Annotated in this window: 48 protein-coding genes and 1 tRNA gene (1 of these 49 running past the window's edge); 28 read left to right on the plus strand and 21 right to left on the minus strand. The window is 52.2% G+C overall.

The genetic code is table 11. From position 1 onward, the window contains the following. A partial coding sequence (locus JK211_RS10275; protein ID WP_212708587.1) for an integrase core domain-containing protein occupies window positions 1–400 on the plus strand: 400 nt, incomplete at its 5' end. A gap of 86 nt (window positions 401–486) precedes the next feature. On the opposite strand, the gene JK211_RS10280 is transcribed toward JK211_RS10275, so the two are convergent. Beyond that, window positions 487–562: transfer RNA gene (locus JK211_RS10280), tRNA-Ile, on the minus strand. A gap of 5 nt (window positions 563–567) precedes the next feature. Between JK211_RS10280 and JK211_RS10285 the strand changes: the two genes are divergently transcribed. From JK211_RS10285 to JK211_RS10340, 12 genes are all read left to right on the plus strand, one after another. Then, a complete protein-coding gene (locus JK211_RS10285; protein WP_212708588.1) occupies window positions 568–717 on the plus strand; it encodes a hypothetical protein in 150 nt (49 codons plus the stop codon). Window positions 718–803: 86 nt separating this feature from the next. Then, window positions 804–989, plus strand: a complete 186-nt coding sequence (locus JK211_RS10290; protein WP_212708589.1) for a hypothetical protein — start codon at window positions 804–806, stop codon at window positions 987–989. A gap of 3 nt (window positions 990–992) precedes the next feature. Continuing rightward, window positions 993–1,196, plus strand: a complete 204-nt coding sequence (locus JK211_RS10295; protein WP_212708590.1) for a phosphate-starvation-inducible PsiE family protein — start codon at window positions 993–995, stop codon at window positions 1,194–1,196. A 179-nt stretch (window positions 1,197–1,375) separates the two neighbouring features. Continuing rightward, the gene (gene deoR, locus JK211_RS10300) at window positions 1,376–2,167 is read left to right on the plus strand and encodes a DNA-binding transcriptional repressor DeoR (protein ID WP_212708591.1); all 792 of its coding nucleotides are present in this window, start codon (window positions 1,376–1,378) and stop codon (window positions 2,165–2,167) included. A 93-nt stretch (window positions 2,168–2,260) separates the two neighbouring features. Further along, window positions 2,261–3,055 carry a deaminated glutathione amidase gene (locus JK211_RS10305; RefSeq protein WP_212708592.1) on the plus strand — a complete coding sequence of 265 codons (795 nt, stop codon included), beginning with the start codon at window positions 2,261–2,263 and terminating at the stop codon, window positions 3,053–3,055. A gap of 515 nt (window positions 3,056–3,570) precedes the next feature. Next, the gene (locus JK211_RS10310; protein ID WP_212708593.1) at window positions 3,571–4,533 is read left to right on the plus strand and encodes an isoaspartyl peptidase/L-asparaginase family protein; all 963 of its coding nucleotides are present in this window, start codon (window positions 3,571–3,573) and stop codon (window positions 4,531–4,533) included. Between the two features lie 9 nt (window positions 4,534–4,542). Beyond that, window positions 4,543–6,402, plus strand: a complete 1,860-nt coding sequence (locus JK211_RS10315; protein WP_212708594.1) for a dipeptide ABC transporter ATP-binding protein — start codon at window positions 4,543–4,545, stop codon at window positions 6,400–6,402. A 72-nt stretch (window positions 6,403–6,474) separates the two neighbouring features. Then, complete coding sequence (gene gsiB / locus JK211_RS10320; protein ID WP_212708595.1) at window positions 6,475–8,013, plus strand: glutathione ABC transporter substrate-binding protein GsiB; 1,539 nt, start codon at window positions 6,475–6,477, stop codon at window positions 8,011–8,013. A gap of 46 nt (window positions 8,014–8,059) precedes the next feature. Beyond that, window positions 8,060–8,980: a glutathione ABC transporter permease GsiC gene (gene gsiC / locus JK211_RS10325; protein ID WP_212708596.1), complete on the plus strand. Its 921-nt coding sequence runs from the start codon at window positions 8,060–8,062 to the stop codon at window positions 8,978–8,980. 9 nt (window positions 8,981–8,989) lie between these two features. Continuing rightward, the gene (gsiD, locus tag JK211_RS10330; RefSeq protein WP_212708597.1) at window positions 8,990–9,901 is read left to right on the plus strand and encodes a glutathione ABC transporter permease GsiD; all 912 of its coding nucleotides are present in this window, start codon (window positions 8,990–8,992) and stop codon (window positions 9,899–9,901) included. 702 nt (window positions 9,902–10,603) lie between these two features. Continuing rightward, window positions 10,604–12,295: an aspartate-alanine antiporter gene (gene aspT, locus JK211_RS10335; protein ID WP_212708598.1), complete on the plus strand. Its 1,692-nt coding sequence runs from the start codon at window positions 10,604–10,606 to the stop codon at window positions 12,293–12,295. Window positions 12,296–12,353: 58 nt separating this feature from the next. Continuing rightward, window positions 12,354–13,958: a bifunctional aspartate transaminase/aspartate 4-decarboxylase gene (locus tag JK211_RS10340; RefSeq protein ID WP_212708599.1), complete on the plus strand. Its 1,605-nt coding sequence runs from the start codon at window positions 12,354–12,356 to the stop codon at window positions 13,956–13,958. An 86-nt stretch (window positions 13,959–14,044) separates the two neighbouring features. On the opposite strand, the gene JK211_RS10345 is transcribed toward JK211_RS10340, so the two are convergent. The 7 genes from JK211_RS10345 to JK211_RS10375 form a co-directional block, all read right to left on the minus strand. Beyond that, on the minus strand, window positions 14,045–14,602 hold the full coding sequence (locus tag JK211_RS10345) for a YceI family protein (protein ID WP_212708600.1): 558 nt from the start codon (window positions 14,600–14,602) through the stop codon (window positions 14,045–14,047). Window positions 14,603–14,702: 100 nt separating this feature from the next. Beyond that, window positions 14,703–15,830 (minus strand): alkylhydroperoxidase domain protein, encoded by a 1,128-nt coding sequence (locus tag JK211_RS10350; protein WP_212708601.1) that lies wholly within the window; start codon window positions 15,828–15,830, stop codon window positions 14,703–14,705. Continuing rightward, window positions 15,827–16,852, minus strand: a complete 1,026-nt coding sequence (locus tag JK211_RS10355; RefSeq protein ID WP_212708602.1) for a putative FMN-dependent luciferase-like monooxygenase — start codon at window positions 16,850–16,852, stop codon at window positions 15,827–15,829. The genes JK211_RS10350 and JK211_RS10355 overlap by 4 nt, the downstream gene beginning before the upstream one ends. Then, window positions 16,849–18,459: an ABC transporter ATP-binding protein gene (locus JK211_RS10360; protein WP_212708650.1), complete on the minus strand. Its 1,611-nt coding sequence runs from the start codon at window positions 18,457–18,459 to the stop codon at window positions 16,849–16,851. The genes JK211_RS10355 and JK211_RS10360 overlap by 4 nt, the downstream gene beginning before the upstream one ends. 11 nt (window positions 18,460–18,470) lie before the next feature. Further along, window positions 18,471–19,316 (minus strand): ABC transporter permease, encoded by an 846-nt coding sequence (locus tag JK211_RS10365; RefSeq protein WP_212708603.1) that lies wholly within the window; start codon window positions 19,314–19,316, stop codon window positions 18,471–18,473. After that, on the minus strand, window positions 19,313–20,257 hold the full coding sequence (locus JK211_RS10370; protein WP_212708604.1) for an ABC transporter permease: 945 nt from the start codon (window positions 20,255–20,257) through the stop codon (window positions 19,313–19,315). Before JK211_RS10370 ends, JK211_RS10365 begins: the two co-directional genes overlap by 4 nt. 15 nt (window positions 20,258–20,272) lie before the next feature. Next, complete coding sequence (locus tag JK211_RS10375; protein ID WP_212708605.1) at window positions 20,273–21,904, minus strand: TIGR04028 family ABC transporter substrate-binding protein; 1,632 nt, start codon at window positions 21,902–21,904, stop codon at window positions 20,273–20,275. A 303-nt stretch (window positions 21,905–22,207) separates the two neighbouring features. On the opposite strand from JK211_RS10375, the gene JK211_RS10380 reads away from it, so the two are divergent. Then, on the plus strand, window positions 22,208–23,164 hold the full coding sequence (locus JK211_RS10380) for a LysR substrate-binding domain-containing protein (RefSeq protein WP_212708606.1): 957 nt from the start codon (window positions 22,208–22,210) through the stop codon (window positions 23,162–23,164). A gap of 30 nt (window positions 23,165–23,194) precedes the next feature. Here JK211_RS10380 and JK211_RS10385 read toward each other — a convergent pair whose 3' ends face one another. Further along, the gene (locus JK211_RS10385) at window positions 23,195–24,178 is read right to left on the minus strand and encodes a Gfo/Idh/MocA family protein (RefSeq protein WP_212708607.1); all 984 of its coding nucleotides are present in this window, start codon (window positions 24,176–24,178) and stop codon (window positions 23,195–23,197) included. A 173-nt stretch (window positions 24,179–24,351) separates the two neighbouring features. On the opposite strand from JK211_RS10385, the gene JK211_RS10390 reads away from it, so the two are divergent. Continuing rightward, the gene (locus tag JK211_RS10390) at window positions 24,352–24,507 is read left to right on the plus strand and encodes a hypothetical protein (protein ID WP_212708608.1); all 156 of its coding nucleotides are present in this window, start codon (window positions 24,352–24,354) and stop codon (window positions 24,505–24,507) included. Between the two features lie 53 nt (window positions 24,508–24,560). On the opposite strand, the gene JK211_RS10395 is transcribed toward JK211_RS10390, so the two are convergent. The 6 genes from JK211_RS10395 to JK211_RS10420 form a co-directional block, all read right to left on the minus strand. Next, the gene (locus JK211_RS10395) at window positions 24,561–25,343 is read right to left on the minus strand and encodes a heme ABC transporter ATP-binding protein (protein WP_212708609.1); all 783 of its coding nucleotides are present in this window, start codon (window positions 25,341–25,343) and stop codon (window positions 24,561–24,563) included. Next, window positions 25,336–26,343 carry an iron ABC transporter permease gene (locus JK211_RS10400; RefSeq protein ID WP_212708610.1) on the minus strand — a complete coding sequence of 336 codons (1,008 nt, stop codon included), beginning with the start codon at window positions 26,341–26,343 and terminating at the stop codon, window positions 25,336–25,338. The genes JK211_RS10395 and JK211_RS10400 overlap by 8 nt, the downstream gene beginning before the upstream one ends. After that, the gene (locus JK211_RS10405; RefSeq protein ID WP_212708611.1) at window positions 26,333–27,154 is read right to left on the minus strand and encodes a hemin ABC transporter substrate-binding protein; all 822 of its coding nucleotides are present in this window, start codon (window positions 27,152–27,154) and stop codon (window positions 26,333–26,335) included. The genes JK211_RS10400 and JK211_RS10405 overlap by 11 nt, the downstream gene beginning before the upstream one ends. Beyond that, on the minus strand, window positions 27,151–28,179 hold the full coding sequence (locus JK211_RS10410; protein WP_212708612.1) for a hemin-degrading factor: 1,029 nt from the start codon (window positions 28,177–28,179) through the stop codon (window positions 27,151–27,153). Before JK211_RS10410 ends, JK211_RS10405 begins: the two co-directional genes overlap by 4 nt. A gap of 64 nt (window positions 28,180–28,243) precedes the next feature. Beyond that, entirely contained in the window at window positions 28,244–30,598 is a 2,355-nt protein-coding gene (locus JK211_RS10415; protein ID WP_212708613.1) for a TonB-dependent receptor domain-containing protein, read from the minus strand. Window positions 30,599–31,160: 562 nt separating this feature from the next. Beyond that, entirely contained in the window at window positions 31,161–31,355 is a 195-nt protein-coding gene (locus JK211_RS10420; protein ID WP_212708614.1) for an ogr/Delta-like zinc finger family protein, read from the minus strand. Window positions 31,356–31,647: 292 nt separating this feature from the next. Between JK211_RS10420 and JK211_RS10425 the strand changes: the two genes are divergently transcribed. The 3 genes from JK211_RS10425 to JK211_RS10435 all read left to right on the plus strand — a co-directional run bounded on the left by JK211_RS10425 (window position 31,648) and on the right by JK211_RS10435 (window position 35,511). Next, on the plus strand, window positions 31,648–32,895 hold the full coding sequence (locus tag JK211_RS10425) for a glycoside hydrolase family 68 protein (RefSeq protein ID WP_212708615.1): 1,248 nt from the start codon (window positions 31,648–31,650) through the stop codon (window positions 32,893–32,895). A 48-nt stretch (window positions 32,896–32,943) separates the two neighbouring features. Further along, a complete protein-coding gene (locus tag JK211_RS10430; protein WP_212708616.1) occupies window positions 32,944–33,243 on the plus strand; it encodes a phage holin, lambda family in 300 nt (99 codons plus the stop codon). Window positions 33,244–34,251: 1,008 nt separating this feature from the next. Then, window positions 34,252–35,511 (plus strand): glycoside hydrolase family 68 protein, encoded by a 1,260-nt coding sequence (locus JK211_RS10435; RefSeq protein ID WP_212708617.1) that lies wholly within the window; start codon window positions 34,252–34,254, stop codon window positions 35,509–35,511. A 459-nt stretch (window positions 35,512–35,970) separates the two neighbouring features. Here JK211_RS10435 and lpxP read toward each other — a convergent pair whose 3' ends face one another. Beyond that, window positions 35,971–36,891: a kdo(2)-lipid IV(A) palmitoleoyltransferase gene (gene lpxP / locus JK211_RS10440; RefSeq protein WP_212708618.1), complete on the minus strand. Its 921-nt coding sequence runs from the start codon at window positions 36,889–36,891 to the stop codon at window positions 35,971–35,973. A gap of 541 nt (window positions 36,892–37,432) precedes the next feature. Here lpxP and JK211_RS10445 point away from each other — a divergent pair. The 4 genes from JK211_RS10445 to JK211_RS10460 all read left to right on the plus strand — a co-directional run bounded on the left by JK211_RS10445 (window position 37,433) and on the right by JK211_RS10460 (window position 40,963). Continuing rightward, complete coding sequence (locus JK211_RS10445) at window positions 37,433–38,668, plus strand: chloride channel protein (RefSeq protein ID WP_212708619.1); 1,236 nt, start codon at window positions 37,433–37,435, stop codon at window positions 38,666–38,668. Between the two features lie 343 nt (window positions 38,669–39,011). Then, window positions 39,012–40,124, plus strand: coding sequence for a metallophosphoesterase (locus tag JK211_RS10450; protein WP_343876666.1), 1,113 nt, complete (start codon window positions 39,012–39,014; stop codon window positions 40,122–40,124). Window positions 40,125–40,224: 100 nt separating this feature from the next. Then, entirely contained in the window at window positions 40,225–40,686 is a 462-nt protein-coding gene (locus tag JK211_RS10455) for a hypothetical protein (protein WP_212708620.1), read from the plus strand. A 61-nt stretch (window positions 40,687–40,747) separates the two neighbouring features. Further along, on the plus strand, window positions 40,748–40,963 hold the full coding sequence (locus JK211_RS10460; protein ID WP_212708621.1) for a DUF6500 family protein: 216 nt from the start codon (window positions 40,748–40,750) through the stop codon (window positions 40,961–40,963). A gap of 107 nt (window positions 40,964–41,070) precedes the next feature. On the opposite strand, the gene JK211_RS10465 is transcribed toward JK211_RS10460, so the two are convergent. Together JK211_RS10465 and JK211_RS10470 are read right to left on the minus strand one after the other, a co-directional pair. Beyond that, a complete protein-coding gene (locus tag JK211_RS10465; protein WP_212708622.1) occupies window positions 41,071–42,027 on the minus strand; it encodes an FAD:protein FMN transferase in 957 nt (318 codons plus the stop codon). Between the two features lie 37 nt (window positions 42,028–42,064). Beyond that, entirely contained in the window at window positions 42,065–44,854 is a 2,790-nt protein-coding gene (locus tag JK211_RS10470) for a flavocytochrome c (RefSeq protein ID WP_212708623.1), read from the minus strand. Window positions 44,855–45,461: 607 nt separating this feature from the next. Between JK211_RS10470 and JK211_RS10475 the strand changes: the two genes are divergently transcribed. The 6 genes from JK211_RS10475 (at window position 45,462) to JK211_RS10500 (ending at window position 54,636) form a co-directional block, all read left to right on the plus strand. Continuing rightward, window positions 45,462–46,976: an anion permease gene (locus tag JK211_RS10475; protein WP_212708624.1), complete on the plus strand. Its 1,515-nt coding sequence runs from the start codon at window positions 45,462–45,464 to the stop codon at window positions 46,974–46,976. A 149-nt stretch (window positions 46,977–47,125) separates the two neighbouring features. Continuing rightward, entirely contained in the window at window positions 47,126–48,772 is a 1,647-nt protein-coding gene (fumA, locus tag JK211_RS10480; protein WP_212708625.1) for a class I fumarate hydratase FumA, read from the plus strand. Window positions 48,773–48,924: 152 nt separating this feature from the next. Beyond that, on the plus strand, window positions 48,925–49,944 hold the full coding sequence (locus JK211_RS10485) for an NAD(P)-dependent alcohol dehydrogenase (protein WP_212708626.1): 1,020 nt from the start codon (window positions 48,925–48,927) through the stop codon (window positions 49,942–49,944). A gap of 591 nt (window positions 49,945–50,535) precedes the next feature. Beyond that, window positions 50,536–51,870, plus strand: coding sequence for an LLM class flavin-dependent oxidoreductase (locus JK211_RS10490; protein ID WP_212708627.1), 1,335 nt, complete (start codon window positions 50,536–50,538; stop codon window positions 51,868–51,870). Window position 51,871: 1 nt separating this feature from the next. Then, on the plus strand, window positions 51,872–52,900 hold the full coding sequence (mgrA, locus tag JK211_RS10495) for an L-glyceraldehyde 3-phosphate reductase (protein WP_212708628.1): 1,029 nt from the start codon (window positions 51,872–51,874) through the stop codon (window positions 52,898–52,900). Further along, window positions 52,900–54,636 (plus strand): solute:sodium symporter family transporter, encoded by a 1,737-nt coding sequence (locus tag JK211_RS10500; protein ID WP_212708629.1) that lies wholly within the window; start codon window positions 52,900–52,902, stop codon window positions 54,634–54,636. Before mgrA ends, JK211_RS10500 begins: the two co-directional genes overlap by 1 nt. A 207-nt stretch (window positions 54,637–54,843) precedes the next feature. On the opposite strand, the gene JK211_RS10505 is transcribed toward JK211_RS10500, so the two are convergent. The 3 genes from JK211_RS10505 to JK211_RS10515 form a co-directional block, all read right to left on the minus strand. Beyond that, complete coding sequence (locus tag JK211_RS10505; protein ID WP_283092722.1) at window positions 54,844–55,365, minus strand: MltR family transcriptional regulator; 522 nt, start codon at window positions 55,363–55,365, stop codon at window positions 54,844–54,846. Window positions 55,366–55,460: 95 nt separating this feature from the next. Then, a complete protein-coding gene (locus JK211_RS10510) occupies window positions 55,461–56,606 on the minus strand; it encodes a mannitol-1-phosphate 5-dehydrogenase (RefSeq protein WP_212708631.1) in 1,146 nt (381 codons plus the stop codon). Between the two features lie 92 nt (window positions 56,607–56,698). Then, window positions 56,699–57,671, minus strand: the 3' portion of a protein-coding gene (locus tag JK211_RS10515) for a PTS mannitol transporter subunit IICBA (protein WP_212708632.1). 929 nt of this gene lie beyond the right edge of the window; 973 of the gene's 1,902 nt are visible here — the last part of the coding sequence; the start codon falls outside the window, past its right edge — the gene reads right to left on this strand; it ends in the stop codon at window positions 56,699–56,701.

The following is a 57,671-nucleotide window of genomic DNA, read 5'->3' on the forward strand; positions in this document are numbered from 1 at the left end:
CACGCCGTCTCACAGCCGTCCGCGGGTCAGTAACGATAATGCGTATGCAGAGTCACTGTTCCGGACGCTGAAGTATGAGTGGCCGTCATCGGGGTTCAGAACGCTGTCGGATGCCCGTCAGTGGGTGGAAAAATTTACCCGGTGGTATAACGAAACGCACCGTCACAGCGGAATACGCTATGTGACGCCGTCAGAGCGACATCGCGGAGCAGATCATGTGCTTCTTAAACAGCGTGATGAACTGTACCGGAGCGCGAGACAAGCTCATCCTGAACGGTGGTCAGGTAAAACAAGAAACTGGCAGCCGGAAGGTCCGGTAACGTTGAACCCGGAACGGGAAAACAGGCGGCTTAAATTAACCGGGGGTGACAACTACCTTGACACTTACCGCCTCCGTTAAACACGGGGATTGCCCGGCTATTACTGCACTGGTTAGCGAGCAAAAAAAAGACTCAGATAATTTATTATCTGAGTCTTTGTTTTATCTGGTGGCCCCTGCTGGGTTTGAACCAGCGACCAAGCGATTATGAGTCGCCTGCTCTGACCACTGAGCTAAGGGGCCTTTAAGTGGCGTGGATTATAAGGTATCTGTGGCTGCTTATCCAGCACCTCTGGTTTAGTTGCTGTTTTTTACAGCAATTATTTACCGGCAGAGGGTATGCAGGACAGCAGCAGGCCCTGTCCGGACTGGCTGCAATACCCGGTAGCAGTAATTAATTTCCCTCTGCGGACGGTATTTTTTAAAATCAGTCACCTGTAGTGATAATTACGCCCGCAGGCGATTACTTATTTCGGAGACAACGATGAAGTTCCCGCGCAGTATCCATTCCGTCATCGAAAAAGGCGGATTGGTGATCATTCTGCTTTCAACCATTTTTGCCGGACTCAGCCATGTGGTGACCATGGTGATCAACCGGCACATCACAGTCAGCGATATCCTGTTGCTGTTTATGTATCTCGAATTTATCTCAATGACCGAAACCTACTGAAAAATGGGTCAGTTACCGGTACGTATGCCGCTGTATATCGCGATGGTCGGTATCGCCCGTCATCTGATGACCGAGCCCAGCGATATTAAACCTCAGGAAATTGTCTGGTATGCACTGGCTATCGTATTGCTGGGTGTCGCGGTGTTAATTGTCCGCTACGGCCATATTAAATTCCCCTACCGTAAACACGAAGACGAAGAAACCTGATCTCCCGCCGCCTGCCAGGTCTCCGGCAGGCGGTTATTGACCGGCCCTCCCCGCAGAAATGTTTTCTTCTGCCCGTATCGTTTGTGCTTCCTGCCCGGACATGCGCATAATCTTCAGCGTTATCTTCTGTTGTCAGTACAGCCGCCAGAACAACAGATTACCGGTGAGGGAATGACAGAATGACGGAAACCAGACGCGAACAACGTATACAGCTCCTGTTGCAGGAAATTAAGCGGGAACAACGGATCCACCTGAGCCGGGCCGCCGCATTACTGGGAGTGTCGGGAATGACCATCCGGCGTGACCTTAGCCATTACCCGCAGCAATTGTTATTGCTGGGTGGCTATATTGTCAGTACCACCCGCCAGCAAACGGCTCACTACTTTATTTCTGATCAGCAAACCCAGCATACTGCGCAAAAAAAACAGCTCGCCCGGCTGGCGGCTGCTCTGATCAGTCCGCAGGACACAGTATTTTTTGACTGCGGAACCACAACGCCACGTATTATTGCCGCCATTGATAATAGCCTGCCCTTTACCGCACTGACGGCATCGATGAATACTTTCCTGGCATTACAGGAAAAAACGGCCTGCCGGGTGATCCTCAGCGGAGGTGAATTTCATCCTGATAATGCGATTTTTACGCCAGTCGGTGCACACCCGCAGCTGGAAGAGGTATGCCCGGCGCTGGCTTTTATTTCGGCGGCGGGTCTGGATGAGCGGCAGGGGGTCACCTGTTACAACCTTAATGAATTACCGATGAAACATCGCGCGCTGCAGCGGGCAGGACATAAAGTACTGGTGCTGGACAGCAGTAAATTCGGCAAAGTATTACCGGCACGGATCGCCGATATTACCGCCTTTGATACCCTAATCACCGATCAGCCACTGCCATCGGGCCTGGCACAGCAACTGACTGCCGCTACGGTACGGGTTATAACACCCTGTTCAGACACGGATAACAACCGATAACCTGCCGCAGGGATGAATATTATACAGCAGTAATAGCGTCCCCGCCGCGAGTTATCTATGATGGCCCGGACACCCTTATCAGAGGATACTGTGATGAAAGTTGCACTCGGGCAGTTTGCCGTCAGCCGCGAATGGCAGGAAAATGCCGCTACTTGTCAGCAAATGATGCAACAGGCAGCTGATGGCGGAGCCGATCTGCTGGTGCTTCCGGAAGCCATTCTGGCCAGAGACAATATCCAGCCAGGTTATGTGATTGATGCCGCCCAGCCGGAAGAGGGGCCTTTTCTCAGTACGCTGCTGGCGGCCAGCCGCGGGTTATCTGTGACCACCATTTTTACCCAGCATATTCCTGCCGCCGATCAGCGGGCAGTGAACACGCTGTTTGCCATCCGTCAGGGTGAGATTATCGCCCGTTATCAGAAACTGCATCTGTATGATGCCTTTGCAGTACAGGAGTCAGCCCGGGTCGATGCGGGTCATCAGGTTCCTCCCCTGATTACGGTGGCAGGGTTACAGGTCGGGCTGATGATCTGTTATGACATCCGTTTTCCGGAACTGGCCAGACGGCTGGCTGCAGAAGGGGCCGATGTACTGGTTCTGCCCTCAGCCTGGCTGCGTGGCCCGCTAAAAGAAAGGCACTGGGAGTTACTGACCTGTGCCCGTGCGCTGGAAAATACCTGCTATATGGTTGCGGTGGGGGAATGTGGCCCGAAAAATACCGGCAACAGTCTGGTCGCTGACCCGCTGGGTGTCATTATCGCCAGTGCCGGTGAAGCGGCGGGATTACTGTTTGCTGACGTTGATCCGCAGCGGATCCGTTATGCACGGCAAATCGTCCCGGTACTGGAAAATCGCCGTTTTGCCACCCCACAGCTCAGGGACAACTGAGGCCGCTCAGAAAGATTATCACTGCCTTCACCCGTTCACCACCGCGCGGGTTTATATGCAGAGAATGCAGACCGGACACTTTTCTGCAGGCATACCGCCTGCGAAATCACCTCTGCTGATAACACAGCCCTGCCCGCCGGTCACTGTTCCCCGCGACAAAATATGCCGGGGTACCGTTGCGTCAGCACATAAATGCCGCAGGATATCGCGGTGCGGGCGCATTTGCTGGCCATTTCCGGCCAGCCCATTCTGAACGATGGCGGTATCCTTTACCGTTAACCTGCCCTTCTTCTGCGACGGTAAATCACAGCCACTGTGTTCAACTGACGGTGATTTATTTTCTTTCAGAGTGCCAGTCTCCGACGGTTAGGTCTTTTTTTTACTATCCATAACAAAAGGGTATTAACCGACAGCAAAAGCAGGCTTTACAAGCTGTTCTGCAATTTTTATAGTCAAAATGTATAAAAATCATAAATAACTATAAATTATTTCCCTTGGATACAGGACAGACAGGCGTGAAAACTGCAATTGCAATCCACGGCGGGGCCGGGACTATTACCCGTAGTGCCCTGAGCCCTGAAAAAGAACAGCAATACCGCCAGGCACTACAGGAAATTATTACCGCAGGTCAGGATATTTTAACCGCCGGTGGTAGCGCCACAGACGCCGTCACTGAAGCGGTACGTCTGCTGGAAGAATGTCCGTTATTTAATGCCGGTAAAGGTTCAGTCTTTACCCATCAGGGGACCCATGAACTGGATGCCTGCCTGATGGATGGCCGCACCCGTCAGGCCGGTGCCGTTGCGGCGGTCAGCAGGGTACGTAATCCGGTGCTGGCGGCCAAAGCCGTGCTGGAACACAGTCCCCACGTCTTGCTGGCGGGTCCGGGAGCGGATGATTTCGCCGCCGCACAAGGTCTGGAGATGGTCAGCAAAGATTTTTATTCTACCGCTGAACGTTTCGCACAGCTGCAACAGGCCCTGCAGAGTGACGGTATTCTGCTGGACCATGATGCGGCTGCCCTGCAGGGCGGTGATCCTATCGATCCGAAAAGTAAATTCGGCACTGTGGGTGCTGTGGCACTGGATGCCGCTGGCAACCTGGCCTCAGCCACGTCTACCGGGGGGCTGACCAATAAACGGGCCGGCCGTATCGGTGATACTCCGCTGCCGGGCGCGGGCTGCTATGCCGATCAGCAGGTCGCCGTCTCCTGCACCGGCACCGGCGAGGTCTTTATACTGGCCCAGGCCGGTTACGATATTTCGGCACAGATCAGGTATGCCGGACGCTCTCTGGACAGTGCCTGTGAGCATCTGATGCGGACCATTGGCCAACTTGACGGCGAAGGCGGTCTGATCGCTGTCGATGCCAGTGGTCATATCGCACTGCCTTTTAACAGCGAAGGAATGTACCGCGCCTCTGCTCAGGGCGAAAACCCGCCGCAGGTTGCTATCTACCGCCAGCTATCAGACATCTGAGGAACGGCCATGACTGATCTCCCCCGGGCAATGATCCGGGATCCGGAACGGGTACTGCTGGCAGAAAATCTCAGTGTTTCCTTCGGACGTAACCCTCAGTATTTTCAGGCCGTTGATCGCTTATCACTGTCCGTCAACCGTGGTGAGACACTGGCCCTGGTCGGCGAATCCGGTTCCGGTAAATCCGTGACTTCCCTCGCCCTGATGGGTCTGCTCCGGCAGAACGATGCTCAGGTTTCCGGTGAGCGCTGGCTGCGGCGGCGCAACGGATCTCTGTTTGATCTTGGCCGCGCCGATCAACAGCAACTGCGCAGGATCCGCGGAGCAGATATCGCAATGATCTTCCAGGAACCCATGACTTCCCTGAATCCGGTATTTCCGGTCGGAGAGCAGATCGCCGAATCTCTGCGTCTGCATCAGGGAAACAACGCCGCACAGGCCCGTAAACAAGCCTGTGAATTACTGGAACGGGTGAAAATTCCGGCCGCCGCAGATGCGATGCAACGCTTTCCTCACCAGCTTTCAGGCGGAATGCGTCAGCGGGTGATGATCGCCATGGCTCTGAGCTGTCGCCCGGCACTGCTGATTGCCGATGAACCCACCACTGCACTTGATGTTACCGTCCAGGCGCAGATCCTTAATCTGATCCGTGAACTGCAACAGGAGATGCATATGGGGGTGATTTTTATCACCCACGATATGGGCGTGGTGGCCGAAATGGCCGACCGGGTGACGGTGATGCACCATGGCCGGCAGGTGGAAACCGCCCCGCTGCGTCAGTTATTTGTGGCTCCCCGCCAGCAATATACCCGCGAATTACTCGCGGCAGTCCCTGCTCTCGGCACGATGCGTGGTCAGCCGCTACCGGCAAAATTTCCACTGCCCGACGAAGGTAACTCTGCACTGGTACTTCAGCCGGATACCGTACAGCGTAATGCTCCGCCCGTATTACAGGTCCGGGATTTAGTGACCCGTTTTGATATCCGTGGTGGCTGGCTGAACCGGGTCGAACGTCAGGTACATGCCGTAGAACACGTCAGCTTCGATCTGTATGCCGGAGAAACTCTGGCACTGGTCGGTGAATCCGGCTGTGGTAAATCCACCACCGGTCGTTCACTGCTGAAACTGGCCGACAGCCAGGGCGGATCGATCACCTTTAACGGACAGCGAATCGATCAAATCAGCGGATCGGCACTGGCGCATCTGCGCCGTGATATTCAGTTTATTTTTCAGGATCCTTACGCATCACTGGATCCGCGTCAGACCGTCGGTTTTTCCATTATGGAACCGTTGCTGGTACATAACGTGATGGATCGCGCCGCTGCTGCCGAACGGGCCAGAGAATTACTGATCAAAGTCGGTTTGCAGGCAGCCCATGCCAGCCGCTACCCCCATCAATTTTCCGGCGGACAGCGACAGCGGATCTGTATTGCCCGCGCACTGGCCTTAAACCCGAAAGTAGTGATTGCTGATGAGTCGGTGTCCGCACTGGATGTCTCTGTACAGGCAAAAATCATTAACCTGATGATGGATTTACAACAGGAATACGGTATCGCTTTCCTGTTTATTTCCCATGATATGGCGGTGGTTGAACGAATCAGTCATCGGGTCGCTGTCATGTATCTCGGGCAGATCGTTGAGATAGGTACCCGTCAGCAGGTTTTCGAAAATCCTCAGCATCCTTATACCCGTAAACTGATGGCTGCGGTGCCGGTCGCCGATCCGGATGCGCCGCGCCATATCAGCAGTACCCGCGTCGAAGAGATCCCGGATGCCATTTACCGGCGCGGAGAGGCCCCGCCACCGGTGACCCTGGTGCAGGTGGCTGCACAGCATTTTGTTGCACGTTGTACGGATCCGATCCGCTGACCTTTCACGACATACTGCCCTCTGCGCGCGACAGCCCGCCAGGCATAATAATCATCACAGGAGAACAGGACGATGAACCAGAAAACCGCTCAGTGGCTGATTGCCGCCGGCCTTATCGGCAGCAGTGCCGTCGCCATGCCTGCTTTTGCCGCCAAAGATATTGTCGTTGCCGTCTTGTCCGGCTTTACGACTATGGACCCGTACGATGCTAACGACACCCTGTCCCAGAGTGTGGCGAAATCTTTCTATCAGGGATTGTTTGGCTTCGATAAAAATATGAAGCTGGAGAATGTGCTGGCCGAAAGCTATACCGTCAGTAAGGACGGACTGACCTATACGTTTAAACTGCGCCCGGCAGTGAAATTCCAGGACGGTACTGACTTTACGGCAGAGGCGGTTAAAGTGAACCTTGACCGCGCCAGTAACCCCGACAGCCACCTGAAACGCTACAATCTGTTTAAAAATATCGCCCATACCGATGTCGTTGATCCTTTAACCGTTAAAGTGACCCTGAAACAGCCGTTCTCAGCGTTTATCAATAATCTGGCCCACCCGTCAGCAGTGATGATCTCTCCGGCCGCACTGAAAAAATACGGCAAGGATATCGGTTTCCACCCGGTCGGTACCGGCCCGTATCAGTTTGTCAGCTGGAACCAGACTGACGATATGAAAGTTAAAAAATGGGACGGTTACTGGAAAAAAGGTTACCCGAAACTGGATGAAATCACCTGGCGTCCGGTCGTGGATAACAATACCAGGGCAGCAATGCTGCAAACCGGCGAAGCAACGCTGGCCTTTCCTATCCCTTACGAACAGGCACCGTTGCTGAAAAAAGACAATAAACTGGATGTTGTCACCTGGCCTTCGATTATGCAGCGTTATATCAGTATGAACGTCACGCAAAAACCGTTCAGTAACCCGAAAGTCCGTGAAGCACTCAATTATGCAATCAACCGCCAGGCCCTGGTAAAAGTGGCATTCTCCGGCTATGCCACCCCCGCCACCGGGATTGTGCCTCCGGCCATCGCTTACGCCCGGACCTTCCCTGAACCGGTGTATGACCCGGCAAAAGCCCGCGAGTTGCTGAAAGAAGCCGGTTATCCGAACGGTTTTTCCACCACTCTCTGGTCGTCACATAACTACACGACGGCACAGAAAGTACTGCAGTTTGTGCAACAGCAGCTGGCTCAGGTTGGCGTTAAAGTACAGGTACTGGCTATGGATGCCGGACAACGGGCTGCACAGGTCGAAGATAAAGGCCAGAAAGAGAGCGGAGTCAGGATGTTCTATACGGGCTGGTCCGCCTCCACCGGTGAAGCAGACTGGGCACTGACACCTCTGTTTGCCACCGCATCATGGCCACCGGCGATTTTCAATACGGCTTTTTACAGTAATCCGCAAGTGGATAAAGACCTGGCCGATGCCCTGAAAACGACCGACGATGCACAAAAAACCGCCCTGTATCAGGATGCACAGAATCTTATCTGGAAAGACCAGCCATGGATCCCACTGGTGGTTGAAAAACTGGTCTCCGCCAACAATAAAAATCTGACCGGTTTTTATATTATGCCGGATACTTCGTTTAATTTTGACGATGCGGATCTGAAGTAAAATAACAGGGCTGGCAGCAATGCCAGCCCCTCCGTCAGGACAGTGAATGTTTAATTATTTTATCAAACGCCTGCTGGGTATGATCCCGACACTGATGATTGTCGCGGTACTGGTTTTTTTATTTGTTCATATGCTGCCCGGCGACCCGGCCCGGTTACAGGCAGGCGCCGATGCGGACGACAGCGTGGTCGCCATGCTGCGCCATCAGCTGGGGCTGGATTTACCCCTGCCGGTACAATTCTGGCATTACCTGCTGCAGTTAATACAGGGTGATTTCGGACAATCAATGGTTTCGAAACGCCCGGTCAGCCAGGAAATTGCCATGCGCTTTATGCCCACCCTGCTGCTGACCCTGACCAGCATGTTCTGGTCCTGCCTGTGTGGTTTAATTATCGGAGTTGTATCGGCCGTATGGCGTAACCGCTGGCCTGACCGGCTCGGGATGCTGCTGGCGGTCTCCGGTATTTCCTTCCCTGCCTTTGCCCTCGGTATTCTGCTGATGCAAATCTTCTCGGTGCAGCTCGGCTGGCTACCGACAGTCGGGGCCGGAAGCTGGCAACACTATATTCTGCCATCACTGACTCTCGGGGCGGCAGTGGCGGCGGTAATGGCGCGTTTTACCCGTTCATCTTTTATCGAAATTATGGATGAAGATTATATGCGCACCGCTCGCGCCAAAGGCGCATCTGAGTTTGCGATTATTTTTAAACATGGCCTGCGTAATGCCATGATCCCGGTCGTCACCATGATGGGCCTGCAATTCGGTTTTCTGCTGGGGGGATCGATTGTTGTGGAAGTGGTATTTAACTGGCCGGGCCTCGGACGATTACTGATTGATTCGGTTTCTATGCGTGACTATCCGGTGATCCAGGCCGAAGTTCTGCTGTTTTCGTTTGAATTTATTCTGATAAATCTGCTGGTTGACCTGCTGTATGCAGCGATTAATCCGGCTATCCGTTACCGCTGAGAGGACTTAATGAAAAACTGGCGACGTGACGCAGCCCTGAAAGCAATGCCGTTACTCGAAGCACATCAGCCACGCACTCCGTGGCTGGAGTTCCGGCAACGTTTTCAGCAGCAGCCGGTAGCCATGGGTGCTGCGGTGTTTATTTTACTGCTACTGATCCTCGCGGCAATTGGCCCGTGGGTCAGCCCCTATGATGCTGAAAACTTTTTTGATTATGACCGCCTCGATCAGGGACCGACTCTGGTGCACTGGTTCGGTGTCGATGCTCTGGGACGGGATATCTTTAGCCGTGTACTGGCCGGTACCCGTATATCATTGCTGGCGGGAGTGTTCTCGGTCGCGATTGGCTCGGTAATAGGTACACTGCTCGGCCTGATCGCCGGGTATTACCAGGGCTGGGCTGACCGGATCATTATGCGGATCTGCGATGTATTATTCGCTTTCCCCGGCATCCTGCTGGCAATAGCTATAGTCGCGATTATGGGCAGCGGTATGTCTAACGTTATTCTGGCGGTGGCGGTGTTCAGCATACCGGCCTTTGCCCGGCTGGTGCGTGGCAATACCCTGGTACTGAAACGCCAGACCTTTATCGAAGCGGCCCGCAGTATCGGGGCCCCTGACCACCATATTATATTACGGCATATTTTGCCGGGTACCCTGTCGTCGATAGTCGTCTATTTCACCATGCGTATCGGTGTTTCGATTATTTCGGCTGCCAGTCTGTCATTTATCGGTCTCGGCGCACAGCCCCCCACCCCGGAATGGGGGGCAATGCTGAATGAAGCCCGTGCTGATATGGTGATGGCCCCCCATGTCGCTCTGTTCCCCTGCCTGGCGATATTTCTGACAGTACTGGCGTTTAATCTGCTGGGTGACGGGTTACGTGATGCCCTTGACCCGAAACTGCGTACTCACCGGTAACCTCCGTTCAGCCGCGGCAGCAGTACCGAGACGCTGTGCTACTTTTCTCTGCGGGCCTGCTCAGTAGCCGCTTTATGTGCTTTTCCCCGGCCATGGCATGCCGGCCGGGGAGCGGCTCTCTGCCGGGGTGAAGGATAATTAATTATTGTCAGTCACTATCCGTCCGCAGTAATAATATCAATCTGTCACTGATTATTTATAGACAGACAATCCGTCACAACAGCATGACGAAACACACGCTTAATCCCCCGCCAGGGAGGCAGCTATGTCTTGCCGGCTGAATAACCAAAAACCGATAATGCATTAAACTTCCTTAAGCTCACAATACAACAAAGATCACAGCATAATAAAAAAATACGCAAAAACATTGCTGATTCCCCCGGTAAAATCATTATTAAAACAATATAATTAAGCAGTAATAAAAATTAACCAATGAAAAATAAATTGAAATTAAATTTCATCAGCTTAGCGATCACTAAACAGTGATTTTCTGAACAATCTGACTAACTAGCAATTAATGTTAAAAAAACACAATGACATTCATAATAAAAACCGAAAGAAATATAAAGCATCAAATAACAAAATAGCTGCGGGTGGCTGATATTTCATTTCTTCACAACATAACGCACCGGAGAAAATAGTATTTTATAAATCCATAACCAACATTAACACTTACTTCAACATTCATACAGAGACTGAATAATGAACTGGATAGTCGGCGTGTTACGTACTTATCCTGAAATCGCTATTTTTTTAGCATTAGGGATAGGCTACTGGTTTGGCGGAAAAAGTTATCGCGGGTTTAGTCTTGGGGTAGTGACATCAACACTGATCGCTGCATTGATCATTGGTTCGGTCGGTATCGAAATATCCGCGGCAGTAAAAAGTATCTTTTTCCTGATGTTTTTATTTGCGGTCGGCTATGGTGTCGGGCCACAGTTTGTTCAGGGTATCGCCAAAGACGGGCTGCCGCAGGCGCTGTTTGCGGTGGTGGTATGCGTTATTTGTCTGCTCTGTGCAGCAATTGCTGCCTGGGCTGCGCACTTTAACTTAGGCTCTGCCGCCGGGTTATTTGCCGGTTCGCAGACCATCTCATCGTCAATGGGCTTAGCCACCGATGCTATTAACCGGCTCGGGTTACCGGCCAGTAGCACACAAGGTGCGCTAAATGATATGCCGGTTGCCTACGCGGTAACCTATATTTTCGGCACCATTGGTTCAGCGGTTTTCCTGGCGCTGATCGGTCCGAAAATGCTGGGGATTGATCTGGCTTCTGCCTGTAAAGACTATGAAGCAAAACTGGGCGGCGGCAGTGCCGGTAATATCGATGATGAAGGCACTGCCTGGCATAATTACGTGCTGCGGGCTTATAAAATATCGGCTAAATCTCCGGTCGCCGGTAAAACCATTAAACAGGTCGAACAGGAAAATAATAATAACCGGTTATTTATTGAAGGACTGCGCCGTAATGGCGAAGTACTCAATATTACCGCTGATTTACGCATTCTGCAGGATGATATTCTGGCGGTCGGCGGATCATACCAGAGTATTATTTCTGTCCTTAAGCATGCTGATGAGATCGCAGATCCGGTACTGCTGGCTCTGCCGGAAGAAGGTATCGATGTACTGGTCACCAATAAAAATTACTATGGAAAAACACTGCAGGAACTGGCATCCCGTCCGACAGCCCACGGGGTATTTATCCGTAAAATTAAACGCGGCTTACTGTCCCATGAGATTCCCGTACTACCGGGGACTGCCCTGCACCGCGGAGATGTGTTAACTATCCACGGGCTGACAAAAGATATTGAACGGGCGGCACGGGATTTAGGGGTGGCGGATAAACCGGTCAATATGGCAGATGTGTCTTTTATCGGTCTGGTTATTTTTATCGGTGCGGTCATCGGGGCAATCGTGATTAATATCGGAGGTATTCCGGTCACCCTGTCTACCGCCGGGGGGACTCTGATTGCCGGGCTGGTTGCCGGATGGCTGCGTTCGGTGCGTCCGTCTTTCGGACATATCCCGCAACCCACGGTCTGGTTTATGAATTCAGCCGGTCTGAATGTCTTTATTGCAGTCGTCGGTTTAAATGCGGCCGGAGGCTTTATTCATGGCCTGCAGACTCTGGGACTCAGTTTATTTCTGTGGGGAATATTTTCCACTCTGGTTCCGCTGATTATTTCCATGTATATCGGCCGCTGGATATTTCGTTTCCATCCGGCATTACTGTTTGGCTGCCTTGCCGGAGCACGAACCACTACCGCAGCACTGGGGATGATTTGTGATGCTGCCAAAAGTAATATTCCGGCGCTCGGATATACCGTGACTTATGCCGTAGGTAATACCCTGCTCACTATCTGGGGCATGGTGATGATTATGATCCTCTCGTAATCAGCGGGTAACCCGTTATTACAGAGAAAATATCATTATATTTAATACAGGAATAACCATGAATATGAATAATGATTTAAATAAATACTCAAACCTGAGTCCGTTTGAGCTGAAAGATGTATTAATCAGTGTTGCCAGCGGCAAATCTAACCGTATTATGCTGAATGCCGGCCGCGGCAATCCTAACTTTCTGGCCACCACTCCGCGCCAGGCGTTTTTCCAGCTGGGCCTGTTTGCCACCGCTGAAGCGGAATTGTCATTATCTTATCTGGAACAGCAACTGGGGGGGATCCCCGCGGCTGAAGGTATCAGCCACCGGTTTACGCGGTTTCTCCACCAGCAGCAGGGGCAGCCGGGGATTGATTTACTGAACAAAAGCCTCAGCTATGTACGTGACCAGTTAGGGCTGGATCCTGATGCCTTTATTCATGAGATGGTGGAAGGGATCCTTGGCTGTAATTACCCTGTTCCGCCCAGAATGCTCAGTCTGAGTGAAAAGATCGTTCATGAATATCTGTCTGATGAAATGAGCAGCGATAAACTGCAGGGCCAGGAATTCGATATATTTCCGGTGGAAGGCGGTACCGCAGCCATGACCTACATTTTCAACTCATTGAAAATGAATCACCTGATCAGTAAGGGGGATAAAGTCGCGATCGGGATGCCGACGTTTACACCTTATTTCGAAATACCGCTGCTGGAAGAGTATGGTCTGGAGATAGTGACTATTAATGCCTGTGCTGAGCAGGGATGGCAATATCCGGACAGTGAACTGGATAAACTCAAAGATGATAAAATTAAAATATTTTTTATCGTTAATCCGAGTAATCCGCCGTCAGTCAGCATGAGTGAGCACGCTCTCAGCTATATTAAAAATATTGTGAAGACACAACGCCCTGACTTATTTATTCTGACTGACGATGTGTACGGAACCTTTGCTGATAAATTTAATTCGTTATTCAGTTACTGTCCTGAAAATACCGCCCTGGTCTATTCCTGGTCAAAATACTTTGGTGCGACCGGCTGGCGGCTGGGGGCTATCGCCCTGCATAAGGACAATATTCTGGATAAACAGATCACCGCGTTCCCGCAGGACATTCATCAGCGGCTGAATAAGCGCTACTCTTCCATTGTTGACGACAGCAGCAAACTAAAATTTATCGACCGGCTGGTCGCCGATAGCCGGGTGGTGGCCCTGAACCATACCGCCGGGTTATCCACCCCGCAACAGGTACAGATGGTATTGTTTTCCCTGTTCTCATTAATCGATATCAACGAGCATTACAAAACCGCACTGAAAAAACTGATCCGCCGTCGTCACCATGCGCTCTACCATCAGTTGCAACTGACCATTCCGGAAGATAAGTGGGAAGTTGAATATTATACCCTGCTTGATTTCGTCGATATTGCCAGCCGGTTATATGGCACTGAATTCGGCCAGTGGGCCCGGCAGAATGTGGACATTAATGCATTACTGTTCAGGATCGCCGACGAAACCGGTGTGGTTATGTTACCGGCATCCGGCTTCGGCACCCCGATGCCCGGCGGACGCGTTTCCCTGGCGAATCTGAATGAATACGATTATGTGAATATCGGTAAAGCCCTGAAACAAGTCGCTGCCGAAAGTTATCAGCGCTATCAGAGCTCACGATCAGCCAGATAATCCTGTCGTGCACTCACGGTATTCTGTCGTGTTTCCTGCCGCGGGCCGGGACACGACAGCCTGTTTCATCTCCCCGTTTCCGCTGATTATCCGCCGGTACTGTCAGCATATAACACAATATCGACGCGGATCGGATCACTGACAATTACCGGATATTGCCCCATAGCAAAAGACCGACGGGAAAGGGTGGTTTGTGCGGATAAACGAATACGCTGTGCAGACACACGGCGTTGCTGAGCAAATAATATCAGTGACTTACGGACATTTTTGATCTGCAGACTGCCAAATACCCGGTAACGTCCGTCAGGCAGTGCCACCATCCGGTTGCTGCTGAACACTGCTTCAGGGTATTTTTCCTGATCAAAAAAAGCAGCACTTTTTAATGCGCGGGTCAGCAGCCAGTTATTGGCGTCCAGTGCAGCAATCGGTAGCCTGGCCTGCAGACGAATTTGTGAATCCTGCTGTTGATCAAAATTTATCTCTCCCTGAACAGCCGATAAACGGGCATGGTATTCCCGCACCCCAATCATTTGCCAGTATAATTCGAGATGGCTGAGCTGCGGATTAATCAGATACTGTCCGGCTACCCCTGCTAACGGGAGACAGGCAACAATCATCACCAGTAATTTTATGGCCGGGGACATACCTTTTCCGCCCGATAACTTAACAGACTCCGATGATAAACGCTTCGCGTAGGATTTAACAGCGACAGGCTCCCGGCCTCGGCAGCCTGTTTCCGGGCCGCTATCGGGCCGCTGTCTCAGCGTTTTGTGGCAGAATAAAAGGTTCCCCCAGAGTCAGCATCAGACGATTCGCCCAGGCAAAGAAAGCTGCTGACTGAATCAGATCCGTTATTTCCAGCACCGGGAGAGAGAGATCACTCAGGGTCCGCAGGTGTGTCGCAGTCAGTTGCGGAGGCGTCAGAGACAGGGCCGCAACCGCCTCAATTTCGGCCTGCCAGCGCTCTGACTGTCCGGCGGATAACGGGTCTCCCGGCTGAACCTGTAGCAGCAGTGCCACTTCATCACGTTTCTTAGACAACTGGCTGGCCTTACGGGCATGGACCGAAGCGCAATAAATACAGCCATTCACTTTACTGGTCACCGCTGCCGCCAGCTCACGCTCGGCACGGGGCAATCCGCCGGGCGTATAAAAAATGCCTTTATCGGTTAATGTCCGCTGTTCCAGTACCGGCAGATCACGCCCCAGTAAACGGAAATATGCCGAGTTCTGATGGCCAAAACCTGTCAGGATCTCCTGCTGTTGCGGAGTAAACTCTGTCAGTGGTTTTGGCGCTAACCAGGGCTCCCAGCCAAGAGTTTTCTGGGTAAACGCGACCGGGGCTGGTTGCTGTTGTTGTGTCTGCGGGTGAGTATGCCAGCGGCCTGCACACACCGGAGGGTTAGGCTCACCGGCAGAAGGGGCCTGGTGATCTGCCAGTAACCGGAAACCGCTGATTAACCGGCTCTGGAAACTGACAAAAGCAATCAGCTGTGCCAGGGTGACAATAGTGTCTGTCTGCCAGCCAGCCTGCTGCAAGTGCTGTATATCATCCGGCCCGCACGCCACCGGCTCGAACGTCAGCCGGCGGGCAAAACTCAGGGCCGCCGTCAGCGCGGCAGAAGGCTGCGCCGCCGGGCTCAGGGACGCATAATGTTGTTGTAATGCTGTGAGCTGGTGCCAGGCCGCCACTTGTGCCGCAATCAGGGTACGCAGGGCCAGCGGAAAGTCATCACTGCCGCGACTGAACAGCGCCTGATAACTGCCCTGTGTATGTTCGGTTGCCTGCTGACGGATTACGCGGCTTTTCGCCAGTTCAGAGCCGGCGCTGATACCCGCTAAATACTGAACCACATCATAATTTTCACTCATAGAGACCTCTCCGGTAAAGACTCCGGGGCAGTATTACGCAGCACCGGGGTAATATAACGCGACAGTAATTCCAGCGAACGCAGTACATCCCCGTGTTCCGGCTCCACGGAATGAACCTGGAAGGAGATATCCGTGACCCGTGACAGGCAACTGTCACGCAGCAGAGATGCCAGTACATCCGGCGGGTCGCCGATATGCGCATCAAACTGCCCGATATAGTCGTCAAGGGTTTCACCCCGCAACTGATGACCCGACTGGCGGTAACCTTCGGCCTGCGCCGTCAGGCCAGGTAACGCAATCTTACGGGCATACTGCCGGTCATCGGCGACAAACGCGGTACGGGATGCCAGAATCCGCGGTTCAGTTCCGGCAGGCAGAGCCGCCAGATAGGCATCAATCAGCGGATTTTGCAGTTCATCCAGAGCCAGTCCCGGCTGACCCGCCGGTCGCGGCTGGGTACGGGATAACATCAGCCCGAGGCCTGCTTTACCGGCTCTTTCCGCGCCTTCTGCGGAGAAAGTGGCAATCCAGAGTTTATCTGTCAGTTGCGGGGCCGCAGGGTACAGGCAATTCGCGGTCTGCTGTAACGGTGCCCCTCGCAGCCCCTGCTGTAAAACAGCCAGATTCGCGGCAAACGTCTCCGCCCGCTGATCAAAAGTTTGTCCGAAAGGTTCAAACGAGCCCGGGGTTCCCCCGGAGCCCAGCCCCAGTTCCAGGCGCCCGCCGGTCAGCAGATCCAGTACCGCGGCATCCTCTGCCACCCGTATCGCATTTTCCATCGGCAGGGTGATAATCGCCGTCCCGAGACGGATTTTCCTGGTATGGGCACCGGCATGGGCCAGGAATAATAACGGCGACGGCAGCCCGCCTTCATGCTCATGAAAATGGTGCTGGGCGACCCAGGCACTGTCAAAACCCAATGCCTCCGCATGGCAGATCTGTTCTGTTGCCAGCCGGTAACGTTCTCCGGCCGGCGCTTTTTCCAGTAACCGGGTAAAAAAACCTATCCGTTTTGCGGTCATATATGCACCTCCTGCGCTGGCGTAAATGAGGGTATCGCAGTAATCAGCTGCCGGGTGTATTCGTTCTGTGGCGCAGAAAACAGCTGTTCGGTACTGCCATGTTCTACCAGCTGACCGTTACGTAATACGGAGACCTGATGAGCAATACGGCGTACCACCTGTAAATCATGGGTAATAAATAAATACGTCAGTGACAGCTTTTGCTGTAATTCCCTGAGTAATGTCAGGATCTGCGACTGCACCGTAACATCCAGCGCCGAGGTTGCCTCATCCAGTACCAGAATTTCCGGCCGGAGGATCAATGCACGGGCAATCGCCACCCGCTGCCGCTGTCCTCCGGATAACTGATGCGCCCGCCGTGATAACAGGGACGGATCTAAGGCTACCTGAGCCGCAGCGGTTTCCACCTGTTGCTGACGCTGCTGTCGTGTCAGATTATGAAAATTGAGTAACGGCTCTTCAATCACCGAGAACAGGGTCTGACGCGGGTCAAGAGATGAAAAAGGGTTCTGATACACGAACTGGATTTTCTGTCGTAACTGCCGCCAGCCCTGGCGGGATAAGCTGGCGACACTCTGTCCGCTGATTTCGATACTGCCACTGTCTGCCTGTTCAAATCCCAGCAGAATACGGGCCAGAGTGGTTTTTCCGGAACCTGACTCGCCGACCAGTGCATGGGTCGTGCCCCGCAGTACTGTCAGAGAAATATCCTGCAACGCCTGCATCTGCTGGCGATGATTAAGAGAAAATCGCTTACGGACTGCCTGCATACGGATTACCGCAGGGCTGTCAGGCTCCGCCACCGGCAGCGGGACAGTCGTATAGTTTTGTCGTACATCAGCCAGTAATTGTGCAGTATAAGGGTGCTGTGGCTGACGGATCACCTGCGCTGTAGTGCCCTGTTCCAGTAACCGCCCTTCTCGGAATACCGCCAGCCGGTCTGCATGTTCACTGGCCAGGGCCAGATCATGGGTAACGAACAGTACCGCAGTCCCGTAGTCATGTCGCAATTCATCAATCAGCGTCATGATATGTTTTTGTACCGTAACATCCAGTGCGCTGGTGGGTTCATCGGCAATGATCAATGCCGGTTTTAAAGCAATGGCAATAGCAATTAATACCCGTTGTTTCATGCCCCCGGACAGCTGATGCGGATACTGAAGAATTCGCTGTTGCGGATGACTCAGTCCGACCCGTTGGAACAGTTCTGTCACACGCTGCCGGCGCTGGCGACGTGACAGGCGATCCCCGCCCAGCAACAGCACTTCTCCCACCTGCTCACCCAGCGTTTTTAACGGGTTAAGGGAGTCAGCCGGATCCTGCGGGATCAGTGAAATCTGCGATCCCCGCAAACTGTCCAGCCTGGCGGAAGACCACTGGCTGATATCTTCGCCATTAAACCGGATATGGCCTGCGCTGCGGCGGCCATTTTCCGCTAACAAACCGATAACCGCCTGAGCGGTGGTCGTTTTTCCTGACCCGGATTCACCCACCACTGCCAGCATTTCACCGGCATTCAGAGTCAGGCTGATACTATGGACGGTCTCCCGCCACTGGTCAGCGGAATGATAAGCAATACTCAGCTCTTCCAGTTGTAACACCGGCAATCTCTGAAGGGTCATGAGACTTCTCCTGAAAAATAGCGGCTGATGCGGTTAGCTGCCAGCACCACCACAATAACCACCCCGCCCGGGAAAGCAGCCAGCCACCAGGCCGTTGCCAGATAATTACGCCCTTCGGCAATCAATAATCCCCATTCCGGTACCGGTGGCGGGCTGCCAAATCCCAGAAAACTCAGGGTTGAGAGTGCCAGAATAGCCTGACCAAACTGTAAGGCGGAAAACGCCAGCAGTGTGGGTAAGGCATTTGGCAGGACATGTCGCAGAAAGACCGATAAAAAGTGCCCGCCGCTGCCAAATGCCGCCTCGATATAATCCTGATGACGGATACGTAATACCTCGGTGCGCGACAGACGGGCAAAATTTGCCACCGAAGCACAGCCCACGGCCAGCGCCGCATGCAGAGTTCCGGCTCCCAGCAGGATAATAATGCTCAGCGACAATAACAGTGCCGGTATTGATAGCAGTACATCCACCAGCCGCATAACCAGGTTGTCTATCCTTAAACGACTGAAACCCGCCAGCATGCCGACAGCGCCGCCCGCCACCAGCCCGACAGCAACCGCCGCAGTCGCAGCCGATAATGACCAGCGGGTGCCATAAATAATCCGGCTTAACAGGTCACGCCCCAGCTGATCGGTACCCAGCCAGTGATGACTGTCGGGAGGGGTCAGCTGGATACCGGCAATACCATCATAGGGGTTGTAGCGGGTAAACCACTGGGGAAACAGGGCAGCCAGTATTGCCAGTACAATCACAGTGGTGGCCAGCAGTAATCCCGGTTTGAGATCAGGACGCCGCCGGGGGCTATGGGCAGAAACGCTTAACAGACTGGTCATACTCATAGTTTCCTCCCCGACAGACTATTCAGGCGCGGATCGAGTAACGGAGTCAGCAGATCTGCCAACAGATTACTCACCACATAGGACAGCGCTGATATCATCACTATGGCTTGTAATACATTTTCGTCTCTGGCGTTGACTGCCTGCCAGGTCACCTGTCCCAGCCCGTTCAGCCCGAAAACCGTTTCAGTGACCAGTGCTCCGGCAATCAGCTCACCGAGCAGCAGACCGGCCACCGTCAGCAGTGGCAGGCTGGCGTTCCGCAGAATATGGCGAAACAGCACCCGACGCTGGCTGGCTCCGCGGGCGCGGGCAGCGGCGACAAAAGGCCGGGTACGTACCTGATCAATACTGCGCATAAAAATCTGTGCCAGCGGCGCGGCAATCGGGACCGCCAGGGTGATCACCGGCAGGATCATTCCGCCGATCGGCGATGGATTGATCACTGAGACCCAGTTCAGTTGAAAAGAGAAGATCTGGATCAATACGATCCCCAGCCAGAATACAGGCAGAGAAACCAGTAATGACGGTAGTGAAAGCAGTATGTTACGCAGCCAGTTCAGCCCCGGTAACCAGGCGAGGATCGCCAGCCCGGGGCCTGCCACCAGCGCCAGCAGAAAACCGGGGATCACCAGTTTCAGGGTCTGTGGCAGGTTAGTCGCCAGCACCTGGCTGACCGGCACCCCCAGCTGGACCGAATAGCCCAGATTACCATGCAGTATCGCCAGTAAAGCCGAAATATACTGCTGCCAGCCGGGTACCCCCTCACCGTATAACTTACGCATCTGAGCAATCTGTTCCGCACTCAAACCCAGCGAAGGATCAAGGAATTTGATCATAATCGCGTCGCCGGGCAGTAGCTGCAGCAGAATAAAAGACAGTGTCCACGCCGCCCATAACACCAGAACGCCCTGTAACAACCGTTGCAGTAAATAGCGTGCCATTATCCGGTCTCCCGCTTATTTCTTAGCCAGCCAGGCATCGTAAAATGACGGACGTCCGACGGCTTCAAAACTGATCCCTTTCAGCCATTTAGCCCCGGCAAATACCTGCGGTTCTTCAAAGACAGGGATTACATAAGCCTGTTCCAGCAGATAACGCTGAGCCTCGCCGGTCAGTTTCAGACGCTGAGCGTTATCCGTTTCCTGCGAGATCTTCAGTAACAGCTGATCGAGTTTGTCATCACGGAAATGTTTAACCTTATCGCTGAGACCACCTTTTTGCAGCAGTGCATCACGGTTTGTCGGATAAAACATACTTTTAATCACATCAGGATCCGCCCGGCCGACCTCAGAAACGGTCAGCGGTACTTTCAGCGGGTCGAGGTTATTCAGTACCGTTGTCCCTGCATCAGCCGGACGCACATTCAGTACCACGCCGATTTCACGCCACTGGCGGGCAATCAGCTGCAGGACTTCCTTGTTCTGGGGTTGAGGCAGAGAAACGTAAACACTCAGTGATAACGGTATTCCCTGCTTCTGACGGATACCATTGCTGCCGGGCAGCCAGCCGGCTTCATCCAGTAATTTCTTCGCCTGTTGAGGATCACTGGTCAGCAGGTTTTTTAACGGTATATACCCCGGGGCGGTCGATGCCAGTACCGAGGTTGCGGCCGGATAGTTGTCAGAAAACAGGGTTTCCACAATTTGCTGGCGGTTTGTTGCCAGGGAAAGTGCTTTGCGTACACGAATATCAGAGACCCGCGGGTTATCCGGACGGAAACTCAGGCTGTCATTGACACCACGGGTGGCTTCGGCATAGACCGGCAGATGCTGTGCTGTAACCCGTTTCTCATCATAAGCCTGTATCTGACGGATAAAGTCAGCCTGTCCGGCCAGCAGTGCACCGATGCGGACACCATCTTCCGGCGTCACAATCAATTTAATCCCGTCGAGATAAGCCGGTCCCTGATGCGGATCATTACTCGGTCCCCAGTGATAATCCGGACGGGCCACCAGATCCAGTTCATGACCCAGGGTTTCTGATTTCACCACAAAAGGCCCGGAACCGATAATATTGCGTGCATCACCCAGCTGATCGAAATTTTTATCTAATGTGGATAATGACACCAGACCGGAACCTATGGTCGATGTCCCTTGTAAAAACCCTGGTGAAGGCTTTTTAAAATAGAATTTTACGGTCAGCGGATCAATAACCTGGCTATGATCGTAATTATTAATCACTTCTGAGACCGGAAAATGTTTTTCTCTATTTCCCAGACCATAAGTATCAAAATTTTTCGCAACCGCTGCGGCATCCAGCGGAGTACCATCAGAAAAAGTGACTCCCGGACGTAATTTAAATGTCCATTCCGTCTTTTGCGGATTACTGCTCCAGCTTTCGGCAATCCAGGGTTCAATGGCCAGTGTTTTAGGATTCTGCCAGGTCAGTTTATCGGTTAACTGGTTGAGGATACCGCCATTAGGGTAAAAGCCGCCCGCCGGAGGATACAGGTTAGTGTGTGCCTGCTGTTCCAGATAAATTAACGTTCCCCCGTGCTGTGGATTATCTGCTGACCAGGCAGGCAGGGATGCCACCAACAGCGATACCAGTATCTGTTTTTTAAATCCTGCGACGCGCCATCTTTTCATCCACTGCCTCTTTATTATTGTACTCAGACCGTTATTCATAATAAGAGCCACTGTTTTCAGAATTGAAATAACAAAAATGGCATAGCTTGTGTGAAAAAAAACTATCCGGAAGTCATACTTTTCCGGCCATACGTTGTGCCTTTCTGCCCGCCGGTTGTTAGGGGATTGCAGATGTAAGCCTGTCAGGATGTGGATATATCCGCTGTATATACCGTTCAGGAATATATGCGAAGTTTTAATTATTTACCCCGCTAAATAATTTTTTTTATTTTAACGGGGCAACTCTTAAAAAAAGTGAATATCATGAACTTCCAGCAACTAAGAATTATCAGGGAGGCTTCCCGGTGCCAGTTCAATCTGACAGAAGTGGCCAAAACGCTCTATACCTCACAATCGGGAATTAGTCGCCATATCCGTGAACTGGAAGAAGAACTGGGGGTGGAGTTGTTTATCCGTCATGGTAAACGTATGCTTGGCCTGACAGGACCCGGTAAAGAAATGCTGACCATTGCGCGGCGTATTCTTGACGATGCCGGTAAAGCACGCCGGTTAGGCGAATTATTTACCGGTCAGCAAGACGGGATACTGACCATCGCCACCACCCATACCCAGGCCTGTTATTCACTGCCCGATAAAATAAAACTGTTTCGTGAACTCTATCCGAATATTCGCGTGGTACTGAACCAGGGCACGCCGGAAGAAATCCGTGCCATGGTCAGTGCCGGTACTGCCGACCTGGGGATTGCTTCCGAAGTACTGTCAAACAGTGAGGCACTGCGGGCCTTCCCGTGGTTTAAATGGAATCATAAAGTACTGATCCCGCGACAGCATCCGCTGGCCGGCCAGCCCGATGTGACTCTGGAACACCTCGCCGCCTGGCCATTAATTACCTATCGCAGTGGTATGACAGGACGGTCAGCCATCGATCAGGCTTTCGAAAGCGCCTCCCTGAAAACCGATATTGTACTGAGTGCCCAGGACTCGGATGTCGTAAAAACCTACGTAAAACTGGGCATGGGGATCGGTATTGTGGCAGAAACGGCAGTGACTGATGCCGATGAGGGGATCAGCGCACTCGATGTCCGCCATCTGTTTGCCGCCAGTACCGTCTGGATGGCCGTAAAACGCGGCCAGTTGCAACGGGATTATCTGTGGCAGTTTATGATGCTGTGTAACCCTAACCTGTCAGTTGATGAACTAAAAGCCAGCGCGCTGCAAAGCACGGCCTCGGGTGAAACCGCCTACAACTTTGAAATCTGACGGCTGCCGCCTGAGCGGCAGCCCTTCCTGTCAGGCCTCACCGTCTGACGGGAAACGAACACCGGTCTGGCGACGTATTTCTGTCAGTAACTGTGAGGTGATCAGGCTGACCTGTAATCCCTGATGTTCCACCTGCAGGCCGGCCACCAGCCCGGCAAAGACTTCTGCCTCATTTCGCATCGAATTATCATATTGCGCGACACCGATAGCCTGCGGCTGACCGCCGCGCGGATACAGGGTCAGTCCTTCACAGGTTGAAATTTTATCCACCCGCAGTGATCCCTGCTCCCCCTGAATCTCACTACTCAGCACAGAGTCGCTGACCTTGGAATGCAGAATAGTTACATCAAAATCGCCATACTCCAGAATAACCGAACCATGGGCATCCACACCGCTCTCCAGCAGACTGGCCTGAGCCACCACCCCCTGCGGTTTGCCCCATAGGGCCACCGCACTGGCCAGCGGATAGAAACCAATATCCATTACCGAGCCATTGGCAAACGCCGGGTTAAAAGTATTCGGATTTTCCCCGGCCAGATAACGGCCATAACGGGAAGAATACTGGCAGTACTGTAACAGGACTTTCCGTAACGTTCCCAGCCGCGGCAGCGTTTCATAAATTACCCGAAAATTAGGCAGGCAGGCGGTTTTAAAGGCTTCAAACAGCACCACCTGATGCTCTCTGGCGCAGGCCACCATTTTTTCAGCCTGCTGAATATCTGCAGCAAACGGTTTTTCGCAAATGACATGTTTACCCTGTTGCATAAACAGGCAGCTCTGTTCACAGTGCAGCGAATTCGGGCTGGCAATATATACCGCATCAAACAGGTCACTTTTGGCCAGTTGCTGCAAATCGGTAAACAGAGTCGTGTCTGCATATTTTGCTGCAAAAGATTCAGCCTGCGCCAGACGACGGGAATAAACGGCAGTCAGCTGGTACAAGCCGCTTTCCAGTGCCGCTGTCACAAAACTATCGGTGATCCAGTTAGTACCTATTACCGCTAAACGTAACATTGAATGCTCTCCCGAAAAATAGCGTATCGCTTCAGCATAATGCTAATTACTGCCGAAGTCGTTTGCTGCTGGCACAACCGGTGCTGTTTCAGCTAAAAGGATCACAGAACTGTCATCTGCTGCTGTCATGCTGAACATGATGATTCATTATTTCGCAACCTGGAGGTTCCCTGATGGCGACAACTTACGCGGTGCAAATTGAAGATATCCTGGCGTCGGGTCAGCGTTACCTGTCCGATGATCTGCTGAGCCCGGAACGGGCCGCGGCCCGTGACCGGGAAGAATATGATGATCAGGGCAGCGCCACTGAACTCTGTTTTGATGAATAACCGATCCACTGCTGTGGTATTCTGCCGCCCGTGATTCGGGCGGTTACCCGCGGTTATGGCAGTAGCATCACCTGCGGTTTCTGCTGCGGCCCTTCCGTACTGACCCTGAGTTCTGCCTGATACCAGCGCTCTAAAATATCCTTTCTCAGTACCTGCTGCGCGGTTCCTTCTGCCACCAGCGATCCCTGATGTAACAGTAACACCCGGTCCGCCCATAAGGATGCCTGGTTAAGATCATGCAGTACACTGCATACCATCAGTTTTCCCTGCCGTGTCAGCCGGTGCAGTAAGCGAAGGATCTGCTGCTGGTGGTAGAGATCCAGCGCAGAAGCCGGTTCATCAAGAAATAAAAAGCCCTGCGGTTCGCCGTCACGCCATAGCTGTGCCAGTACCCTCGCCAGCTGTACTCTTTGCTGTTCACCGCCGGATAATTGCAGATAATTGCGTTCCAGCAGCACCTGACAACCGGTCAGTGCGGCGACTTCTCTGACGATCTGCTGCTGTGGCTGTTGCTGGCGTGGCCAGACCGCCCTGCCAAGGCTGATGACCTGGCGCACCGTCAGGGAAAATGTCAGTGTATTTTGCTGACGCATCACTGCCCGCTGCCGGGCAAGCAACCGGCCGGGCCAGTCAGCCAGCGGTTTACCCTGTAGCAGACACTGTCCGCTGTCCGGCGCAAGATAGCCACTGAGTACCCGCAGCAGGGTCGACTTCCCGGCCCCGTTTGGCCCAATCAGCGCGACCATTTCTCCGGGGACAAATTGCAGACAGATATTACACAACAGCTGGCGTTGCCCACTGATGACTCCGACCGAGCGTGCCGTCAGTTCATACATCCCCGTTCTCCCGCTGCCGACGGATAATCATCCAGAATAACCAGGGCGCACCGATCAGACTGGTCAGCAACCCGACCGGCATTTCGGCCGGTGTTACCAGAGTACGAGCCAGGGTATCCGCCAGCAGCAGTAAGATAGCGCCACTGAGGGCCGATGCAGGTAATACCATGCGGTGGTCACTGCCAAAACACAGACGCATCAGATGCGGGATCACCAGTCCGATAAAGCCAATCACACCACTGACCGAGACCGCGGTGCCGACCAGTAAGGCATTCAGCACCAGTAACTGACGCCGGGTCCGCAGTACATTTACCCCCATATAATGGGCATCTTCTTCTCCCAGTTGCAGCATATTAAGCTGTCCGGCACAACATAAACTCAGGATTGCCGCAGGCAGGATCAGCACCGCACAGACTGACAGGGCTGGCCAACTGGCCAGGGCGAGACTGCCCATGCCCCACAGGGAGAGCTGACGCAATTGTTGATCATTACTGATCCATGAGAGCACCCCGACACTGGATCCGCAGAGGGCATTGATCGCCACACCGAACAGTAATAAACGTGACAGATGTCCGCGGGTAACACGGCTGAGTTTAAAGATCAGTACCGTGACCAGCATGCTGCCGGTAAAAGCCGCCAGCATCGGCAGCCACATTACCAGCACCGGCGGGAGTGCCAGCGGAATAACTATCGCGACTGCCACAGCCAGTCCTGCGCCACTGCTGATCCCGAGTAGTCCGGGGTCAGCCAGAGGATTACGGAACAGCCCCTGCATAACACTCCCCGATACGGCCAGTGCTATTCCGACCAGGGCTGCCAGTAATACCCTGGGTAAGCGGATATTCAGCCAGATATTACGCTCCAGGCTCCCCGGGGCCTGATGCCATAAACTGGCCAGGGATAACTTTATTGCGCCTGACTGACTGGCCACCAGTAATGTCACCAGCAATACCAGCCCCAGCGTGCCTAACCAGAGAAGTGAGCGCTGACTATTGTGCATCAATTTTTTCTGCATCCTGGCGTAAGCGGCGTATTGCCTGTGGTGTATCCGGGCCGAATCCCAGCAAGGCCATCTGGTCAACATACAATAACCGCTGATGCTGCCCTGCCGGCGTCATGGCCAGGCCCGGCAACTGCCAGACGTTAGACGGCCCGCCCAGGGCCGCCACGCCACCGGCATCCATCAGTACCAGATCCGGTGCGGCAGCAATAATGCCCTCAGCAGACATCGGTTGGTAATGAGGCACACTGCCCATCACATTAATCAGTCCGGCACTGCGGATTGCCACATCTGCAGCGGTCTGATTACCGGCCACCAGGGTCGTCATACCACTGTTTGCCATAATATATAGCGCCCTGATAGCTAAGGGATGAGACGGGATAGCCTCGGTTTGCTGCCTGACCTGCTGTAATAATGGCTGTGCCGCGACATTTTCGTTAAGTGCGGCGGCAATAGTGGTGATCTTCTGCAATATGGCAGGCAGTGAGTTTTCTCCGCTCACAGGCACCACCTTCACCCCTGCCTGTGAAAGCTGTTCCAATACCTGCGAAGGTTTGGCCTGTTCACTGACCAAAACCAGCGATGGTTTCAGCGCCAGAATACCTTCTGTATTCAGCTGACGCATATAACCGACATCCGGTAATTTTCTGGCCTGTAGCGGACGAATACTGGTACTGTCACGCCCTGCCAGTTGCTGACCGGCCCCCAGTGCATAAACGATTTCGGTGACATCACCGCCGATGGAAACAATGTGCCGGGTGGCAAACACCGGTAATGCCAGCAGACACAGTATCAGGCCGGCGATTTTCATACGGCCAGGTCTCCGGTGAGGGATTCGATCTGCTCACGCCACTGCCGCTGTTCCGGATTTCCCTCACTGCGCTGTCCATAAAGCTGGATTATCTGCCTGCCGTCGGCAGCAAATAATTCCAGACTGGTGACATGTCCGTCAGCGGTCGGCTTACGGGTGATCCAGCTTTCCGCAATCTGCTGATCCTGAAGATGCAGGGTAAAGTCCCGGTTAAATATATTCAGCCAGCCTTCCCGGGAGGTGATGTTCCCGATAACGCCGGTGAAGATCTGCGTACAGCCACGGTTAGCGGTGAAAATCATAATTTCGTTGCCGGCCTGCTGCACCAGCGCCAGCAACTGTCCCAGTGCCTGTGGGCCGACCTGTTGCGCCAGATCATTACTGACTGCCGAAAAAGCCTGCTGTCTGCTGATATTATGACGACCAAGCAAACGGAAAAACTGATGTACATCGGTCATTTCACGCCATTCCTGCTCAACCTGTTGTGCATCAAATTGCTCAGAAAACTCTGCCGCCGGAGTAGTATTCAGTGACAGTATTTGCGGATGTGGCAGCACAAACCGGGTGATCAGTGCCTGCCAGGCCGGAAGATCTGTCTTTCCGGTGGTATAAATTTTTAGTACTGCCGCTCCCTTATCATCAAAGATCTGAATACTTTTCCGTTCACCACCGGCTGTCTGCTCCTGAAGATAAAAAGCACTTTGCCATTCAGAGATAAAGAAACGTAAATCCAGCTGGCGCGGGTTAAGGACCAGCCCTGCCCGGGGGCCAATATGCAGATTATGGTAGCTGCCGGTCTGTTGATGAACCGCATACTCATTGCGGGAAATATTTTTGGTTTCCCCGACCCCTTCCAGGGCCTCCAGTAATGCCGGGAAATCGGCACGCAACTGCTGTACGCCTTCAGCCATTCTGGCCTGCAGCAGTGCGGCCTCACTGATACCGATCATTTTTGCCAGATCCCGTGCACGGACTGACGGATGTTGTCGCTTTAATTGCAGATATTGCTGATAAACTGTGTTCATATAGGCTCCTTACTTCTCTGTTCCCTGAGTGCCCTGCCGCAGCGACAAGGCAGATAATAAATAATCAGAAATCGACGTTCAGTCCGAGCTGGAAAGTACGGCCCGGCATCACGGCTAACGCAACATTATTACGATCCTGTGGCGTGGAGGTTTTCAGTTCACGGCTGCTCAGATAATCAATATATTTACGGTCCGTAATGTTATAGACACCACCGCTCAGTTTGACATTTTTCGTCACCCGCCAGTATGCGGTGGCATCGACCATACCGTAGCCCGGGATGCGCATATAAGGGCTGTCCTGTGAGGTAACCGTACCGGTAGTGATGGTATCTCGTGTGGTTTGCTGCGCCTGTTTTCCCTTCACAAAGGTCGCGGTTACCGCACTCCCCCAGCGGCCTGATGGATCATCCCACGCCACTCCCGCCACGGCCTTCATCGGCGCCACACTGTCCAGATCGGTATAGCTGTCACCACTCAGAGAGGACTTCGATTTGCCTTGTGTATAACCCAGCGCCAGACTGGCGCTCAGACCATCAGCAGAGTCGACCCAGTGGCCGATATTGATTCGGGTATTGATTTCACCACCATAGATAAAGGCTTTATCCCGGTTTTCGGCCTGGTAAATAGTGTAGATATTGGACGGTACACGGCTGAACATGCCCGGTGAGCTGCTGCGGTTATAACGTGTATAAGCAATAAAATTATCGTACTGGTTATAGAACAAGGAACCGCTGAAAGTCACCCCGGGGATCAATTGCCCGGTCAGGCCCCATTCAAAGTTATTACTGGTTTCGGTTTTCAGGGCTGAATTACCAATCAGGGCATATTGCCCGCGTCCCGCATAACTGGATCCCAGGTTCCATGAGCCATAAAGCTGGCTGGCATTCGGAAACTCAGCGCCGCGCTGATACTTAATATAGGTCAGTAATTGCGGATTCAGGGAGTATTGCAGGGTCAGAGACGGTAATATCTGAGTATCACTGCTGCCTGAACCGTACAGGGTACTGACCGCGTCCGTTGTCAGTACCGAACTACCGGCAGTCAGTGAAGAGAGGTTCTGTGGTCTGGTTTTCTGGTAGGCAACACGGACTCCCGGCGTAATCGCGAAATTATGCTCCCGGATAGCAAAGTTGATCCGATCGCGGACAAAAGCGCCGAGTCGGGTAGATTTACTGTCTGCTTCAGGCTGCATTACCGAATAATAGGCCAGTGGTAGCGGCGACTGGCTGAACGGGCGTTTGGTCGTATCTTCGCTGGCATTCAGACCAGCACTCAGCTCATGACGCCCTGTAGTTTTACGCCATTCACTGCTCAATCCGATACTGTCTGTATTGTAGTCAGAATGAGTCCGGCCAATCACACCGGTATCGTAGGGAGCCAGAGTATTGTCATGAGCATGGGTTTTTTGCCAGTAAAAACGGGTGGTCAGTGAATCAATCCACGTAGTTAACGGCGTATATTCATCCTGCAGATTTATCCCTGCACGCCGGGTCGCGCTGGACTGGTGACTGGTACCAATAACAGCGGTACCGCCGGAATCCCAGGTATCATAGTGGGTGTGATTGGTTTTATCGTAGTAACTGAAGGTACCTGTCAGTGTGTGCAAATCATCAGGCTGCCAGATACCCGTGGCCAGAAATGCCGTCGAATGCCAGTTAGCAGGATAGGCAGACAGGGTTCCGCTGTTATTCCGGGTTTGCTGGCCATCACGCCGGCTGAGGACAAAAATTCCGCGCAGTGCTTCGTCTCCCGCCGCCGCAGTAATACCGTTGTGCCAGCCACGGTCGGAAGAGTCGTAATCGGACTGATAGCCAAAATAACTTGATTTATCAGGACTCAGATAATCATCAGGAGATTTGGTACGGAAAGATACGATCCCGCCAATAGAGGTATTCGGCTGGGAAACCGCGGTCGCGCCGGCATCAATATCCATGACACCGAACAGATAGGGATCAATATAATCACGCCCGATACCAAAGGTATTTACTCCTGTACGACCAACATACCCCCGGCCGGTTGCTGAAGGTAATTCCACGCCATCCACATCAATGCCGACACGGTTACTTTCCATGCCCCGGATGTTGTATCCCGTATAGCCGCCGCGGTCAAAGCCACTCTTACCGTTACCGGATCCGCCACTGGCGCCGGTCGCACTGACCAGCGTCTGGTAGCGCATTAAGCTGCCAAAATCATTCGCCCCCTGTTTCTGCATCTGCTCTGCGGTGAGTGTTTTCCGGTTATCAGCCCTGAGCTGTGGAGCTGCCGCCCGGACGGTAATTTGAGCCCCGGCGTCCTGATCATCTCCGGCAGAGGGGCTGTCCGTTGCTGCTAAGCTACAGGCAGCATGTACCGAGATCGCAATTGCGGTAACCTGAAATAATACGGGTTTGATTTTGCCCTGATTTATAAATTTATGCATAGTAAAAAGTCCAGACACGCCAAAAATGTCGTTTGCCGGCAGATAAATGCAAACGAATGATTTGATTATCCCCTGATAGATTGTGCGTTTATTCGCCTCTTTTTTTGGGAATGATAATCTATATCAAAATGATAACCATTATCAATAGTGGGAGGGGTAAATTTGTGAACCTCTCAGCTGCAGACATCCGGGCCTTCGGGAGGTTGTGGCATGGCTGTTAATGCTGTCAGTAGCAGTATTGGCCGACAACCCATTGAACAGTAAAAGCGGTTAACATAATCGCTGGCAGACTAAAACTATCGGGGAATTACTTAATCAAAACAAAACAATAATTAACAAAATAAAAACAACTCATTAAACTAAATTATTGAAATGAATAAACAGCAGTCGTTTTTATACTGCTGTTTATCCCTGTGAATGCCATTTTCAGGGTAATGAAGGATAAAATGTAGCTACATTTCCGGCCGGAAAAAATTCATTCCATCACTTCTTACGACTAACACCCTGTCCTTTTTTCAAAAATTATGAAAAGTTCAAAATTAAAATAATAATAAGATTATTCCTAGATGGCAGCGATTGTCCGTTGTTCCTTTCTTGCCATCGGTGCACATATAATTCGCTCCAGACTCTCTATTGTTTTAAACGTGCAGGAGCAGGTTATATCCTGACACTGATAGTATGCTTCCTTGGTTGTATCGGTTAAGTAACGGCTTGTACGAGTGTGGGCCGGCTTGTTACAGATCGGGCAACGCATCATAAGTACCACCTATTTTTCACTGAATAATTTTAAAACAAAAAGAGGTATAATTGATCAATCACTGCATTAATGATTATTAATAAATTAAAGATTCTATCTTCTTTTTATCTGGCTGTAGATACTTATTTATCCTCCCAAACAAAGCTATCATTATCTGGTCTGTCACCCACTACACAACAATGTATTTTTTTATAACGTGTTTTGTTGTGTGGGTTATTACAAAATAGAATACGTTTTAATTATATTTTCCGACGTGCTCTTATTAAACCTCATTCAATTACGGAGGTTTAAAATGAAAAACTTAATCGATAAAGTGAAAACGACTGCCTGGAGCCGTGCTGACGCCCTGAAAGTTCACAGTGATGATCCGACAACGACTCAGCCGCTGGTTGGCCTTGATTTCCCGGTAATGAGTGATGAGCTTTTTATCTGGGATACAATGCCATTAAAGAAATATGACGGGAATATTATTTCGGTAAACGGCTGGTCTGTCATTTTCACCCTGACTGCCGAGCGTCAGCCAGAAGTATATAAAGATGCTGACGGTAATTATGATATTGACAGTGACTGGACCAATCGTCACAGCCGTGCCCGTATCTGCTACTGGTATGCAAAAGACAGTAAGAACTGGATCTATGGCGGGAAAGTCATGGCCGAAGGGGTTTCCCCGACAACCCGTGAATGGGCCGGTACCCCTGTACTGGTAAACGAACAGGGTGATATTGAGCTGTATTACACCTGTGTTACCCCTGGTGCGACCATTGTCAAAGTGAAAGGAAAAATAGCGGCAGATGGCCGTGGCGTAACCCTTTCAGGGTTCACTCAGGTCACCGAATTGTTCTCTGCGGACGGATTCCTCTATCAGACAGAGCAGCAAAATGCCTACTGGGGATTCCGTGACCCCAGCCCGTTTGTCGACCCGAAAGATGGCAACCTGTATATGGTATTTGAAGGCAACGTTGCCGGAGAGCGCGGGTCACATATTATTACCAGCGACGATATGGGTGATATCCCTCCCGGTTACGAAGATGTCGGGGGTTCACGTTACCAGACCGGCTGTATCGGATTTGCCGTTGCCAAAGATAAAGAAGGTAATGACTGGCAATTATTACCGCCACTAATTACTGCCGTGGGGGTTAACGATCAGACGGAACGTCCGCATTTTGTATTTAAAGACGGAAAGTATTATCTGTTTACTATCAGCCATAAATATACTTACGGTGATGGTGTTTCCGGCCCTGATGGTGTTTATGGTTTTGTCAGTGATTCATTATTTGGCCCTTACCAGCCATTAAATGGTTCCGGATTAGTTCTCGGCAATCCGTCTTCTCAGCCTTATCAGACTTATTCGCACTGCGTGATGCCTAATGGTCTGGTGACCTCATTTATTGACAGTGTGCCTGAATCCGATGGCGGTTATCGTGTCGGCGGGACAGAAGCACCGACTGTTCAGCTGAAAATAAAAGGCAACCAGACGTTTATGGTGAAAGAGCTTGATTATGGCTTTATTCCGCCAACTGAAAACGTTGTTGTCAGGTAATTAACAATACCGCGCGGCTGATGTCGCGCTTTTATCGGGAAAATGACTGTGGACATAAATAATATCGTGAATGCGGTTAAAGGTGTGGCTCGCGGAGATTCGGTTTTTTTCGGGGTTTTTATTTCCGTCTTTATGGCTTTATTACGGATGATCTATTCGGGACGAAATATTATAGAAACCTTACTTGAAGGCGGGATCTGTGGCTGCCTTACCTTTGTCTCCGTATCTCTGATGAATTATTTAGGTGTTTCCAGCCAGCTGACTGTTTCGGTTGGCGGTTTTATCGGATTTATGGGTGTTAAAAAAATCAGCTTCTGGATCAATCGCATTATTATGAAACGAATCTGATTTCTTCACGGCGCTTGATCGCTGCGGGTAAATATCCGGCCGGGTAAGGGGGCTCTGTGCTCATCCTTGGTTATAAATTTTTATGGGGAATACTGAGTTATCACCACATAACCCTATACATTATAGGGCATTTCTAATATTTGTTAACATCGTGGTTTACATAAGTCACCCGGAGTACCCTGTCTGTTATCAGTAACAGTACCGGGCTCTGTAAGTGCCTTACAGCATCAGGCCGGGAATTTTCCCGGCCTGTTTTTTTATATTTTTCCTCCTCCGGGTCCGGAAAACCAGCCTCTGCTCAGTGACCCTTCTCCTTTTATCACCGGCGTATCATAAAACACCGCGATTATCGTTTTGCCGACTGCCGGAACCCCCTCTCTTTATGGTCCATTCAGGTGTTTGCTGAGGGAAGATTTCGCTAAGGATCACCACAGGAAGGCGCGTAAACCCCATAACAGCCAGCAATTATCCGGCCGAAACCCGCAATCAATGACCACCGCACATCACCACCTTCCGTTAAGCGGGTTTACTTTATGGCTGCCGGGTGGCTATTCATTTTCCCGATGGCAATTCCATTGAAATACAATTTCGTTTTCAGTCTTCATTCTGAATTGTACTGAGCCGCGAGCCGGATTAAGTACGGATCTCTGCAATCAGTGTTGGTCGGTGATAAGACACCATCAGGCAACTGCTCACCATTCCTGCCCGCAAGTCTTTTTACGTTATTGTTTCTGCAACAGGCTATTTCACGACATCCGATTATCTGAAAAATAATATTTCTTATCACGGGAGGGTTATTTTTCTGGCAGGAAAAATAAAAAAACAGAACAGCATGTCATCCCGCTTATTTATTCACAAACGATGTTATTTGTTCCTGCCACCACACAACATAAACTCCTTAATTTTCATTGTGTTTGTTGTGTGAAAGCTGGCAAATCAGTGACTGATTTTTTTTATTTCTCCGGCGTGTTTTTATGAAGCCTCACTTAACTACGGAGGTTTTTAATTATGAAAAATTTACAAGATAAAGTTCAGACTACTGCCTGGAGCCGTGCGGATGCACTTAAAGTCAAAGCGGATGATCCTACCACCACTCAGCCAGTGGTCAGCATTGACTTCCCGGTCATGAGCGATGAAGTATTTATCTGGGATACTCTGCCGCTGCGTAAATACGACGGTAACATTGTATCAGTGAATGGCTGGTCAGTTATTTTTACCCTGACCGCAGATCGTCAGCCATCTGAATATCTGGATGCCAACGGTAATTACGACATTTATACGGACTGGAACAACCGTCATGGCCGTGCCCGTATCTGTTACTGGTACTCTAAAGACAGTACTAACTGGACATTTGGCGGACGGGTAATGGCTGAAGGTGTATCACCCACCACCCGTGAATGGGCGGGTACTCCTATCCTGCTGAACGAAGATGGTGATATTGAGCTGTATTACACCTGTGTCACTCCGGGCGCGACTATCGTTAAAGTTAAAGGTAAAATTGCTGCCGATAACCGTGGTGTGACGCTGTCCGGTTTCGAAGAAGTTATCGAGCTGTTTTCTGCCGATGGTTTCTACTACCAGACCGAACAACAAAACCCTTACTGGGGTTTCCGCGACCCGAGCCCGTTCATCGACCCGAACGATGGCAACCTGTATATGGTGTTTGAAGGGAACGTCGCCGGAGAACGCGGTTCACATGTCATTACCAGCGATGATATGGGTGATATTCCCCCGGGTTATGACGATGTCGGTGGTGCACGCTATCAGACCGGTTGTATCGGACTGGCAGCCGCCAAAGATAAAGAAGGTAATGACTGGCAGTTGCTGCCACCGCTGATTACTGCGGTTGGTGTCAATGACCAGACTGAACGTCCGCACTTTGTGTTTAAAGATGGTAAATACTACCTGTTCACCATCAGTCATAAATCAACTTATGCGGATAACCTGACAGGTCCTGACGGTGTATACGGTTTTGTCAGTGATTCACTGTTCGGGCCTTATGAGCCGCTGAACGGTTCCGGACTGGTATTAGGTAATCCGTCCTCTCAGCCATTACAGACCTATTCACACTGTGTGATGCCAAATGGCCTGGTGACATCGTTTATCGATACCGTACCGACCAGCAATGGTGACTACGACGGAGAGTACCGGATTGGTGGTACTGAAGCGCCGACCGTACAAATCAAAATCGAAGGCAACCGTACCTTTATGGTCAAAGAATTCGATTACGGCTTTATTCCGCCAATGGAGAACGTAGTCGTTAAATAACCCCCCCTCTCAATGCTGACGCAGCCAATGCTGCGTCAGCATTTTTCTGCGTTCAGCCATTTTTTTCCCGGTTATTCCGTTTCCTGTTGTTCTCTGCCAGCCCGGTCGCTGCCATAAACAGTTCTTCCCCCGCCGCGCGATTAACCGCTATCCGTATCCGCCAGTCCGCAGGCCACCGGAAAAATCTGCCTGCCAGCGCCGGTCACGAAGCAGTGACAGCAGGGATTACCCGTTGAACGGGTCGCCGGTATATCAGCTCAGGTTCCCCGTTGTGGCAGTCTCTGCCACACGGCGGATAACCGGCGAAATAGCAGTACTCACCGGCCATCGAATACAGTTCTGTTACAACAGGGGGGGATCACAGGCGTGCAGTAAAAAGAGCAGAGTAACCGCTAACTATTCACAGAATAAAGAGAGAGTAAAGGAACAGACGGCAGGCCCGTCGCCTGCCAGTCCTTGTCAGAGATATAACGAAGCTTCACCCATCGGCCGGGTCTTAAAACGCCGGTGAACCCACATATACTGCTCCGGCGCCCGCATAATCTCTTTCTCAATCACACGGTTCATATACGCAGCTGCCAGGGTTTCTGTGGAAGGAAAATCCTGCAACGGGGCTTCGATATGTAATTTATAGCCTCTGCCGTCCGATTTACGTACCAGCGTAATGGTCAGTAATTCTGCGCGGGATAAACGCGACAGCACATAAGTCCCGTTAGTGGTGGCGACATTATCCACCCCGAAAAACGGAACAAACGAACTGCCTTTACTGCCGTAATCCTGATCAGGGGCAAACCATACGGCTTCACCCTGTTTCAGTTTACTGACCATTCCGCGCAGATCCCTGCGGTCAATCATCTCTTTATTCGAGCGCAAACGACCACGGGTCTGTATCCACTCCATCAGCGGATTATTGTGCGGACGATACGTTGCCATCATCGGCTGGCAAATCCCCATCACCCTGCCACCCAGCTCAAGAGACATAAAGTGAACACCCACACACATGACTCCCCGCTGATTAGCCTGAGCCTGTTGCAGATTTTGCAGACCTTCCACCTCAAACCATTTGCGGATTCGTTTATCTGACCAGAACCACGCCATACCGGTTTCGATAAGGCCCAGTCCGAGAGATTCAAAATTTCGTTGCAGAAACTTTTCCTGGTCCTGCTGACTCATCCCCGGAAAACACAGCCGGATATTCTGGCGGGCAATAGATTTACGTCTTTTCAGGAAGGGCTGTGACCATGAACCAAGCGATTTTCCCAGCCACAGTAGCAGCGGATAAGGCAACTGAACAAGGCACCACAAAATGCCCATACCCAGCCATAACATAAAATATTTGGGATTCAGGAAGCTAAGTTTGAATCCACGACTCTTTTTCATACCAGTACCACCAATTCATAAGCAGAGATCGCGCTACGTCCACTAACTAAGACAAGCCCGCGGATAAATAATTCAGAAACCATAATGTAACAATTTAGGTCCGTGACTATCTTTCCGGAAACTAATGGTATGGTCTTTAACGGCGAGATGATATAGGAAATATGAGCAGTTACGAATAATTATTGAATTACCCGCGGTTATTCGCCACCCTGTGGTTACATACTGAGCACTATAGAGATGTATCCGTTTGTTTTATTAAAATATTTATAAAATATGGTTACTATCGGTAAACGTCTGAACAATGACACCCCGACAGGAAGTTTTTATATTACGGTAACGAAACCAGTAAATATCAGCTTCAGATAACGCCGATATGACATTAATGATTTTAATTAATTAAATTCTGATACTTATCAGAACAATATCTTTTTTTTCGCTGCCAGTCCGCCGAAAGCACGGTTGCTGAAGCAGGATGACATCAGGTTTTGTCATACTGCTGTTTGTTCAACAGGTTAACGTTTAATTGTGTAAAGGCTGCCGAATGATCACGTCATATAAATTTTCCGGAGTCGTTGTACTGACCGGGCTGTTATCCGGGCTGGGGGGCATGCTGCTGGCGATGTTATTACACTCAGTACAACATCTGGGTTTTGGCTATAGCCAGCATATGATCATCAGTGCAGAAAGCTTTTTACAGGGTGTCAGTGCTGCAAGCCCTGAACGGCGTGTTACTGCACTGCTGTGCGGTGGTCTGATTGCCGGAATCGGCTGGTGGCTGCTGGCCCGTTACGGTAAACCCAGAGTGTCGGTTGCTGCCGCCGTAAAAGATATCCGCCATCCGATGCCTTTTATTACTACGCTGATCCATGCCTTATTGCAGATTATTACCGTCGGGCTGGGCTCTCCCCTCGGACGTGAAGTTGCCCCGCGGGAAATCGGTGCGCTGGCTGCAACGTCTCTGTCACGGCGTTTTCAGCTGCCGGCGGAACAAAGTAAAGTGATTATTGCCTGCGGTGCAGGCGCAGGTCTGGCCGCTGTCTATAACGTCCCGCTGGCGGGGGCGCTGTTTACCCTGGAAGTACTGTTGGTTTCTTTCCGCGGGTCCTGTGTACTTGCGGCATTGGTGACCTCCGCCATTGCCGCACTGGTTGCCAGTCTCGGTCTGGGAAGCGGCTCTCAGTATCATTTTACAGCGCCTGTCGCGGATCATTCTCTGATACTCTGGGCGATAGTGACATCTCCCCTTTTCGGCTGCGCCGCCCATTTGTTCCGCCGTTACACCGCCCGTGCCCGTCAGGGGGTGAAAACAAACTGGCAAATGCCGGTGTTATGCCTGATGAGTTTTGGACTGACCGGTCTGCTGTCTGTCTGGTTTCCGCAGTTACCCGGCAATGGTAAAGGCCCGACCCAGCTGGCGTTGTATGGTGATCTGAGCGGTATGCTACCAGTCATTTTACTGGTACTGAAAATCATTTTAGTCGGTGCCGTATTACGCGCCGGGGCTGAAGGCGGCGTATTAACCCCCGGCTTTACTCTCGGCGCCCTGCTGGCGAGTATCCTGTTCAGTTGCTGTTCTTCATTTCTGCCGGCCAGCGATCAGGCCGGAATTGCCTTGATCGGTGCCGCAGCCTTTCTTGCATCCTCAATGCAAATGCCACTGACAGCCATTACACTGGCCGCTGAGTTTACCCATGCGGACGGTTCTCTGGTGATCCCGATAATGCTGGCGGTTGGAGGCTCGTTTGCCACCTGTTACGCCATAGAGAAACTAAAATAACGATATTGCTTATCGCGGGGAGGCCGCCCGGAATCCCTGCTGTCTGACGACGCGAAGAGCAGCGCCGCCGGGCCGCTTCCGTTTTCGATGTCCGCCATTCTCAGGCCCGCAACTACCACAGCGGGGCAGCTATCTTATTCCCTGTATTCTGCTGATTTAACCGGCCACAGACGATAAGCCGCTGCCGCCGGGGTGAAACACGCACGGTTCTCCGCGGGCCTGTCACCACCCGTTCCTGTCGAAACTTTGTCCGGCTGATGACGCAGGGTACGGAATTATCCGTGTGCTAATTTCCTGTGCAGTGCTAGAGTTAAACTGACGATAACCAGTGACAGGAGTGGACGTGTTACCTTTTATTACCCCGATTATGGCGCTGGTGATTGGCTGGCGTTTTATTTTACACCTTCCCTTTCCGACAGCCCTCAGAGTCATTCTTTTTATTGCCGTATTACTGGTCGCCGAATGTCATCTGATTTACCGGCTGCTGTTCGGTAATATCTTTTCCCCCGAATTCCCGCAACCAATGATGGTGGCGATCAATGCCCTGTTTGGCGCAGAAATACTGTTCACTTTACTGCTGCTGATACAGGCACTGATCGGCGGCATCGCCCGGCTGGCAGGGCATCCTCTGACCGGACAAATGCCGGTCAGTCACGGACTGCTGATTATTTCTTTGCTGGTCGCCGGTTATGCCGCCTGGCAGGCCGTCAAAGTGCCTGCCGTCAAAAATGTGACAGTCAACATTGCTCACCTGCCCCCGGCATTTGAAGGCTACCGGCTGGTACAGCTGACCGATTTACATGCCAGTTCTCTCTTACGTGCCGGGTGGATGGCGCAGGTGGTACAGCGTACCAATGCCCTGCAGCCGGATTTAATCACCATGACCGGTGATATTGCCGATGGTACTGTCGAAAATCGCCGCGCAGATGTTGCACCGTTAAAACAATTACATGCCAGAGACGGGGTACTGGCAATCCCCGGTAACCATGAGTATTACGTTAATTTTTCCGCATGGATGAAAGAAACAGCCGCTCTGGGAATGCAGGAATTACTTAATCAGTCGGTACGTATCTATCGCGGTAATCAGAGTATTGTCGTAGCAGGGGTTACCGATGAAGCCGCATTACGTTTTTCGCAGCCCGGTCCGGCATTATCAGAAGCCCTGCAGGGCGTTTCTGCCGGTGATACCCTGATTCTGCTCGATCACCGGCCAGTCAATGCCCGGCAGAATGCGGCGGCCGGAGCCGACCTGCAGTTGTCCGGCCATACTCACGGCGGTATGGTCCCGGGGCTGGACTTACTGGTGAAACGGGCGAATCATGGATTTTATTCCGGGGAATACCGGCTGGGCCGGATGCTGCTGTATGTCAGCAACGGGACCGGATTATGGAATGGGTTTGCCCTCAGACTGGGACATCCGTCAGAGATTACCTTATTTACCTTACAGAAAGGCTGATCCTGTACCACAGAGAGACTGTCTGCCGGGAAAAATAGCCCGCCAGTGGTGTCTCTGTCTGACAGGTACACGGGTGGGGCGGATCAGATAAAGGGGTGTTATGAAAGCAGAGTGGTTTTCGGCTATCGCAGATGTGACCTCAGCTGCCATTGCCATTGCAGCAGCGATAATTTCGTATATCGCTATTATGAATGGCAGCAGGCAATGGAACAGAGACCGCTGGGACAGGAAAATAAGGGAGTTAAATGAAACAGCCAGAGATATTATTGATTTTCTGCCGTCGGTAAAAAATGTCGACAGTCGTATCAGCGACGCAGAAACAGCCCGCTATTCGGAGATGATGGCAATCTCACGGTATTATATTCTGATCAGCCAGATAGACTCGGCATTAAGCGAATGTCGTACTGCCGGACAGAAAAATGCTGTATTTTCCCTGCCGGTGCTCGAAGTGATTATCCACCTGGATAAACTGGTAGATCATTTCCCTGAGTTCAGTAATACACAGGATGAAATCAGAAGACAGCTGAAAAGACAGGTGATACCGGAAATAAAGCATGGATAAATATTCTGACAGTCCTGAATTATCATCCCCTTCAGATCAAAGATCATCACGGAGAATTATCATGCGCCCGGCCCTCAGAGAGAAGATTATCAGGATCTGTGAAGCAAAAATCGCCACCAGAGGCAGTACTGCCGGGCTGTCTTTTTATGCTTTCTTTGCTAATAAAAATGATGACCCGCACCTGCTGATGGAGGTCGCCCACTGGTGGATTATGGAGATGAAACTGGATCACTTTGAAAAAGCGGAGAAAATAAAAGCTCTCGTCTCTGCCCTGTAGTTCTTTGCTGAATCCGTCCGATCATCAGACAATGCTGCCAGACGGTACCGCCTGGCGCTGTTCACGCAGGGCATCAGCGCCCGGAAATCTTATTTCACAGCGACAGCTCAGCCGGTTACCGGCATGCCGGCCGTTTGCCGGAAGCTGAACTGCCGCTGTGACGGGCAGACCACCCGGCCGTCACGGGTGACAAAAATAGCTTCAATATCATGGCGGGTTGTCAGCCAGTGACCGGCCCGTTGCAGCCCCATTCCGTACAATTGTGTACTGTGAATTTCGCCGCTGACAGAGTCGGCACTGATCACCGTAACACTGAGTAAATCATTATCCAGCGGATAACCGCTGCGGGGATCGAGAATATGATGATAATGGCGGCCGCCACAAATAAAATAGCGCTCACTGACACCTGAGGTGACTACCGACCGGTCATTCACAGTGATCACGCCCAGTAAGGCCCCGTGTTCAGAAAAGGGCTGACGCAACCCGACTGACCACGCGGTTGCCGGCGCAACCGCCTCTGTCACCCTGATATTCCCCCCCAGGTTAATCAGCGCCTGTCGCGTACCCTGCTGTTGCAGAAACCCGCATACCCTGTCGGCGATATAGCCCTTAGCAATCGCCCCGGCGTCAATTTCCATACCGGGCCGGGTCAGAAAAATCGAACAGCGCTGCCTGTCCAGCACCACTGCCCGCGGGTCACAGAGATTCAGTAACGATTTCAGGGTTGCCGGTGACGGCACAGAATCACCGCTGAAGCCAATTTTCCAGCATTTCACCAGCGGGCCAATGGCGAGATTAAAACAGCCGCCCTGCAGGCTGACCTGATGAGCACAGTCAATCAGCTCAAATACCTGCCGGTCAACACTTACCCCATGCTGCCCCGCCGCGCGGTTCACCGCCATCAGCTGAGAATCTGGCCGGTTAACCGTCAGCAGATTTTCCAGCTGTTGAATGATACGGAAAACCTGCCGTGCCAGTTCAGGCTGATGGCCGGCCAGTTGTAATTCAATATCCGTCCCCATCATTACCGCTCTGTAGCAGTAACTGCCCTGTGTCCTGTCCATTGTTTGTACCCCGTTGCGGTGATCTGCGGGCCTGTCGTCAGTCCTGCTGCTGACGCAGCGCATACCCGGCCGCATTTTCACCCGCCATACGGCCAAAGATAACAATATCTGCCACCGCATTGCCGCCAATCCGGTTACCGCCATGAATACCACCGACCACTTCACCCGCGGCAAATACCCCGGCCAGTGGCTGGCGGTTCTGCCCGAGGACTTCGGCACGGGTATTGATGGTAACGCCGCCCATGGTGTGATGCACCCCGGGAGCGATACGGATAGCATAATAAGGTCCGTGATCCAGCGGCTGCCGCAGTGCCGTGGTACGGCCAAAGATATCTGCCTGCTGATGTGTCACGACACGATTATACTGATCCAGGGTGGTCTGTAACGCAGCAGTATCCATCGCCAGTGCCGCAGCCAGTGCTGCCGGGGTCCCGGCACTGATTACAAAGCCGCGGGCAATATAGGTTTCGGTGGCTTTATTATGCTCACGGATCTGCTGGTCAAAGATAATCCATGCGGCTTTTTCCGGTAAACCAATAATCCTGGCCGAGACCTTATCGCGGGTATCCATTTCGTTGATAAACCGTTGTCCCTGCTGACTGACCAGAATCGCCCCACCGCCACGTATGGCTTCAGAAATCAGGTAGGAGGTTGTCTGTTCGACGGTCGGATGGATTTGTATTTCCCCCATATCCACGGTTCCGGCACCGAGCGTCTGTAGCAGGGCAATACCACTGCCGGTCGCCCCCGGATGATTGGTCGTCACAAACCCTGCCAGATCCGGGCGGTAATGCACCACCATCTGCGGGTTAGCACTGAATCCGCCGGTCGCCACCACCAGGCTGCGGCAACTGATGTCCTGGCTTTCCTGCTGTGCATTCAGCAGGGTTACCCCGCAGACCTGTCCGTCCTGACAGCAAATACCGGTCACACTGGTATCCGTCATAATTTCAATCTCCGGACGCTGCTGAATATTTTTCAGTAAACCACTGACCAGATAGCCCCCGACCGCAGAGGCATCCGCCGGACGGTGGGTTCTGTCAATACTCATCCCCCCTGTGATAGTGATATCACTTAATACAATGCCGCGCTCTGCCAGCCAGTCGATAGCCTGCGGAGCCTGCTCCACAAATTCATGCAGCAATACTGTATTATTTTTCCCCTGGCCGCCGGCCAGAGTTTCCTGATAAAACAGCTCTTTACTGTCGCTGATCCCTTTAAGTGTCTGGAAACGGGTTTCCGCTGCGTTCATGCCGACCGACGCTTTCAGAGTATTCCCGCCGGGGATCGGCATTTTCTCGACAATCAGGACTTTCGCCCCCAGCTCACTGGCCTGAATGGCCGCGGTTAACCCGGCCCCGCCACTGCCAATGACCACCACATCATAAGAGGCTGGCTGACCCCCGTTTTCCTGCTGTAACCTTTGGCGTGCTGAGGTCATCATCACCCTGGCTACCGCTTTTTTAATCTCTTCACTCCGGGTCGTCGCCCCGGTCACCGCATCCACATAAGGACTGTTGGCATCAAGGATCCGCGAGCGCAGTTGCTTAAAATGGGTGGTAAATTCGACATCTTCCGCTGGCGCGGCATCAAGCATCAGATCGGTAATGCGGTCTTCTGACAGGACTACGGTAAGCTGACTGTCCCCTTGATCATCCTGCAGGGTTTCACGGAAGCTACCGGCAGCAAACTTGCCCGTGGCGAGGCTCATATCCCGTACCATGGCGGCAACCTGCGGGAAATACCAGAGCGGTTCAGGGATACATAATGCCTCGCGCTGACGATTATCGATAGTTAATGTCAGGGATTCTCCTGCCAGTAAACGCTGGCTCCAGGCCGGACTGGCAATCGCTGCCCGGCCGACAGCCACCAGAGAATAACCGTGCGAAAAGGCCTGTGTAATATCCTCTGGCCCGGTAACACTGCCCACACCAATTACCGGCACTGTCGCCAGGGCAGCTGAACGCCCTGCCATATATTTATCAATTAATGGCTGCCGGTCAGCGGTATCCACCAGTGAACTGCGCAAAATATGATTCATCGAAAAATGGACATAATCCAGCCCGGCAGAGGCCAGTTTATCCAGCAAATACAAGGTATCGGCAAAGCGAATACCCGGCTGCTCCGTTTCTTCAGGAGAGAAACGGTAACCGATAATAAAGCCCGGTTCTGCATACTGCCTGGCCATCTGACGGGTAATGTCCAGCACCGCCAGCGGAAAACGGGCGCGTTTTTCGCTGTTACCGCCCCATTGGTCATCGCGGCGGTTAGCATGGGGAGAGAAAAACTGCTGAATCAGGTAAGTATTTGCCCCGTGAATTTCCACACCATCAAATCCGGCGGTAATCGCGCGGCGAACCGCCTGGCCGAATTTTTCCACCATACCACTGACTTCCTCAGCCGATAATGCCCGTGGTGTGGCTGCCCCTTCCCGGGGAATAGCAACCGCGGAGGGAGCGACCGGCTGGCGGCCACCAATCAGCAGGGGTTCGCTCATCCGGCCACCGTGATAAATCTGCAATACCGCTTTTGAACCGCGCTGTTTTATCGCGGAGGCTATTTTCTCCAGCCCGGTAATTTTCATGTCACTGTCAATCCCCAGAGCGCCGGGGAAGGCAGGTCCGTTATCTTCCACATAACAGCATTCAACAATAATCACCGCAGCTTCACCGGCACGCTGACGATAATATTCCACCAGTTCACTGGTCACACTGCCATTATAAAATCCGGCACAGGTCGTCATCGGGGCCATCACTAAACGATTTTTCAGCACGGTGCCACAGGACAGGGTTAACGGCTCCGCTAACTGCGGATCAGGATATGTCATGATCTACTCCGGAAAATGTCTGATGCTTTTTATTGCAGAATATCACGGGGATGGTCGGTATTATCGCCCCCGTAACAGATGACCGGATTCAATCACACCCCCCGGTAAAAACTTATGACATACATTAATTAAACTCAAAAAAAAGAGTTTTAAATATATTGATTATCTGGTCCGGCCTGATAAATACCAATCAGGTTATTTAGTTCAGATTAACAAGCGAATTACAAACAAACAACAAGATAAACTGACCGGTAAGGTTAACAGATCCTCTAATTAACTACTTTTATCTATAATAAAACTGACAGGCAGTTTTTTATTCTGCCAGATATTGATTAACCCTGAAAGTCGCTACAACACCTCGAATTTAAAAATATAATTTAAAAAATAAAATTTTAATTCCAGTTCGTTGATCAGGATCAACGGCTAAAAAAAGAGAGCGCCGATGATATAAACACTTTATCTGTCAGTCAGATGAGGTACTATGCCGGATATAATTACAAGCGCTATTTCAACGGCTTCCGCTCATACGGAATAAAACTATCGCCGGAAATGCAATATTACCTGTACGCTGCTACCTTAATATTTAAACTACTAACAGAAAAAGACGATGAACGTAAAATTAAATACTGCACCGCCGCTGAACGGGTCTCCCCCTGCCGCAGGCAAAAAAAACCGTTTGATATTGTTGCTGCTGCCAATAATTGTTGCACTGTTGTTATTAGCTGTACCGGTGCCGGCAGGACTTCCTCCTTATGCATGGCATTTCTTCGCTATTTTCGTCGGGGTGATTGTCGGGTTGATTTTTGAGCCGTTACCCGGGGCAGTGATTGGTCTGACCGGCGTAGTCGTGATTGCACTGTTCAGTCAGTGGCTGCTGTTCAGCCCGGAACAACAGGCTGCTGCCGGGTTTAAACTGGCCGGACAATCATTTAAATGGGCCGTCAGTGGTTTCGGGAATTCCACTGTATGGCTGATTTTCGGTGCCTTTATGTTTGCTGCCGGTTATGACAAAACGCAGTTCGGCCGTCGTCTTGCCCTGATACTGGTGAAATACCTGGGGCGCCGCAGCCTGACTCTCGGTTATGCCATCACCTTTGCTGATTTACTGCTGGCCCCTTTTACGCCTTCCAACACCGCCCGTAGCGGGGGCACCATCTACCCGATTATTGCCAACCTGCCGCCATTGTATGACTCTAAGCCTAATGACCCCAGCGCCAGGCGGATCGGCTCTTATCTGATGTGGGTCGCCATTACCGCGGCCTGTATTACCAGCTCTATGTTTCTGTCTGCTCTGGCCCCCAACTTGCTGGCCCTGGCGCTGGTTAAAAGTATCACCGGTATCACGATTTCCTGGGGTAACTGGTTTATCGCCTTTCTGCCGGTCGGAGTGATCCTGATTCTGGTGATGCCGTTGCTGGCGTATCTGTTTTATCCGCCGGAAGTCAAAGTCAATGATGAAGTCCCCCGCTGGGCAACCCGTGAGCTGGAGAAACTCGGCAGACTGTCGCGTAACGAAATTCTGCTACTGGTCTTTGTCTGCGCTGCTCTGGCAATGTGGATCTTTGCCACCCGCTGGATTGAACCGGCGATGGCTGCCATGCTGGTCATTACCCTGATGTTATGGACCGGGGTACTGAACTGGAGCGATATCACCGGTAATAAAGCCGCCTGGAATACCTTTGCCTGGTTTGCCACCCTGGTCGCCCTGGCTGATGGCCTTTCCTCCACCGGATTTATTAGCTGGCTGGGTAAAGAAGGCGGGGCACTGATGGGCGGAATATCGCCGGGCGTCGCCAGCCTTATCTTAGTGGTGGCGTTCTTTTTGCTGCACTATCTGTTCGCCAGTACCACGGCACATACCACCGCTCTGCTGCCGGCGATGCTGACCATTGCCGCCACTATCCCGGGCCTGGATATGCAGGTTTTTTGTCTGATGATGGTCACATCCCTGGGGATCATGGGGATTATCACCCCTTACGGTACCGGACCAAGCCCGATATACTATGGCAGCGGCTATCTGCCAACCGCCGATTACTGGCGTCTCGGGACCATTTTCGGGGCTATCTTTCTTGCGGCCCTGCTGCTTATCGGCTATCCATGGATGGCGATGGTCTTCGGCTGACAGATCGGGTTTATCGCTGCAGGTATTAATGCGTTAAATGATTATCCCTCCGCGACCGCTATCAGCGGGTGGCGGGGGGACATAATAATTACCATCAGTATTTTGCGAAGCGCAACGGTATCCCGTTGCTGCCGATTAAGTGAGAAAACATGTCGAATACACCTTTCCATTATCAGGACCCTTTTCCGGTCACCGAAGATCAGACTGACTATTACCTGCTGAGCAGTGATTATGTCTCAGTTGCCAGTTTTGACGGCGAAGAGGTGATCAAAGTCGCCCCGGAAGCACTCACCCTGCTGGCTCAGCAGGCATTCCATGATGCATCATTTATGCTGCGTACCGCCCACCAGCAACAGGTGGCGGCTATTCTTGCTGATCCTGAAGCCAGTGAAAACGATCGCTATGTCGCCTTACAATTTCTGAGAAATTCAGAGATTGCTGCCAAAGGTATTCTGCCAACCTGTCAGGATACGGGAACCGCGATCATTATGGGCAAAAAAGGCCAGCGGATCTGGACCGGTGGCGGTGATGAAGCCAGCCTGTCCCGCGGCGTATTTAATACTTTCCGGCAGGATAATCTGCGTTATTCGCAGAATGCTGCACTGGACATGTATAAAGAAGTGAATACAGGCACCAACCTGCCGGCGCAGATTGATCTGTACAGTGTCGATGGTGATGAATATAAATTTCTCTGTATCGCCAAAGGCGGCGGTTCAGCGAACAAAACCTATCTCTATCAGGAAACCAAGGCACTGCTCAGTCCCGGTAAACTGCAACAATACCTGGTGGAGAAAATGCGCACTCTCGGCACTGCGGCCTGCCCGCCCTACCATATTGCCTTTGTGATCGGCGGTACCTCCGCCGAAAGTACCCTGAAAACGGTGAAACTGGCATCCACCCATTATTACGACGGACTGCCAACTGAAGGTAATCACTATGGACAGGCTTTCCGTGATACGGAACTTGAACAGGCGTTGTTAAAAGAAGCTCACAGCCTCGGGCTGGGTGCACAATTCGGTGGTAAATATTTTGCCCATGATATCCGGGTCATCCGCCTGCCACGCCACGGCGCCTCCTGTCCGATAGGAATGGGGGTGTCCTGTTCCGCGGACCGGAATATTAAAGCCAAAATTAATCGCCAGGGGGTGTGGATTGAAAAGCTGGAACATAATCCGGCCAGACTGATCCCGGAACATCTGCGCCGGGAAGGCGAAAGTACGGTAGTGGATATCGACCTTAACCGGCCGATGAAAGAGATACTCGCCCTGCTGACACAGTATCCGGTCTCTACCCGGCTGTCACTGAACGGCACCATTATTGTGGCGCGTGATATTGCCCATGCGAAGCTGAAAGAACGGCTGGATAACGGCGAAGATCTGCCGCAATACATCAAAGATCATCCGGTATATTATGCCGGCCCGGCCAAAACACCGGCTGGCTATGCCTCCGGCTCCCTCGGCCCGACCACCGCCGGGCGTATGGACTCTTATGTTGATCTGCTTCAGGCCCATGGCGGCAGCATGATTATGCTGGCAAAAGGTAACCGCAGTCAGCAGGTTACCGATGCCTGTCAGAAACATGGCGGATTTTATCTTGGCAGTATCGGCGGACCGGCAGCGGTACTGGCACAACAGAGCGTAAAAAGCCTCGAGTGTGTCGAATACCCGGAACTGGGTATGGAAGCCATCTGGAAAATTGAAGTACAAAACTTCCCGGCATTTATTCTGGTAGACGATAAAGGAAACGACTTTTTCAGCCAGATCCTGCAAAACCAGTGTGCCGGTTGCGCAAAATAACCGCAAACAATCACGGCCTGCTTTCCCGCAGGCCGTTTCCGCAATAACGGGTAACCCCTGCCCGCAGTAATGTAATATTCTCCGCGACGTTTTTTCCGTGACTGTCGTGTAATGTTCTACACTGACAACCACACCCTTGAGAGGAGAACATCATGAGCAAGATTAAAAGCTACGCCGCAGCAGAAGCTGGCGCAGAACTGGAACTGTATGAATTTGATGCCGGCGAGCTTGCTGCCGAAGATGTTGAAGTCAAAGTAGAATACTGCGGTATCTGCCACTCGGATTTGTCGATGATCGATAATGAATGGGGAATTTCACAATATCCGCTGGTTGCAGGCCACGAAATTGTCGGCCGTGTCCACGCTCTGGGCGCAGCCGCACAGAGCAAAGGCCTGAAAATCGGCCAGCGGGTCGGCATTGGCTGGACAGCCCGCAGCTGTGGTCACTGTGACGCCTGTATCAGCGGCAGTCAGAGCAACTGTCAGCAGGGCAGCGTACCCACTATCCTGAACCGTGGTGGCTTTGCCGAGAAGATCCGTGCCGACTGGCAGTGGGTGATCCCGTTACCGGAAGCGCTGGATATCGAATCTGCCGGCCCGCTGTTGTGCGGCGGTATTACGGTATTCAAACCGTTACTGCAGCACCATATCACCGCGACCAGCCGTGTCGGCGTGATCGGGATTGGCGGGCTGGGACACATTGCCATCAAGTTACTGCATGCAATGGGCTGTGAGGTGACCGCGTTTAGCTCATCACCGTCGAAAGAAGCGGAAATTCTGGCGATGGGGGCGGATAAAGTGGTTAACAGCCGTGATCCTGAAGCACTTACAGCACTGGCGGGTCAGTTCGACCTGATCATTAATACCATCAATGTGTCTCTGGACTGGATGCCGTATTTCCAGGCGCTGGCTTACAATGGCAGTTTCCATACCGTCGGCGCCGTAATGAAACCGTTTGAAGTCCCGGCCTTTACCCTGATTGCCGGTGACCGCAGCCTTTCCGGTTCTTCGACCGGTTCTCCTCACGAGCTGCGCAGTCTGGTAAAACTGGCGGCCCGTTCCGGCGTCAAACCACAGACCGAACTGTTCCCGATGTCAAAAATCAATGAGGCTATTCAGCATGTCCGTGACGGTAAAGCCCGTTACCGTGCAGTACTGAAAGCTGATTTCTGATATTTCAGCGGCCCGTCTTGCGGGCCGCAATCTCAGTGATTACTCTCCGGTTTTACCGGCTGTTTCAATGGCAGCCACCACCTGAAACCGGCTGTCGGCCGGTCACCTCCCGGCAATCCTATGGTTCGTCTCTTCCCGGTGATGCAAGTTCCCCCCGATACGGCAAGGGCCAGCGGCAGTTTTAGCTGATCATAAAAGTGCAGCAGTTCTCCGGCTAAAACATTTATCCGCTCCGCCCCCGGCAATAATGCTATCCATCCCCCCGATGAAAGGCGTTGCTCACTGGCCCTGCGGCTGTTCACCTAATACACCGGGACTGTCAGCAGTAAGTCCCGCCGTTCTGCGGCCATTTTCAGGCCCGCGCTCTGTCGGCAAAAAGCCGGGAATTTATAAGTAATAATTAACCGTTATATCCTGATTTTTCACCGCGACAACCGGCTAACCTCATCACACTTCCCGTTATTTCACGGGGTCTTCCGGCAGTAAGGCAATGATTAGCAAAAAATGTGCAGAGTAATGCACCAATCAGCATTAAATAAATACCCGTCGTCTGGTTATAGTTTTGAAAAAATTACTCACCGGTTACTTACTATGCCAAGAAATGAACAACTGTCGCTGGGGGCTTTTATTCATCCGGCCGGGCATCATGTCGCGGCCTGGCGCCACCCACAGGTGGCCCCCGATCCGCTGGATATTCAGCAGTATATTCAGATTGCGAAAACGGCCGAACGCGCCTGTTTTGATATGCTGTTTTTTGCCGACAGTCTGGCGGTGTTCGATTCTGTCGAAGCCCATAAGATGGCCCGTTCCAACTATTTTGAACCGGTCACATTACTGGCATCGCTGGCGGCGGTGACGCAACATATTGGTCTGATTGCGACCGCGACCACCAGCTACAACCAGCCTTATCATATCGCCCGGCAGTTTGCCTCACTGGATCACCTGTCCGGTGGCAGAGCGGGCTGGAATCTGGTGACATCCGATGCCGCCAATGAAGCCGCTAACTTTAACCGGCACCAACACTTCAGCCATCAGGAACGTTACCTGCGTGCCGCCGAATTTTACCGGGTGGTGGAAGGTTTGTGGAATAGCTGGGAAGACGATGCCTTTATCTATGATAAGGCTTCAGGTCAGACCTACCGTCCGGAAAAAATGCATCCCTTACATCACCGTGGTGACTATTTTCAGGTCAGCGGGCCATTAAATATTGCCCGTTCCCCACAGGGTAAACCCGTGGTCGTGCAGGCAGGTTCCTCGGAGGCCGGTAAGGCCCTGGCGGCAAAAACGGCCGATCTGGTATTTACCGCACAGTCTGATCTGAAAAAAGCTAAAGAGTTCTATCAGGACGTCAGGCAGCGCCTCAGTGCCTGCCAGCGTCCCGAAAACAGTCTGAAAATTATGCCGGGCGTACTGCTGGTCACCGGCCAGTCCCGGCAGGAAGCCGAAGAAAAGTATCAGCAATTCCAGCAACTGGTTCAGCCGGAGGTCGGTATCGCGTTATTAGGCAGAATGCTGGGTAATTTTGACCTGTCCGGCTATCCGCAGGATCAACCGCTGCCTGAACTGCCGCTGTCAGATTCAGGGCAGCAGAGCCGTCAGGCTCTGCTACGGGGGATCGCCGCCAGCGAAAACCTGACGCTGGCTGAGCTGGGCCTGCGTATTGCCGGTGGCCGCGGTCACCACACGGTAATCGGGACCGCGCAACAAATTGCCGACGAGCTTCAATGCTGGTTCGAAGAATATGCCGCGGATGGTTTCAATATTATGGTCCCGCACCTGCCTGCCGGACTGGACGATATTGCCCGGACGGTTATTCCCGAATTACAGCGCCGGGGGCTGTTCAGAAAATCCTACCAGGGAAAAACCCTGCGCAGTCACCTGGGGCTGACACCACCACCTTTTCATCCGCCTTTTGAGAGTCAGTAACATGAGTTATCAGCCAGCAGAACAACGTTATCAGCACATGTCCTATCCGCATTGCGGCAACAGTGGTTTAAAACTGCCGCGCATTTCTCTCGGACTGTGGCAGCACTTTGGTGATAACAGTACCCGCGAACAACAGCGAAGTTTACTGCGCTGTGCCTTTGACGCCGGTATCACCCATTTTGACCTGGCAAATAACTATGGCACACCCTATGGCAGTGCCGAACAAAATTTCGGAGAAGTGTTTCGTCGTGATTTTCGTCCCTTCCGCGATGAACTGATTATTTCCACCAAAGCGGGTTACGATATGTGGCCGGGGCCTTACGGCCAGGGAGGCAGCTCGCGGAAATACCTGCTTGCCAGCCTGAATCAGAGCCTGCAACGCCTCGGCCTGGAGTATGTCGATATCTTCTATTCCCACTGTTATGACCCCGCCACGCCACTGGAAGAAACGGCTTCCGCCCTCGCCAGCGCCGTGACACAGGGTAAAGCACTGTATGTCGGGATCTCCTCCTATCCGTCAGCAGAAACCGGTGAAATAGCCCGGTTACTGCAACGGTGGCATATTCCTTTGCTGGTCCATCAGCCTGCTTATAACCTGTTTAACCGCTGGGTCGAAGACAGCCTGCTTGAGACCTGTGCCCGGCAGGGAACAGGGATTATCGCCTTCAGCACCCTCGCTCAGGGACTGCTGAGCGGAAAATACTCCGCCAGTACCCCGGCTGCCCTGCGCCGTCATAGTATTGATCAGCGTGAACTGAGTGCGGAAAACTTTGCCCGCATTGCCGGGCTGGAAAATATTGCCCGACAGCGTGGTCAGTCATTACCGCAGATGGCACTGGCATGGGTACTGCGCCAGCCACAGATCAGCTCCGCACTCACCGGCGTCAGTTCACCGGAACAATTACTGCATAACCTCGGGGCATTGCAAAATATCCGCTTCAGTGAAGAAGAACTGCGGGATATCGACCATTTCGCTATCGACGGCAGCAGCCAGTTTGGCCGAATCAACGACCGACAGACGGAGGGCTGATGTTTACACTGCTGACAACGTTCGCCACATTATTACTGATTATCCTGATCTCTTACTGGCTGACCCGGCGGTTTAAACATACCACCGCACGGGAGTACTTTATGGCCAGCGGCAAACTGAGTTTCGGCTTTATTGCCGGTTCCATGATGCTGACCAATGTTTCCGTCGACCAGCTGATCGGTCTGAATGGTGATGCCTACCTGCATAATCTGAGTGCGGTCGCCTGGGAAGCTACAGCGATTATTGCCATTATCGCCCTGGCACTGTTCTTCCTGCCGCGCTATATGCAGGGCGGGTTTACCACCCTGACGGAATTTATTGAATCCCGATATGATAAAACAGCGCGCAAAATTGTCAGTGTATTACTGCTGATGACCTATACCCTGGTGCTGTGTCCCTCGTCGTTATACCTCGGGGCACTGACCCTGGAAAAAATATTTAATATTCAACAGGCGCTGGGGGTCAGCTACCAGACCAGCATGATCCTGATGATTTGCCTGACCGGCTTTATTGGTACCGCCTATGCGGTACTGGGAGGGCTGCGGGCTATCGCCGTCTCCGATACCATTAACGGGGTGTTTCTGATCGTCATCATTCTGCTGGTGCCAGTACTTGGTTTCCTCGCTCTTGGTCACGGGCACCTGCTGGCCGGAATGCAGGAGTTACTGCGACAGAATCCGCAAAAACTGAATATGATTGGTAATAATCATGACAGCGTGCCTTTCAGTACCCTGTTTACCGGCATGATCTTTGCCAACCTGTTCTACTGGTGTACTAACCAGGCAATTATGCAGAAAAGCCTTGCAGCACGCTCGCTGCAGGAAGCCCAGAAAGGGATCCTGCTGACCGGTGCCTGTAAGCTGGTGCTGCCGTTACTGATGATGTTACCGGGAATTATTGCGTGGCATTATTTTCATGGCCATCCCCTGACCTCTTCCGACCTGGCCTATCCTTCGCTGATTGCGGCATTACTTCCCTGGTGGCTGAAAGGCTTTTTTGTCGCCATCATTCTGGGAGCAGTAATGAGCCACTTTAATGCCATTATTAATGCCTCTGCCACGTTGCTGACTTATGATTTTTACCTGTCATACCGGCCAAAGGCCACAGACCATCAGCAGGTACGCTTTGGTAAGCAGATGAGTTTACTGGTTGCGTTAATCTCCATCGCCTGTGCTCCGCTGTTAATGGATGCACCGGAGGGCATCTATACATTACTGCGGCGTTTCACCGGTTTCTTTAATATGCCGGTGATTGCTGTCGTGCTGTTTGCTTTTATCGTCGCCCGCCCGCCGGCTATTGCTGCCAGAATTGTGCTGATATCACATGCTCTGATATACGGTATTTTTATTCTGGGGCTGAATGTTGATGCCCGCTGGGGGATCAGCTTTATTCATCTGATGGGGATCTTGTTTGCCGGTGAGATGTTACTGTTGTTTATTCTGCACCGTTACCTGCCCGGCAAGACAATACCGCCGATCACTGCCACCGGTAAGGAGCTGGTTAGCTGGCAGTATGCGGTTCCTGTCAGTGTGGTGCTGGTCGCCGCACTGATCAGTCTTTATCTGACCTTCTCTCCGCTGGGGATCGTCAGCGGGCATCTGACCTCTGGCTGGTATCTGTCAATGGGCCTGCTCTGGACACTGGCGTTAGTGATTGCCGGCCGCAGCCATCTTCGCCATAAACCGTTATTATCATCCCGCACCCGTCAGGGCAGCCTGCCACTGGATAATAATTAACGGTGTTCAGGGCGGCAGTACTGGTATCAGGTACGTCACAGGGCTGCCGTCAATATTCAGGGACAACCAATGGGGCCGGAGGTGTTTATCACCGCCCCCTGTAACACGGACCGGTTGTCGCCGGTCCGCCAGAGGTTCGCAGCATCAGCCGGTCGCAGAAGAACCATAAACTCCCGGCAATCAAAGGTTTTCAGCAGCGGCGGGACATTATTTTTCAAAGGCAGGTTTCAGGCTGATATGGGCGATAAGCCCGGTCAGTGACAGAACCATCACCGAGCGAACTATCTGCTGATAGCGTTGCTGTTGCATAATATTTAATTCCTTATCCTCACTGACAAAATCGGCAGGCGGCGGAATAGTCACACAATGCAGTTCAGCAAAAGGCCCGAGAACTTTATCATCAGTAAAACTGTACTCGGTGCCGTCATGATTCAGGGCTTCACGCAGTGTCATAAGCCGTTCACAGTCTTCATACTCAGCGCGATTAATGACCCCCAGGCCGTAAATCAGTTTCAGGCGTACCGATAACTCCCCCAGCGGGCCATTACCCAGCAATAAAGGCCCGACCGCATACTTGACCGCATAATCATCTTTACGGAATACTTTGACCAGCAGAACATTCACGGCTTCCGACAGCATTTCAATGGCGGCGATCAGAAAACTTCTGACAGACTGCCCGCTATTCAGCCGTTCCAGCACCCGGTTTTCAAAAGCCTGCGATTGTTCCATTGGTCCCTGCATATCACCCCGGTCGTCTGATAATACCCGCAAGGGCACAGTAAGACTGTGCCCTGAATATTTATATATCAGGAATAAGGGGCCGATTATACCATAGCGTTCCGGGCCGCCACTATCGCCCTGACAAGCTCACTGTCAGCCTCCAGCCCGGAGATTTCAGCCAGGGTGGCAGCAACACCCTGTTTCTTCAGCAAACTGGCCAGCTCATACGACTGAGGATCCTGCTCACTGTGGAAGTGTAATGCCGCAGCTACCCCCGTAATCAGATGTTTCTGTGGCAGTTGATATTCGAGGGTGCCGAGTATCGGTTTAATCAGCCGGTCACCGGCACTGAGTTTGCGCAATGGCTGACGCCCTACCCGCTCCACATCATCATCCAGGCAGGGATTCTCAAACCGACCGAGAATACTGCGGATATAAGCCGCATGCTGGTCAGCATCGAAAGCATAACGACGGATCAGCACCGCGCCGCTTTCCTCCATCGCGCCCTGCACTGTCCGACGGATATGCGGATCCAGCACCGATTCGCGGATAGTTTTGTGCCCCGCCAGGTGACCAAGGTAAGCCGCGATCGCATGGCCGGTATTCAGTGTGAACAACTTTCTTTCGACAAACGCCATAAGATTGTCGGTCAGCGTCATCCCCGGAACTAACGGAAACTCGCCTTTCAGCCGGGTCTTATCGACAATCCATTCACTGAAACTTTCAGCAGTCACTGCCAGAGGATCACCGCCGGCGAGGGCAGGCAGGACAATACGGTCAACCGCAGAATCAGCAAACCCCGTATGTTGCTCAACCCATGGCTGATAATCCGCTGGCAGCGCGGCCATAACACAGGCTTTTAGCCTGGTGGTGGCCGATAACTGGTTTTCACAGGCAATAATATTCAATGGCCGGTGATTGCCATTCTCCTTACGACGCATAAGCCCCGTAGCCAGGGTTGCGGCAACAGCACCGAGAACCTGAGCACCGACGGCGGTGGTAATCAGATCCGCTGAAGCAATTAAATCCATGATTGCTTCGCTGGTACTGTTGACCGCCCTGACCCCCGTGACAACAGAGAGTTGCGGTTTCTCGCCGGCGATTTGCACCGGATATTCTCCGCGGCGGTTCAGTTCATCCACCACCCGCTGATTAATATCGGCAAAAATCAGTTCTGCCCCCGCTTCTGCCAGCAATTTCCCGATAAAACCACAGCCAATATTACCGGCACCAAAGTGTAATGCTTTCATAGTACGTCCTTTTACAGTCACAATCAGAATCAGCAGCAGATTGCGCAGCCGTATCCCTGCCACGCCGCTGCGCCTTGCATGGATATCAGGTTTCAGCTGGCGGGCTTATCCGCCAGCAGTGCCAGAACTTCCGGCACACTTTGGGTGGTAGCCAGCCGGGTGATGATGTGTTCGTCATCCAGAGCTGTCGCCAGCCGGGAGACCACCTGAATGTGTTCGTCATTACGCGCAGCAATACCGATCACCAGCCGCGCGATATCCTGCGGCTGGTCACCGAAGTGCACCCCGTCAGGGTACTGGCAGAACACTATCCCGGTTTTCAGCACACGATCTTTGGCGGCTACTGTGCCGTGTGGCACCGCAATCGATTCTCCGAGGTAGGTTGACGCCAGGGTTTCCCGTTCCAGCATGGCTGCCACATATTCCGGCCGGACATAGCCTCTTTTCACCAGTTGTTCACCGGCAAAACAGATAGCCTGTTGTTTAGTCTCAGCGTAATTGCCCAGCAGCACATCACCGGCAGATAGCCGGAAAGAGGGCCCCGGATGTTGTCCGCCACTGTTGTCAGCGACCCGGCTTAGCGGCTCAGCCTGCGGGCTGACCAGCTGCAAACGGACAGCCAGATCCTGATACAGATCGCTGTCAAGGAAACGGGTCAGAGAAATATGCCGGGCCTGAGGTGCCTGGCGCATCGCCCGTTCAGTCAGTTCACGGTGGGTAATGACCAGGTCCGCATCCTCCGGCAGGCTATTGATTGCAGCATGGGAGACAGAAATATGCGTCAGACCGGCATCAGTGATTTTTTTACGCAACATCCCGGCCCCCATCGCACTGGATCCCATCCCTGCATCGCAGGCGACGATGATCTGGCGAACATGCCGGAGATCATCCGGCAGCGATATCTCTGCTGAGACCTGCTGGCCGGTTTTCATGGCCCGCACGCGACGGGAAGCGGCATCCATATCCTGCTCTCTGACTTTCCCTGTTTTCAGCAGGATGACGGCAATAATAAAAGACACCAGAAATGCTGTGATAATGGCGGCAATATTGGCAAAGTAAGCGCCT

The sequence above is a fragment of the Tatumella sp. JGM130 genome (assembly GCF_018257525.1).
Classification (GTDB): domain Bacteria; phylum Pseudomonadota; class Gammaproteobacteria; order Enterobacterales; family Enterobacteriaceae; genus Tatumella; species Tatumella punctata.

Excerpts from the sequence above, each read along its gene's own strand:
- JK211_RS10475 (WP_212708624.1), top strand. The coding sequence starts at position 45,462 with ATGAACGTAAAATTAAATACTGCACCGCCGCTGAACGGGTCTCCCCCT.
- JK211_RS10290 (WP_212708589.1), top strand. The coding sequence starts at position 804 with ATGAAGTTCCCGCGCAGTATCCATTCCGTCATCGAAAAAGGCGGATTG.
- JK211_RS10340 (WP_212708599.1), top strand. The coding sequence starts at position 12,354 with ATGAATATGAATAATGATTTAAATAAATACTCAAACCTGAGTCCGTTT.
- JK211_RS10350 (WP_212708601.1), bottom strand. The coding sequence starts at position 15,830 with ATGAGTGAAAATTATGATGTGGTTCAGTATTTAGCGGGTATCAGCGCC.
- JK211_RS10505 (WP_283092722.1), bottom strand. The coding sequence starts at position 55,365 with ATGGAACAATCGCAGGCTTTTGAAAACCGGGTGCTGGAACGGCTGAAT.
- JK211_RS10395 (WP_212708609.1), bottom strand. The coding sequence starts at position 25,343 with ATGTATGAACTGACGGCACGCTCGGTCGGAGTCATCAGTGGGCAACGC.
- JK211_RS10295 (WP_212708590.1), top strand. The coding sequence starts at position 993 with ATGGGTCAGTTACCGGTACGTATGCCGCTGTATATCGCGATGGTCGGT.
- JK211_RS10345 (WP_212708600.1), bottom strand. The coding sequence starts at position 14,602 with ATGTCCCCGGCCATAAAATTACTGGTGATGATTGTTGCCTGTCTCCCG.
- JK211_RS10485 (WP_212708626.1), top strand. The coding sequence starts at position 48,925 with ATGAGCAAGATTAAAAGCTACGCCGCAGCAGAAGCTGGCGCAGAACTG.
- JK211_RS10390 (WP_212708608.1), top strand. The coding sequence starts at position 24,352 with ATGGCGACAACTTACGCGGTGCAAATTGAAGATATCCTGGCGTCGGGT.
- JK211_RS10500 (WP_212708629.1), top strand. The coding sequence starts at position 52,900 with ATGTTTACACTGCTGACAACGTTCGCCACATTATTACTGATTATCCTG.
- JK211_RS10470 (WP_212708623.1), bottom strand. The coding sequence starts at position 44,854 with ATGACATATCCTGATCCGCAGTTAGCGGAGCCGTTAACCCTGTCCTGT.
- lpxP (WP_212708618.1), bottom strand. The coding sequence starts at position 36,891 with ATGAAAAAGAGTCGTGGATTCAAACTTAGCTTCCTGAATCCCAAATAT.
- gsiC (WP_212708596.1), top strand. The coding sequence starts at position 8,060 with ATGTTTAATTATTTTATCAAACGCCTGCTGGGTATGATCCCGACACTG.
- aspT (WP_212708598.1), top strand. The coding sequence starts at position 10,604 with ATGAACTGGATAGTCGGCGTGTTACGTACTTATCCTGAAATCGCTATT.
- JK211_RS10305 (WP_212708592.1), top strand. The coding sequence starts at position 2,261 with ATGAAAGTTGCACTCGGGCAGTTTGCCGTCAGCCGCGAATGGCAGGAA.
- deoR (WP_212708591.1), top strand. The coding sequence starts at position 1,376 with ATGACGGAAACCAGACGCGAACAACGTATACAGCTCCTGTTGCAGGAA.
- JK211_RS10425 (WP_212708615.1), top strand. The coding sequence starts at position 31,648 with ATGAAAAACTTAATCGATAAAGTGAAAACGACTGCCTGGAGCCGTGCT.
- JK211_RS10315 (WP_212708594.1), top strand. The coding sequence starts at position 4,543 with ATGACTGATCTCCCCCGGGCAATGATCCGGGATCCGGAACGGGTACTG.
- fumA (WP_212708625.1), top strand. The coding sequence starts at position 47,126 with ATGTCGAATACACCTTTCCATTATCAGGACCCTTTTCCGGTCACCGAA.
- JK211_RS10490 (WP_212708627.1), top strand. The coding sequence starts at position 50,536 with ATGCCAAGAAATGAACAACTGTCGCTGGGGGCTTTTATTCATCCGGCC.
- gsiB (WP_212708595.1), top strand. The coding sequence starts at position 6,475 with ATGAACCAGAAAACCGCTCAGTGGCTGATTGCCGCCGGCCTTATCGGC.
- JK211_RS10465 (WP_212708622.1), bottom strand. The coding sequence starts at position 42,027 with ATGGACAGGACACAGGGCAGTTACTGCTACAGAGCGGTAATGATGGGG.
- mgrA (WP_212708628.1), top strand. The coding sequence starts at position 51,872 with ATGAGTTATCAGCCAGCAGAACAACGTTATCAGCACATGTCCTATCCG.
- JK211_RS10445 (WP_212708619.1), top strand. The coding sequence starts at position 37,433 with ATGATCACGTCATATAAATTTTCCGGAGTCGTTGTACTGACCGGGCTG.
- JK211_RS10435 (WP_212708617.1), top strand. The coding sequence starts at position 34,252 with ATGAAAAATTTACAAGATAAAGTTCAGACTACTGCCTGGAGCCGTGCG.
- JK211_RS10410 (WP_212708612.1), bottom strand. The coding sequence starts at position 28,179 with ATGAACACAGTTTATCAGCAATATCTGCAATTAAAGCGACAACATCCG.
- JK211_RS10370 (WP_212708604.1), bottom strand. The coding sequence starts at position 20,257 with ATGGCACGCTATTTACTGCAACGGTTGTTACAGGGCGTTCTGGTGTTA.
- JK211_RS10510 (WP_212708631.1), bottom strand. The coding sequence starts at position 56,606 with ATGAAAGCATTACACTTTGGTGCCGGTAATATTGGCTGTGGTTTTATC.
- JK211_RS10415 (WP_212708613.1), bottom strand. The coding sequence starts at position 30,598 with ATGCATAAATTTATAAATCAGGGCAAAATCAAACCCGTATTATTTCAG.
- JK211_RS10385 (WP_212708607.1), bottom strand. The coding sequence starts at position 24,178 with ATGTTACGTTTAGCGGTAATAGGTACTAACTGGATCACCGATAGTTTT.
- JK211_RS10365 (WP_212708603.1), bottom strand. The coding sequence starts at position 19,316 with ATGAGTATGACCAGTCTGTTAAGCGTTTCTGCCCATAGCCCCCGGCGG.
- JK211_RS10380 (WP_212708606.1), top strand. The coding sequence starts at position 22,208 with ATGAACTTCCAGCAACTAAGAATTATCAGGGAGGCTTCCCGGTGCCAG.
- JK211_RS10405 (WP_212708611.1), bottom strand. The coding sequence starts at position 27,154 with ATGAAAATCGCCGGCCTGATACTGTGTCTGCTGGCATTACCGGTGTTT.
- JK211_RS10455 (WP_212708620.1), top strand. The coding sequence starts at position 40,225 with ATGAAAGCAGAGTGGTTTTCGGCTATCGCAGATGTGACCTCAGCTGCC.
- gsiD (WP_212708597.1), top strand. The coding sequence starts at position 8,990 with ATGAAAAACTGGCGACGTGACGCAGCCCTGAAAGCAATGCCGTTACTC.
- JK211_RS10420 (WP_212708614.1), bottom strand. The coding sequence starts at position 31,355 with ATGATGCGTTGCCCGATCTGTAACAAGCCGGCCCACACTCGTACAAGC.
- JK211_RS10460 (WP_212708621.1), top strand. The coding sequence starts at position 40,748 with ATGCGCCCGGCCCTCAGAGAGAAGATTATCAGGATCTGTGAAGCAAAA.
- JK211_RS10400 (WP_212708610.1), bottom strand. The coding sequence starts at position 26,343 with ATGCACAATAGTCAGCGCTCACTTCTCTGGTTAGGCACGCTGGGGCTG.
- JK211_RS10375 (WP_212708605.1), bottom strand. The coding sequence starts at position 21,904 with ATGAAAAGATGGCGCGTCGCAGGATTTAAAAAACAGATACTGGTATCG.
- JK211_RS10355 (WP_212708602.1), bottom strand. The coding sequence starts at position 16,852 with ATGACCGCAAAACGGATAGGTTTTTTTACCCGGTTACTGGAAAAAGCG.